The organism is Streptomyces daliensis (assembly GCF_054782395.1).
Genome location: NZ_BAAGSO010000133.1, coordinates 257,626 through 298,400, shown reverse-complemented (window position 1 = coordinate 298,400; position 40,775 = coordinate 257,626). Strand labels below are relative to the sequence as shown.

General features: G+C 70.3%; 33 protein-coding genes, 2 tRNA genes and 1 pseudogene. 18 read left to right on the top strand and 18 right to left on the bottom strand.

Annotation, left to right across the window (positions count from 1 at the left end; translation table 11 throughout):
- The first annotated feature begins 235 nt into the window (after positions 1 to 235).
- On the top strand, positions 236 to 769 hold the full coding sequence (locus ACYVOO_RS38665) for a hypothetical protein (RefSeq protein ID WP_461020391.1): 534 nt from the start codon (positions 236 to 238) through the stop codon (positions 767 to 769).
- Positions 770 to 981: 212 nt separating this feature from the next.
- On the opposite strand, the gene ACYVOO_RS38660 is transcribed toward ACYVOO_RS38665, so the two are convergent.
- Complete coding sequence (locus ACYVOO_RS38660) at positions 982 to 1,302, bottom strand: helix-turn-helix domain-containing protein (protein WP_461020390.1); 321 nt, start codon at positions 1,300 to 1,302, stop codon at positions 982 to 984.
- Positions 1,303 to 1,374: 72 nt separating this feature from the next.
- Here ACYVOO_RS38660 and ACYVOO_RS38655 point away from each other — a divergent pair, with 72 nt between their 5' ends.
- Positions 1,375 to 2,304 (top strand): hypothetical protein, encoded by a 930-nt coding sequence (locus tag ACYVOO_RS38655; protein ID WP_461020389.1) that lies wholly within the window; start codon positions 1,375 to 1,377, stop codon positions 2,302 to 2,304.
- Positions 2,301 to 4,133 carry a hypothetical protein gene (locus tag ACYVOO_RS38650; RefSeq protein ID WP_461020388.1) on the top strand — a complete coding sequence of 611 codons (1,833 nt, stop codon included), beginning with the start codon at positions 2,301 to 2,303 and terminating at the stop codon, positions 4,131 to 4,133. The genes ACYVOO_RS38655 and ACYVOO_RS38650 overlap by 4 nt, the downstream gene beginning before the upstream one ends.
- Before the next feature lie 236 nt (positions 4,134 to 4,369).
- Here ACYVOO_RS38650 and ACYVOO_RS38645 read toward each other — a convergent pair.
- From ACYVOO_RS38645 to galU, 7 genes are all read right to left on the bottom strand, one after another.
- Positions 4,370 to 4,443, bottom strand: a tRNA-Ala gene (locus tag ACYVOO_RS38645).
- A 169-nt stretch (positions 4,444 to 4,612) separates the two neighbouring features.
- Positions 4,613 to 6,127, bottom strand: a complete 1,515-nt coding sequence (locus ACYVOO_RS38640) for a hypothetical protein (RefSeq protein WP_461020387.1) — start codon at positions 6,125 to 6,127, stop codon at positions 4,613 to 4,615.
- 166 nt (positions 6,128 to 6,293) lie between these two features.
- The gene (locus ACYVOO_RS38635) at positions 6,294 to 6,923 is read right to left on the bottom strand and encodes a GNAT family N-acetyltransferase (protein WP_461020411.1); all 630 of its coding nucleotides are present in this window, start codon (positions 6,921 to 6,923) and stop codon (positions 6,294 to 6,296) included.
- Positions 6,920 to 7,507, bottom strand: coding sequence for a MogA/MoaB family molybdenum cofactor biosynthesis protein (locus ACYVOO_RS38630; protein ID WP_461020386.1), 588 nt, complete (start codon positions 7,505 to 7,507; stop codon positions 6,920 to 6,922). Before ACYVOO_RS38630 ends, ACYVOO_RS38635 begins: the two co-directional genes overlap by 4 nt.
- Positions 7,504 to 8,037 (bottom strand): cyclic pyranopterin monophosphate synthase MoaC, encoded by a 534-nt coding sequence (gene moaC / locus ACYVOO_RS38625; RefSeq protein ID WP_453346216.1) that lies wholly within the window; start codon positions 8,035 to 8,037, stop codon positions 7,504 to 7,506. The genes ACYVOO_RS38630 and moaC overlap by 4 nt, the downstream gene beginning before the upstream one ends.
- A 270-nt stretch (positions 8,038 to 8,307) precedes the next feature.
- The gene (glp, locus tag ACYVOO_RS38620) at positions 8,308 to 9,612 is read right to left on the bottom strand and encodes a molybdotransferase-like divisome protein Glp (RefSeq protein WP_461020385.1); all 1,305 of its coding nucleotides are present in this window, start codon (positions 9,610 to 9,612) and stop codon (positions 8,308 to 8,310) included.
- 4 nt (positions 9,613 to 9,616) lie between these two features.
- Positions 9,617 to 10,519 carry a UTP--glucose-1-phosphate uridylyltransferase GalU gene (gene galU, locus ACYVOO_RS38615; RefSeq protein WP_461020384.1) on the bottom strand — a complete coding sequence of 301 codons (903 nt, stop codon included), beginning with the start codon at positions 10,517 to 10,519 and terminating at the stop codon, positions 9,617 to 9,619.
- Between the two features lie 61 nt (positions 10,520 to 10,580).
- Between galU and ACYVOO_RS38610 the strand changes: the two genes are divergently transcribed.
- Entirely contained in the window at positions 10,581 to 11,237 is a 657-nt protein-coding gene (locus tag ACYVOO_RS38610; protein ID WP_461020383.1) for a 5-formyltetrahydrofolate cyclo-ligase, read from the top strand.
- Positions 11,238 to 11,376: 139 nt separating this feature from the next.
- Here ACYVOO_RS38610 and ACYVOO_RS38605 read toward each other — a convergent pair whose 3' ends face one another.
- Entirely contained in the window at positions 11,377 to 14,085 is a 2,709-nt protein-coding gene (locus ACYVOO_RS38605) for a penicillin acylase family protein (protein WP_461020382.1), read from the bottom strand.
- Between the two features lie 319 nt (positions 14,086 to 14,404).
- On the opposite strand from ACYVOO_RS38605, the gene ACYVOO_RS38600 reads away from it, so the two are divergent.
- The 6 genes from ACYVOO_RS38600 to mscL all read left to right on the top strand — a co-directional run bounded on the left by ACYVOO_RS38600 (position 14,405) and on the right by mscL (position 20,733).
- Positions 14,405 to 15,913, top strand: coding sequence for a potassium/proton antiporter (locus ACYVOO_RS38600; RefSeq protein ID WP_461020410.1), 1,509 nt, complete (start codon positions 14,405 to 14,407; stop codon positions 15,911 to 15,913).
- 439 nt (positions 15,914 to 16,352) lie between these two features.
- A complete protein-coding gene (locus tag ACYVOO_RS38595) occupies positions 16,353 to 17,702 on the top strand; it encodes an MFS transporter (RefSeq protein WP_461020381.1) in 1,350 nt (449 codons plus the stop codon).
- A gap of 67 nt (positions 17,703 to 17,769) precedes the next feature.
- On the top strand, positions 17,770 to 18,141 hold the full coding sequence (locus ACYVOO_RS38590; RefSeq protein WP_461020380.1) for an FmdB family zinc ribbon protein: 372 nt from the start codon (positions 17,770 to 17,772) through the stop codon (positions 18,139 to 18,141).
- A 203-nt stretch (positions 18,142 to 18,344) separates the two neighbouring features.
- Positions 18,345 to 19,175, top strand: a complete 831-nt coding sequence (locus ACYVOO_RS38585; RefSeq protein WP_461020379.1) for an S-methyl-5'-thioadenosine phosphorylase — start codon at positions 18,345 to 18,347, stop codon at positions 19,173 to 19,175.
- 379 nt (positions 19,176 to 19,554) lie between these two features.
- The gene (locus tag ACYVOO_RS38580) at positions 19,555 to 20,067 is read left to right on the top strand and encodes a hypothetical protein (RefSeq protein ID WP_461020378.1); all 513 of its coding nucleotides are present in this window, start codon (positions 19,555 to 19,557) and stop codon (positions 20,065 to 20,067) included.
- Positions 20,068 to 20,154: 87 nt separating this feature from the next.
- Positions 20,155 to 20,733: a large conductance mechanosensitive channel protein MscL gene (gene mscL, locus ACYVOO_RS38575; protein WP_461020377.1), complete on the top strand. Its 579-nt coding sequence runs from the start codon at positions 20,155 to 20,157 to the stop codon at positions 20,731 to 20,733.
- 139 nt (positions 20,734 to 20,872) lie between these two features.
- Here mscL and ACYVOO_RS38570 read toward each other — a convergent pair whose 3' ends face one another.
- A complete protein-coding gene (locus ACYVOO_RS38570; protein WP_461020376.1) occupies positions 20,873 to 21,115 on the bottom strand; it encodes a hypothetical protein in 243 nt (80 codons plus the stop codon).
- Between the two features lie 44 nt (positions 21,116 to 21,159).
- On the opposite strand from ACYVOO_RS38570, the gene ACYVOO_RS38565 reads away from it, so the two are divergent.
- Positions 21,160 to 22,212 (top strand): P1 family peptidase, encoded by a 1,053-nt coding sequence (locus ACYVOO_RS38565; RefSeq protein ID WP_461020375.1) that lies wholly within the window; start codon positions 21,160 to 21,162, stop codon positions 22,210 to 22,212.
- 209 nt (positions 22,213 to 22,421) lie between these two features.
- On the opposite strand, the gene ACYVOO_RS38560 is transcribed toward ACYVOO_RS38565, so the two are convergent.
- Genes ACYVOO_RS38560 through ACYVOO_RS38550 form a run of 3 tightly spaced genes read right to left on the bottom strand, consistent with a single transcriptional unit; the run spans position 22,422 to position 26,424 of the window.
- On the bottom strand, positions 22,422 to 24,632 hold the full coding sequence (locus tag ACYVOO_RS38560) for a PTS fructose transporter subunit IIABC (protein WP_461020374.1): 2,211 nt from the start codon (positions 24,630 to 24,632) through the stop codon (positions 22,422 to 22,424).
- Positions 24,629 to 25,633 (bottom strand): 1-phosphofructokinase, encoded by a 1,005-nt coding sequence (pfkB, locus tag ACYVOO_RS38555; protein WP_461020373.1) that lies wholly within the window; start codon positions 25,631 to 25,633, stop codon positions 24,629 to 24,631. The genes ACYVOO_RS38560 and pfkB overlap by 4 nt, the downstream gene beginning before the upstream one ends.
- 5 nt (positions 25,634 to 25,638) lie before the next feature.
- Positions 25,639 to 26,424, bottom strand: coding sequence for a DeoR/GlpR family DNA-binding transcription regulator (locus tag ACYVOO_RS38550; protein WP_453346203.1), 786 nt, complete (start codon positions 26,422 to 26,424; stop codon positions 25,639 to 25,641).
- A gap of 371 nt (positions 26,425 to 26,795) precedes the next feature.
- Here ACYVOO_RS38550 and ACYVOO_RS38545 point away from each other — a divergent pair.
- Positions 26,796 to 27,999 (top strand): annotated as a pseudogene (locus ACYVOO_RS38545) (IS110 family RNA-guided transposase).
- Between the two features lie 203 nt (positions 28,000 to 28,202).
- On the opposite strand, the gene ACYVOO_RS38540 reads toward ACYVOO_RS38545, so the two are convergent.
- Positions 28,203 to 29,219 (bottom strand): sigma-70 family RNA polymerase sigma factor, encoded by a 1,017-nt coding sequence (locus ACYVOO_RS38540; protein ID WP_461020372.1) that lies wholly within the window; start codon positions 29,217 to 29,219, stop codon positions 28,203 to 28,205.
- A 174-nt stretch (positions 29,220 to 29,393) separates the two neighbouring features.
- Here ACYVOO_RS38540 and ACYVOO_RS38535 point away from each other — a divergent pair, with 174 nt between their 5' ends.
- Positions 29,394 to 29,909 carry a GNAT family N-acetyltransferase gene (locus tag ACYVOO_RS38535; RefSeq protein ID WP_461020371.1) on the top strand — a complete coding sequence of 172 codons (516 nt, stop codon included), beginning with the start codon at positions 29,394 to 29,396 and terminating at the stop codon, positions 29,907 to 29,909.
- Between the two features lie 187 nt (positions 29,910 to 30,096).
- On the opposite strand, the gene ACYVOO_RS38530 is transcribed toward ACYVOO_RS38535, so the two are convergent.
- Complete coding sequence (locus ACYVOO_RS38530; RefSeq protein WP_461020370.1) at positions 30,097 to 31,647, bottom strand: MFS transporter; 1,551 nt, start codon at positions 31,645 to 31,647, stop codon at positions 30,097 to 30,099.
- A gap of 425 nt (positions 31,648 to 32,072) precedes the next feature.
- The gene (locus ACYVOO_RS38525) at positions 32,073 to 32,762 is read right to left on the bottom strand and encodes a TetR/AcrR family transcriptional regulator (protein WP_461020369.1); all 690 of its coding nucleotides are present in this window, start codon (positions 32,760 to 32,762) and stop codon (positions 32,073 to 32,075) included.
- Between the two features lie 511 nt (positions 32,763 to 33,273).
- Between ACYVOO_RS38525 and wrbA the strand changes: the two genes are divergently transcribed.
- From wrbA to ACYVOO_RS38510, 3 genes are all read left to right on the top strand, one after another.
- Positions 33,274 to 33,897, top strand: a complete 624-nt coding sequence (wrbA, locus tag ACYVOO_RS38520) for an NAD(P)H:quinone oxidoreductase (RefSeq protein ID WP_461020368.1) — start codon at positions 33,274 to 33,276, stop codon at positions 33,895 to 33,897.
- Between the two features lie 385 nt (positions 33,898 to 34,282).
- Positions 34,283 to 36,163: a glycoside hydrolase family 3 protein gene (locus tag ACYVOO_RS38515; RefSeq protein WP_461020367.1), complete on the top strand. Its 1,881-nt coding sequence runs from the start codon at positions 34,283 to 34,285 to the stop codon at positions 36,161 to 36,163.
- Positions 36,164 to 36,280: 117 nt separating this feature from the next.
- Positions 36,281 to 36,353 (top strand) — tRNA-Arg (locus ACYVOO_RS38510).
- A gap of 119 nt (positions 36,354 to 36,472) precedes the next feature.
- Here the strand turns inward: ACYVOO_RS38510 and ACYVOO_RS38505 are convergent.
- Both ACYVOO_RS38505 and ACYVOO_RS38500 read right to left on the bottom strand, forming a co-directional pair.
- The gene (locus ACYVOO_RS38505) at positions 36,473 to 38,074 is read right to left on the bottom strand and encodes a site-specific integrase (RefSeq protein WP_461020366.1); all 1,602 of its coding nucleotides are present in this window, start codon (positions 38,072 to 38,074) and stop codon (positions 36,473 to 36,475) included.
- The gene (locus ACYVOO_RS38500) at positions 38,071 to 38,763 is read right to left on the bottom strand and encodes a helix-turn-helix domain-containing protein (protein ID WP_461020365.1); all 693 of its coding nucleotides are present in this window, start codon (positions 38,761 to 38,763) and stop codon (positions 38,071 to 38,073) included. The genes ACYVOO_RS38505 and ACYVOO_RS38500 overlap by 4 nt, the downstream gene beginning before the upstream one ends.
- Before the next feature lie 95 nt (positions 38,764 to 38,858).
- Between ACYVOO_RS38500 and ACYVOO_RS38495 the strand changes: the two genes are divergently transcribed.
- Both ACYVOO_RS38495 and ACYVOO_RS38490 read left to right on the top strand, forming a co-directional pair.
- Positions 38,859 to 39,089 carry a hypothetical protein gene (locus ACYVOO_RS38495; RefSeq protein ID WP_461020409.1) on the top strand — a complete coding sequence of 77 codons (231 nt, stop codon included), beginning with the start codon at positions 38,859 to 38,861 and terminating at the stop codon, positions 39,087 to 39,089.
- Positions 39,090 to 39,323: 234 nt separating this feature from the next.
- Positions 39,324 to 40,655, top strand: a complete 1,332-nt coding sequence (locus tag ACYVOO_RS38490) for a DUF3631 domain-containing protein (protein ID WP_461020364.1) — start codon at positions 39,324 to 39,326, stop codon at positions 40,653 to 40,655.
- Positions 40,656 to 40,775 lie beyond the last annotated feature (120 nt).

Sequence of the window (40,775 nt, the reverse complement as noted above, 5' to 3'; positions counted from 1 at the left end):
CCACCTCATCGACGGCTGCCTGGCCGAGACCGGACTGGCCATCACTCCACCCTGACCGACACCAACCCGAAAACCTCAGTAAGTGCAGGAACGGGCTTCAGATGGGCGGAAGTTGTCGTTTGCGTGCTTTGGCGTCCAGGCCCTGCGATCTTGCAATTGCAGCTTCTACCGTTGGATGGGGCGCTGGCGATAGCGGCCGGGGCCATGGCGGGACCGCAGGAGTCAGGGGCAGGGTATGGAGCCGCTGTTCGATCGGGTGGAGCGAGAAGAAACGGCTGTCCGTGGCGAGCTGGCCGAACTGCAGATGAAGACTGCGGCGGCCGAGGAACGCCTCAAGCGTCTGCGCATCACACGCGAGACGCTGGCTTCTCTGTTGGACGAGTCTGCTGACGCTCCCGAAGAGCCTTCTTCTGTCCAGACGGCCGACGAAGAGCGGCTCGTGGAGGATGAGTCTCCCGATGCGTCGACGGCGGGGCACGAGCAGGAGCTGGACCGGGAGCCAGTCGGCTTGGAGGAGGGGCGTCAGCGGGCTCTTGCGGTGCTGGCGACTTCCGGGCGGGCGATGAAGGCCCGGGATGTCGCGGTGGCCATCGGTGAGGACGTCTCAGAGGGGCGACGGGTGGAGACGACCCGCACTCGGCTGAAGAAGCTGGTCACAGAGGGCTACGTGATCGAGGAGCCGGCATCGTGGTTCGCCATCGCTCCTACGGCGCTGAAGGTTAACGGCACGGCCGTGGCGCATGCGGAAGGCGGTGGCCAGCAGAACTGACACAGAGGAGGCCGCTGCCCGAACGGGCCGTGCGGCAAGAAGGTGGCACCGCCGAGGGCCTAGCAACCTACTCGGCGGTGCCGGGTGCGTGAGCGCCCTACAGGTGGCTCCCGCACCGCTGAGCGTATCGGGGTATGTCCCGTTCAGCGGGCGGAGCCGCGAAATCGTCATGCCCAGTCGTCTTCCATGCGATTTCGGGCGCGAATCGAGGCTCAATGCCCCAGCTCCCGTTCATCAATGGGCCCGTCCGAAGGCCACAGCCGAATCTGAGTGAAGCGGATAAGGCGTGCGACGGTGGCCACGTCCGGCCAGGACCGTCCGGCCAGCAGGTCCGCGATGGTCTGCCGGTTGACGCCGGATCCGGCGGCGGCGCCCCGCAGGCTGACATCCATCTGCCGCAGTGCGGCTTCAAGGTTGCGGGCGATCTGCCGCACGGCCTCGGCTCCGGCATCGCCGCTGGCCGCATGGGGCCAGGCTTCCGGATTCTCGGTCAGCTCCCGGGGGGAGCGTGCGCGGGCGCGTCCGCCGACCATGCGTGCACCGTTCTGTCTGTGGAGGTGGATCAGTTCGAGAGTGGCTGCTTGGCCAGCCGGTATGCATGGACCGTGGTCCTTGATCCCTCCACCTCTTTGAAGATCACCCGCTACCGGCCGAAGAAGGCGCCGCCGGTCTGGGAGGAGATCGCTCCGCTGGTGCGGTCCGTGGTGGCCGCCACCGTCAGCACGGTGCCCTACGACGTCGAGCGGCTGCTGCACGTGACGGCATCTCTGGCCCTGTGGGCCGAGGAGAGCGGACTGGAGCGGGAGCCGGACTGCTGGCTGCGCAACGAGACCATCGACGCCTACGTGCTCTCCCGCGCGGGCGAGCTGGGTTCGACGTCGGTGATGACCTACCGCACATGGCTGTTGCGGGTGCGGGACGCGCTGGCCTGGTCCCATCGCGGCGAGGCAGCTCCGGCGCACCTGCACGGCCAAGCCTGCCCACACCCGCCCTACTCCGGGGCCGAGCTGGCCGCTCTGCGGCACTGGGCTGCCCGTCTGCGCGGGCAGCAGTGCACGGATGCGCTGGCCTTGATGGGGCTGGGGGCCGGGTTCGGCCTGCAGCCCAGGGAAGTGGTGGCCAGCCGCGGCCGTGATCTGCGCCGCCTCTGCCGCGGGGGCCCGCTGCGGCATGACGGGATCGACCGGACGGTGCCGGTCGTCGCACGAGCTGCCTGGGAGGAAACCCTGGCCCAGCTCGCTGAGCAGGCCGGGCACAGCTACCTGTTCCGGCCGGGTCGCACCACCGCCTACCCCAAGAATCTGCTGGGTTCCTGGACGCACCGGCACCGCCCCACGGGCGGACTGCCGAGCCTGTCGGCGGGCCGTTTGCGGGCCACGTGGATCGTCGAACTTCTGACGGCCCGCATCGACCACGACATCATCGCCCAGGCTGCTGGCCTGGCCTCGGCCGCTTCCCTGGCCCGCTACCAGCATCTGGTGCCCCCGCTGGACACCGCCACTGCCGAACGGCTCCTGCGAGGACGCCGACAGTGAGCATGCCGCGCGCCTGGCGCAGCACTGCGAAGGCCAGGCAGCGCCGTCCCCGGCCAGGCGCCGACGCTCCCGCCCAGATTCCGGACTCCAAGGTCGGCCAACTCGACGCGCTGTTGCATCAGTCGGGAGCCCTGGAGCTGATCGCGGCGGAACTGCGCGGCCGTCCCGGCCCGAGCGGGCTGCCGGTGCGCACCGTGCTGGTCGCCCTGCTGCTGACCCTGCACTACCACGGCAGCGCCACCCTCGCCGACGCCTGCCGGGTTCTGCTGGATGAGCTGCGCGCCCCTGCCCGCGAGTGGCTCGGCGTCGTCGAAACAGACCGGCACGAGGTCCACGCCCGCCTCGCTTTTTGCCAGCGTGCCTACCGTTCCTTCGACCGGCTCACCACCGCGCTCGACCCGCATCGTTGCGATCGGCGCCGACGGCTTCCGCTGGACGACGCGGCCGAGGCCGCTGCGGCCTGGGAGGATGATCAGGCCGAGCATCTTCGCCGCAGAAAGGTTCTGCAGGAGATCAACGACCGGCTCGTGCTGGTGACCGTCCGTCTCGCCCACCGGCACGGATTCCTCAAGGGATGGCACGGCGACGTCGGCATCGACACCACCGCCGTCCCCTCCGGGCAGAGACCGCCCAAATACAGCCGCGATCTGGCCTCCGTGGAGATCACGGCCGGCAAACACTTCAGCGCAGGTGACGAGACAGGCATCTTCGGCTACAGCGCGACACTGACCGTCGCCGCGGCCCGCAGACACCCGGCCGGGCATCCGCAGGCCGGACGACGCTCCAGCGCACACCCTCAACTGGTCCTGGGGCTTGTCCTGGACACCCCGGGCAAACGCATCGGGCCGAACGCCGTTCACACCCTGCGTGCCCTCAAGCCACTGGGACTGCCCACCGGGCTTCTGGCCGCCGACAGGGCCTACACCGACCAGACCACTGAGCACTTCGCGCTGCCCACTCGCCGCCTGGGCTACCAACTCGTCCTCGACTACAAGCGCAATCAGCGTGGTGTCCAAGGAAGCCATCTGGGCGCGCTTCTGGTCGACGGCTCGCTGGCCTGCCCCCTGATGCCCGCCGGACTCGCCAACACCACCCACGGACTGGAGGATAAAACCGTACGGGAATTCCCCGAAGACCTCGCCCAGCAGATCGCTGCCCGAGAGCCCTATTACCTCAAGCTCAAGGAAGGTCCTGACGCGCGCGGCGCCATCCGCTTGCAATGCCCGGCCGCGGGCCCTTCTCCCTCGGTGACCTGCCCCAGGTTCAGCCGCACCCACCAGGCCCCTGCCCCGCCGCCCACTACCGTCGACCTCACCAACCCCCGCGCCACTGCGGCACATCCGGCGGCCAAACCCACTATTCAGGTCTCCAAAGCTGAACGGCTTCGGCCACCGCCCGGGAGAGAACTGCCGGAGATTTGCCAGCAGCCGACCTGGACCATCCGCCCCGGGGACATCGACGTGTGGGACAAGTTCCGGCAGGACAGGCACTACCTCACCCCTGCCTGGCTCGACGCCTACAAGCCCATCCGTGCCCACAACGAGGGCATCAACGGCCGAGCCAAGGGCCACCGCGTCGACATCGCAGAACCGAAGAAGCGCCTCGCCCGCGGACGCGTCGCCCAGACCATCCTCGTCGCCTTGATGATCTCCATCATCAATCTGCAGATCCTCACCGACTGGCAACGCACCATCGGTGACCACACGCCCCTTGTCTCCCACCACGCAGAGTGCAGAGAAGACACCAACCGCCCCCGCGGACGTCAGCAGGTCCCCACTGAGGCCCGGCCCCCACCTGCCGGCCTTACACGACGACGCTCCAACCACTGAACGTCCAGCCCGGCGCAGATCGCCCCCGAGCCGCCGACGGGCACTTCCCCCTGCCCCGCCCCCGTCAAGACACGAGCACCACCACTCACCGACCGCCCGGTGGCCTCCGACCCGGCACTCCCGCAATCGGACACCACCTCGAACAGGCCCCAGAAACGAGAAGATCCCACCTGATCGTGGTGATCAAGTGGGATCTCGAAAACCATTCCTGAGCGAACCCAAGAACGGCCCTGCTGTGGACCTGAGGGGATTTGAACCCCTGACCCTCTCGTTGCGAACGAGATGCGCTACCGGACTGCGCCACAGGCCCTTGCAACGCTCGAAACTTTAGCATCCCCATCGGGTGATGAGGAAATCCGTTCCCGCGCTGGTCATGACGGTCGCGGCAGCATCCGTCGTGAGCCCGTTCACGGCCCGGCCACGCTCCCCGCCACAGCACCGGAGCCCGGACCGGGACCGGAGGGCCCGCCCCGGCCCCGTCACTCGTTGGCGGCGCGGGGCCGGTCCTCGTCCTCGTACTGGTCGAAGAGCGGAGTGCGGCCCCGTTCGCGCGGGCGCCGGGCCCGGGGGTCCGGCTCGGGCGCAGAGGCGGCGCCCCTGTCCCGGGACGACGCGGCGCCGCCGGGCGCTTCCGGCTCGCCCCGGGACGACCGACCGCCGTCCACCGTGCTGGAGCGGGCCGAGCTCCAGGTGTCCGGGGCCTCCAGGTCCACACCGCGCGTGGCACGCGGCGCGACCGGCGCGCTGACGTACGTCGGCAGGGGCACCGGGACCGGGTCCCAGCCCTCGCCCTCGCCCTGTTCGCGGTCGCGCCCGCGCTGCTGGTCGACCCACTCGGCGTGGTCCGTCTGCTCGACGAGCGCACGCCGGTCGGCAGCGCCGGGCTCCTCCTCGGCCAGTGCGTCGTGCGCGGAGGCGTACTCGGCGCCGTTCCCGTGGACCGCCTCGGCCTCGGGCGCCTCACCCTGCTCGTGGATCTCGGCCGCGGCGGCGCGCTGCCGCGAACGCCGCTCGCGCAGCCGCCGTGCCGCGTCCTCCGCCCGACGCCGGTCCATGGTCACCGCGAAGCGGCGGCGCTCCTGGATGCGCAGGTGAACGATGTACATGCTCAGCAGCACGGCCGGAACTCCGGGCGCCCACAGGAACGCCAGCCCGCCGACCGCGGCGACGATGGCGCCCGCGGTGAAGGCGAGGAACAGCGCCATCGTGGTGCGCCGACGCCGGGCGAGCACCTTGGCCCGCTTGTTCTTGCTGCCCTGCGGACGCCCGTCGCGGCCGTCACGCCCGTCACGCCGGACGTCCCGGCCGCGCTGGTCGGCGCGGCCCTGCCGCGCGACGCCACGCTCCGCGTCGTCGCCCTCACCGCGCACCCCGCGCCCCGCACCGGAGCGCCCCTCAGAGCCGGAACCGGAACCGGAAGCGGGGCCGGAACCGGAAGCGGGACCTGCGGCCTGGCTGTCCCGTACGCGACCGCCCCGCGCCCGCTCCCCCCGTACCCGCTCGCGCTCGGCCCTGGCCGTGACACCGTCACGACCGGGCCGGTCGGCGCGTTCGGCCGCGGAGACGGCGGCACGGCGGGAACCGGAGGCGGCAGCCGCCGCGCCGGGGTCCCCCGGGGGAGCCACTATCGCGGTGGGCGCCTCGGGGAGGGAGCCGCCGATCATGGTCGTGGGGTCGGCGAAGGCCCGGACGTCGACCGCGTCCTCCGCGGCGTCCGGAGCACTCGCTTCCGCCACGTCACCGTCGGCCGGACCGGAGTCGGCGGCTTCGGCGAAGCGGGGCCGGGCGTCCGAGGCTTCCGCCTCGCGCCGCTCGGCGTCCTTCGCGTAGCGCCGTTCCATGGCCGCTTTTCCGGACAACAGCCGGATTGCGGTGCTGAAGCGTTCCGTCGGACGGGCCTCGTTCAGCTCGTCCTGTCTACGGAGCCACATCGGCACCAAATAGGCGGCCCAGGCCCCGACGATGACTGCGTAGATGAGGCCACTGCTGCTCACCCTCACACGGTAGAGGGGATCGCACGGGCCCATCTGCCAAATACGGCGGTGTGTCGCACGATCTGGCTGATCTCTCGAACTTTTTTTGTGATTACTGAGATCCGCGTCACCAAATGTGGCCAACTAATGGCCATGAGGGAGTCGTTCCGCGACACGTATCGAACGTTTATCTTATTTCCGTGGATCGCCCAGGGCTCGTGCGGTGCCAGCGGTTCAGCAGCCCCTCCGGGACTTCGTCGGCGGTCAGCGCGAACACCAAATGGTCCCGCCACCCACCGTCGATGTGGAGATAACGGGGCCTCAGGCCCTCTTCCCTGAAACCCAGTTTCTCCACGACCCGACGGCTCGGCGCGTTCTCCGGGCGGATGCACACCTCGATGCGGTGCAGCCCGACCGTTCGGAAACAGTGGTCCACGGCGAGCGCGACCGCCGTCGGCATGACCCCGCGGCCTGCGACGGACCTGTCGATCCAATACCCGATATGGCCCGAGCACATCGAGCCCCAGGTGATCCCCGCGACCGTCAACTGCCCCGCGAGGCGCCCCTCGTGCTCCACCACGAACGGCAGCATCCTGCCCGCCTGGGCCTCAGCACGCAGGTGGCGCACCATCTGACGGTACGTAGGGCGGCGCGGTGGCGCGTGGCCGGGCAGCGCGGGCGGGATGGTGGCCTCCCAGGGGCGCAGCCAGTCGCGGTTGCGCAGGTTCACCTCGCGCCAGGCACGCTGGTCGCGCAGCCGTATCGGACGGAGGGCCGTTGCCCCGTCCGTCAGCTCGACCGGCCAGGAGGCGTTCAGTTGGCTCCCCCTCTGGGATGGTCGCCACCGTGGACCTGGTCGACGGCGTGGACCAGCAGGCGGCCCAGTACGGCGAGCCCGTCGCGCACCCCGCCCGAGGAGCCGGGGAGGTTGACGATCAGGGTGCCCTCCGCGATGCCCGCTGTGCCCCTGGAGAGCGCCGCGGTCGGGACCTTGGCCAGGCCCTCGGCGCGGATCGCCTCCGGGATGCCGGGGATCTCGTAGTCGAGCACCCGGCGGGTCATCTCCGGAGTGCGGTCCGTCGGGGAGATGCCGGTGCCTCCGGTGGTGAGGACGACGTCGAAGCCGGCGGCGACGGCCGCGCGCAGCACCTCCTCGACCGGTTCGCCATCAGGGACGACGCTCGGCCCCTCCGTCTCGAAGCCCATCCCCTTGAGGCCCTCTACGAGGAGGGGGCCGCCCTTGTCCTCGTAGACGCCCGCTGCGGCGCGGTTCGACGCGGTGACGGCCAAGGCGCGGTACGGGGTACGGGGCGTGCCGGGGGCTTCGGGGCCGTCCGGATCCCGCGCACCGTGTGCCCCCTTGCCGTCGTGCATGCCGTGCGTGCCGTGCGTGCCACTCACGCTCCGGCTCCTTCCTGCGTGGGCCTCGACGACTCTTCCGGCCGCTCGTCGCGGGTCCAGTCCCCCGACTTGCCGCCGGTCTTCTCCTCGACACGTACGTCCGTGATGACGGCGGACTTGTCGACAGCCTTCACCATGTCGATGACCGTCAGAGCGGCGACCGTAACCGCCGTCAGGGCCTCCATCTCGACGCCCGTGCGGTCGGTCGTCCGTACCCGGGCCGCGATCTCCACCGCGTCGTCGGCGACCGACAGGTCGAGCTTCACCCCGGACAGGGCGAGCGGGTGGCACAGGGGGATGAGATCCGGGGTCTTCTTCGCGCCCATGATGCCCGCGATACGGGCGGTGGCCAGGGCGTCCCCCTTGGGCACGCCTTCGCCCCGCAGCAGCTCGATCACACGGGGCGAGACCAGCACGCGACCGGTCGCGTGGGCGGTGCGCGCGGTGACGTCCTTCGCGGAGACGTCGACCATGCGGGCGGCCCCGGCCTCGTCGATATGGGTGAGGTGCTGCTGCTCGGCGCTGCTCATCGTTCTCCCGGTCCGTCTCTGTGCCCAGACACGGTACCGGTCACACCTCGGCGCGGGACGGCCGAGTACCGGGCCGACGCCGCCGTACACCCGCGTACGTGGCCGCGACACGGCCGTACGGGGGTGTACGCGACTCTACGGGCGTCCCATGCCGCCCACGCCGCTCCAGCGCTCCAGGGGCCCCTGGCCGGGCGCGCAACGCCTCGGGGAACCGCTGATCCGGTGGACCGCCGATCCGGTGCGCCCAGGGGCATCCGGGGCGCCCGGGCCTCAGTCGAGCGGGAGCACGGTCAGCTCCTCGCCCGGGGCGACCTCCGTGGTCTTCTCGGGGACGTCGATGAGCGCGTCGGCCTGGGCGAGCGCGGCGACCAGGTGCGAACTCGCGCCGCCTACGGGCGAGACGGTGCCGACGGTCTCGCCCTCGGGGGGTGGCGTGTAGCTACCGCGCAGGAACTGGCGCTTCCCCTCGACCGAGGTGAGCGGCTTCTCGCTCTCCAAGCGGGCGCGTACGGGCGTGCGCCGGACGGGATCGCGGCCCATGAGGGTGCGGATGGCGGGGCGCACGAAGAGCTCGAAGGAGACGTACGCGCTCACCGGATTGCCCGGGAGGGCCAGGATCGGGGTGCGCTCGGAGCCGATCAGTCCGAAGCCCTGGGGTTTGCCCGGCTGCATCGCCAGGCGGCGGAACTCGACGCTCCCCTCCTCGTCGTCGATCTGGGAGAGGGCCTCCTTGACCACGTCGTACGCGCCGACGCTCACGCCGCCGCTGGTCACGACGATGTCCGCGCGGATGAGCTGGTCCTCAATGGTCGAACGGAGGGTTTCGGGATCGTCGGAGACCGAACCCACGCGGTACGAGATCGCGCCCGCCGCGCGTGCCGCAGCGGTGAGCACGAAGCTGTTGGAGTCGTAGATCTGGCCGGACGCCAACTGTTCCCCTGGCTGGATCAGTTCGCTCCCCGTGGACAGCACGACCACGCGCGGGCGCGGGCGGACCTTGACCGTGCCGCGGCCGATGGCGGCGAGCAGGCCGACCTGCGGCGGCCCCAGGACCGTACCGGCGCTCAGCGCGACCGCGCCCGCCTGGACGTCGCTTCCGCGCGACCGTACGTGCGCTCCCTGGGTGGCCGCGCAGTGGACGCGGACCTCGCCCTCCGCGCCGCCCGGGGACTCGCCCCGGGGCGTCATGGACTCGGCGGGGCCGCCGCCTGTCCCCCCGTCGGTCCACTCCACGGGGACGACTGCCTCGGCTCCTGGGGGCAGCGGGGCCCCGGTCATGATGCGGGCGGCCTGGCCGGGTCCGACAGCGGGGAGGTCTCCGCTGCCCGCGGCGACGTCCCCGACGACCGTGAGCACCGCGGGGAACTCCTCGCTCGCGCCCTCGACATCGGCCGTGCGCACCGCGTAGCCGTCCATCGAGCTGTTGTCGAAGGGCGGCAGGGAGACGGGCACGGTGACGTCCTCGACGAGGACGCAACCCTGTGCCTCCAGCAACTGGAGCTCGATGGGCTCCAGTGGGCGGACGCCGCGGAGGATGTCTTCCAGGTGCTCGTCGACCGACCAGGTCTTGCTCAATGCCCTACATCTCCTCGCTGACGTAACTGCGCAGCCAGTCCCGGAAGTCCGGTCCCAGGTCCTCACGTTCGCATGCCAGTCTGACAATGGCCCGCAGATAGTCTCCCCTGTCTCCGGTGTCGTAGCGGCGGCCACGGAAGACGACGCCGTGGACGGGGCCGCCGAGGGACGGGTCGGAGGCGAGGGCCTGGAGGGCGTCGGTGAGCTGGATCTCACCGCCGCGGCCCGGCTGCGTCTTGCGCAGGACCTCGAAGACGGCGGGGTCGAGAACGTACCGGCCGATGATCGCCAGGTTTGACGGCGCCTCGTCGGCTGAGGGCTTCTCCATGAGGTCGGAGACCTTGACGACGTCGTCCTCCCCGGTGGGCGCGGCAGCCGCGCAGCCGTAGAGGTGGATGCTCGCCGGGTCGACCTCCATGAGGGCGATGACGCTGCCGCCGTGCTGCTCCTGGATCTGCGTCATCCGGGCGAGCAGGGGGTCGCGGGGGTCGATGAGGTCGTCGCCGAGCAGCACGGCGAAGGGCTGGTCACCCACATGGGGGGCCGCGCAGAGGACGGCGTGTCCGAGGCCGCGGGGGTCGCCCTGGCGTACGTAGTGCATCGTCGCCAGGTCGCTGGATTCCTCGACGCGGGCGAGCTTCGTTCCGTCGCCCTTGTCGCGAAGAACCTGCTCAAGCTCGTAGTTGCGGTCGAAATGGTCTTCCAGGGGGCGCTTGTTCCGGCCGGTGACCATGAGGACGTCGGAGAGGCCGGCTGTGACCGCCTCTTCGACCACATACTGGATCGCGGGCTTGTCGACGACCGGAAGCATCTCCTTGGGCGTGGCCTTGGTCGCGGGCAGAAAGCGGGTGCCCAGGCCCGCTGCGGGGATGACAGCCTTGCTGATCCTCGTACGTGAAGTAGTCATGTCCCGCACCATAACCACTGACTTTATGTGGAAGGTAAGTGTCCGCTGTGTTTGTTGCCTTATGTGGACACAGGAAGGGTTTGGGCACAACGTGAGCGAGATTCACGCTAGTAAGCGGATGTTGCGACAGGACATCCTGGCGGTGAGATTTCGGTTGACTGCCGATGACGCGTCGGCCAGGGCGGCGTTTCTCGCGGAACGGGCACAGGAACTTCCCGAGGTGGCCGCGGCCGATACCGTCGCCGCCTACGTGTCGGTCGGCCGGGAGCCCGGAACCCGCCCTCTCCTGGACGCGCTGCGCGCCCGTGGCGTGCGGGTTCTGCTTCCGGTGCTGCTGCCCGACAACGACCTGGACTGGGGAGCGTACGAGGGCCCCGGCTCACTCGTACGCGCCGGGCGGGGGCTCCTGGAGCCTGGCGGAAGCAGGTTTGGCCCGGAAGCGGTCACCAAGGCGGACGTGGTGCTGCTGCCCGGGCTGGCGGTCGACGGACAGGGCATGCGGCTGGGGCGCGGAGGCGGCTCGTACGACCGCGTACTGGAGCGCCTCGACGCCCACGCCGCCCCCGGGGCGGAGGGGGCGCGGGGGCGAGAGGGCGGGCCCCTGCTGACGGTCCTGCTGTACGACGACGAGATCATCGGCCACGTCCCGGCCGAGCCCCACGACAGGGCCGTGCACGCCGCGGTGACGCCGTCGGGTGTGCGGCGGTTCGACGGCTGAGGGGCACAGGGCGGCTGGGACGCAGGACGGCTGAGCGAGGCAGGGCAGCGAAGGGGACCGGGGACCGGAAAGGAAGCGGGCCGGGCCCCACGGGGGAACCCGGCCCGCTTCACGGCCCTCTACGGGCCGACGCGGCTGTCTACGGCGTCAGCGCCATCTTGTCCTCGGTGCCCTTCTCGACGGCCTTCTCCGAGAACGCCCAGGGCAGCAGCTCACCCTTGGCCCACTTTCCGGTCTGGTCGGTGTAGTGGGAGTTGTACGCGTGCCCCGAGGCGCCGGTGAGGTTGATCCAGCGGGACTTGTCGAGGTCCCCGAGGTTGACGACCATGCGCATGGACGGCACCCAGGTCACGTCGTAACCGCCCGCCGCGTTCCAGCCGGTGGCGTTGACGGCCGCCTCGCCGCCGCCGAGGTCCCAGGGGCCGCGGTTGAGCAGCCACTGCATGTAGCCGGGGCCGTTGGTGCCGATGGTCTGGTTCTTGAGCATCAGCCGGTGGAGACGGCCCCAGCTCCAGGTGTCGATGTCCTTGCCGAGCTTGGCCGTCAACTCGTAACGCGCGTCCTTCATGGCGTGCGAGAGCAGCTCGTCGCGGTTCTTGTCCCCGGGGCGGCGCTTGGTGCCCTCGGTCTTCCACCACTCGTCGTCGGGGTTCTTGATGAGCTTCCGTACGACCTCGTACCAGCGGTCGCCGCCGTCCGGCTGCGCCGAGTCGGGCTTGCGCTCACCGCACTCGCGTACCAGTAGCTCGTTGCCCTCCAGGTCGTCGATGGGACCGGAGTCATCCGAGGGCCGCACGTTCAGGCAGTCGCCCTTGACCCGCAGCTCCTTGGGGAGCTTGTTCCCGAAGGCGAGCATCAGCATGTTGCGCCAGACGGCGTTGAAGTAGGCGGCCGGGGCGGAGTCGGCGTCCTGGGTGTAATCCCAGCCCTCCAGGAGCTTCTGGGCCTCCCGGACGTAGTTGTCCTTGACGTCGACCTTCAGGAGGTACGGCACCAGCAGCTTGGCGATCTCGCTGCTGTTGTCCATCTGCATGGTCTGCATGTCGCCCATGGAGATCTTGCCGCCGTCCTCGACCTTCGACTGGATCAGGTCGTTGATCCGCTGGCTGCGGGCGCCGTACCCCCAGTCCTCGGTCAGCAGGTACGGGTACTTCTCCTGGTCGATGACGGCCTGGTTGGCGGTCACGATGTAGCCGCGGTCCGGGTTGTACTCCCAGGGCAGCGCGGACTGGGGGACGTAGCCCTTCCAGCGGTAGCGCGGGTCCCAGCCCGGCGCCGGGTAGCGGCCGTCGCCCGCGCCCCTGACGGGGATGCGGCCGGGGGCCTGGTAGCCGATGTTGCCCTTGGCGTCGGCGTAGATGAGGTTCTGCGAGGGGACCGCGAAGTCACGGGCCGCCGCGCGGAACTCCTTGAAGTCCGACGCCTTGTTCAGCTCGAAGACGGCGTCCATGGACTTGGTGGGCGACAGCGCGGTCCAGCGGAGGGAGACCGCGTAGCCGTCGCTGCGGTCGGGTGCCGCGTTGTCGACGGGCGCCTCGTCGCCGACCTTCCGCAGCTCGGAGTCACGGTCGGAGATGACCGGCCCGTTGTTCGTCTCCCGGACGGTGATCTCGCGGTTCTTCCCGCCCGCGACCTTGATGGTCTCCTTGCGGGTCTTGTACGGGACGGTCTTGCCGTCGTAGACGTAGCCGCCGTCCCTGATCTTCTGGAGATACAGGTCGGTGACGTCCGCGCCCAGGTTGGTCATGCCCCAGGAGATGTCCTGGTTGTGGCCGATGACGACGCCGGGCATCCCGGAGAACGTGAACCCGGAGACGTCGTACGGGCACGAGGAGCTCACGGTGCGGCAGTGCAGGCCCATCTGGTACCAGAGGGAGGGCAGTTGCGGCGCCAGGTGCGGGTCGTTCGCGAGCAGGGGCTTGCCGGTGGTCGTGTACTTGCCGGAGACCACCCAGGAGTTGGAGCCGATGCCGCTGCCGTTGGGCCCCAGGAGCGAGGGAATCTCGTCGAGCTTCTTGGAGACCCGGTCCAACTGCGTGCCCGCGTTGCTGGCGGCCTGCTGGTATCCCTGGCCCGACGCGCTCTCGGAGGCCGTCTCGCCGCCCTCCGGGTCGAACTCCTTGGTCGCGGGATCGACCGAGCCGCCGTCGACGATCGGCTTGTTCCGCTCGTACGGGTACTCAGGGTAGAGATCCTCGATCTCGTCCTTGGTCAGCCTGCTGGACATCAGGGCGCGGTCGATCTCGTCGGACATGTTGCCGCGCAGGTCCCAGGCCATGGCCTTCAGCCAGGCGACGGAGTCGACGGGGCTCCACTTCGGCGGCGAGTAGTCGCCCGTGATGTCCAGGGCCGCGTACTCGACGGAGGCGGCGGATCCCTTGTGGTCCTTCAGGTAGGCGTTGACGCCGGCCGAGTAGGACTGGAGGTTCTTCTTGGTCTCCGGGGAGAGCTTCGCGTACTCCTGCTCGGCGACCTTCCGCCAGCCCAGCGTCCGCAGGAACGCGTCGGTCTCCACCTGGCCCGCGCCGAACATCTCCGAGAGCCGCCCCGACGTCATGTGACGGCGTACGTCCATCTCCCAGAAGCGGTCCTGGGCGTGGACATAACCCTGGGCCTGGAAGAGGTCCTTGGAGTTGTCCGCGTAGAGCTGCGGGACGCCGCTGCTGTCGCGTTTGACCGTGACGGGGTCGGAGAGGCCCTTGAGTTTGAGGGAGCCGGTCGTCTGCGGGAAGGAGTCCCGCACCGTACTGATGGTCCAGAACGTGCCGCCGCCGATGCCAGCCACGAGCAGCAACACGACTGCGATCACGATCAGGCGGGCGCGTCGCGAGGTCTTCTTGGCGGGCATCGCTGTCCTTCGAGCGGCAGGGTGGACCTTGTGCGTGAAGGCCCGGACGGATCCGTGCTGGAGCAACCATAGGACGAGCCCTCGCACGGCCGTGCAGCGAGCCACCAGCTACGAAGCTGGAACGTTCAAGCAATGGTAAATTATTAGCTACCCAAACGAACTAAGAAGATCAAAAAGGAATCGTCAAGGAAACGGCCGACCACACCCCAGCGAAGCCAGCACGCCACAAGGCAGCGAGCCGTCGCGCCACCCTCCCGACCGGGACGGCGGCGGAGCGGCGAAGCAGCGAGGCCAAGGCCCCCGAAGAGAGGATCCGCCCCTGACTGTCGACCGTCTCAACGAACTGCTGCTCCTCAGCGCCCTGGTCCTCCTCGTCGCCGTCGTCGCCGTACGCCTCTCCTCGCGCAGCGGCCTGCCCAGCCTGCTCGTCTACCTGGGCATCGGCATCGCCATAGGGCAGGACGGCCTCGGAGTCGACTTCAGCAACACCGAACTGACACAAGTGCTCGGCTACGCGGCCCTCGTCGTGATCCTCACCGAAGGCGGCCTCGGCACCAAGTGGCACGAGATCCGCCCGGCGGTACCCGCCGCGGCCGTACTCTCCACCCTGGGCGTCGGCGTGAGCGTGGCGGTCACCGCCTGCGCAGCCCACTACCTGGTCGGCCTCAACTGGCAGACCTCCCTGCTGATGGGCGCCGTGGTCTCCTCCACCGACGCGGCGGCGGTCTTCTCCGTGCTGCGCAGGGTGCCCCTCCCCAAGCGCCTCACGGGCGTTCTGGAGGCCGAGTCGGGCTTCAACGACGCCCCGGTCGTCATCCTCGTCGTCGCCTTCTCCACGCTCGATTTCAGCCCTGACCACTGGTACCTGCTGCTGGGCGAGATCCTGCTGGAACTGGCCATCGGCCTCCTGATCGGCCTGGCCGTCGGCAAGCTGGGCGCGCTCGGCCTGGGGCGTGTGGCCCTGCCCGCCTCCGGCCTCTACCCCATCGCCGTGATGGCCCTGTGCGTCCTGGCCTACGCCGGTGGCGCGCTGGCACACGGTTCCGGCTTCCTGGCCGTCTACGTGTGCGCGCTGATCCTCGGCAACGCGAAGCTGCCGCACCGACCCGCCGTACGGGGCTTCGCCGACGGACTGGCCTGGCTGGCACAGATCGGGCTCTTCGTGCTGCTGGGCCTGCTCGTCACCCCGCACGACCTGGGCGACGACTTCCTGCCCGCGGTCGTCATCGGACTGGCGCTGACCGTGGTCGCCCGTCCGCTTTCGGTTCTCATCAGCATGGTTCCGTTCCGCCACCCCTGGCAGGACAAAGCACTGCTCTCCTGGGCGGGACTGCGCGGGGCTGTGCCGATCGTCCTGGCGACCATTCCGAGAGTCGCCGAAGTGGACGACAGCGAGCGGATCTTCAACATCGTCTTCGTGCTCGTGGTCCTCTTCACGCTGGTCCAGGGCCCGACGCTGCCCTGGTTCGCGCGCAAACTGGAACTCGGCAACGGTTCCGAGGCCCTCGACGTCGACATCGAATCCGCGCCCCTGGAGCGGCTGCGCGGTCATCTGCTGTCGGTCTCGATCCCGGGCGCCTCCAAGATGCACGGCGTGGAGGTCACGGAACTGCGCCTGCCCCACGGGGCCGCCGTCACCCTGGTCGTACGGGGCGGCTCCAGCTTTGTCCCCCTGCCCACGACCGTGCTGCGGCACGGGGACGAACTCCTGGTGGTGGCGACGGACGAGGTACGGGACGCGGCGGAACGGCGCCTCCTGGCCGTCGGCCGTGGCGGCAAGCTGGCGGGCTGGCTCGGCACGGGCGGCAGCACGGGCCTACGGCGCTGAGGGACGGCGGGGACTCCCGGAAGGGCGGGGAGGGGCAGGTCGGCGCACGCGAACGTGGCGGGCGGCCCGACTGCCCCTTCCGTCCCCTCCAGGGGGCGGTGGCCCGTGGGGCCTTCGACACCGAGAACTGAGACGCGGGGCGAGGGGCGAGCAGGCCTCAGGTGCGGGCGCTCCTGGAGGAGGGCGCGTGCTCCGGTCACCGCGCTCCCGCACTGCGCGGGGGCGCCGCCCCGCGCGGGGACGCGCCGTCAGCCGTTACCCTTTTGAAGGCAAGTTTCACCCGACTCTGCCTGATGCAGGGCTGGCGCGGCCTGGACAGGTCATGCGCGAGAGGACAGCCCTCGGCGCGTTCACGCAAGGGCGTGACAACACGTTCACGTAGGAACGTCTGCGACCGAACGTGATCAACCGCGCTACCAGGTGGCAGAAAGGCCCGGCCGTGAGACCCCCGGCCACCACTTCTCACGACAGCGACAAGGGCGCATCACGCCCCGGATACGGCCAGCTCCTGCGCACCCGCGGCGCGTGGACGTTCCTGGTCCCCGGCTTTCTCGCCCGACAGCCGTTCGCGATGCTCACCATCGGCATCGTCCTGCTGGTCGAGCACACCTCCGGCTCGTACGGCACGGCCGGCGCCGTATCGGCGACCGCCGGTGTCGCCATGGCCCTGCTCGCCCCGCAGAGCGGCAAGCTGGCCGACCGCTTCGGGCAAGGTGCCGTGCTGGTGCCCGGCATCTTCCTGCACGCCCTGTTCATCGGCCTGCTGACGGCGCTGGCACTGCTGGACGCGCCCTTGTGGTCCCTGTTCGCCGCCGCTGTACCGGCGGGCGCGACCACCCCGCAGATCAGCCCGATGGTGCGTGCCCGCTGGGCGGCTCGGCTGGAGGGCTCTCCGCTGATGACGACGGCGGCGGCCTTCGAGTCCGTCACGGACGAGTTCACCTTCGTCGTGGGCCCGGTCATCGCCACGGCCCTGTGCACCGGCGTACATCCGGCGGCCGGGCTGATCGCGGAGGCCGTGCTGATGACGCTCGGCGGACTGGTCTTCGCGGCGCAGCGCCGCACCCAGCCGGTACCAGCACGCCACAGGTCCCACGCCACCCCGCACGCGGGTCAGGACGTCGACGGCGGCGCTGACCGGGCGCGGAAGAAGCGGGCGTCCGCGCTCTCGGCGCCCGGTGTCCGCGTGCTCATCGCGCTCCTCTTCGGCATCGGCGCGGTTTTCGGCGGCATGCAGGTCTCCCTGGCCGCCTTCGCGCAGTCCTCCGGCCAGCCCGGTATCAACGGTGTGCTCTACGGCGTCTTCGCCGGCGGAAACATGCTCGCGGCCCTCGCCGTCGGCGCCATCCACTGGAAGCGCAGCCCTCGGGCCCGCCTCCTGGCGGCCTACCCCGCACTCGTGCTGGCGACCATGGCCCTGGCGGGCGTGGCGCAGCTGGGGCCGTGGACACCACTGCTGGGCGGCCTGGGCCTCCTCGCGGGGCTCTGCATCGCCCCGTCCATGATCACGAGCTTCACGCTGGTGGAGATGCTGGTCCCCGCGACCACGCGCACGGAGGCGTTCACCTGGCTGACGGGCGCGGTCGCACTGGGCCAGGCGGCCGGTACGACGGCCTCGGGACAGCTCACCGACAGCTTCGGCGCGAGCAGCGGATTTCTCGCGCCGCTCGTGGGCACGGGACTGGCTCTGACCGTGCTCGTTGCCTTCCGCCGACGGCTCGTCACACCCTCCGAAGGGAGGGTCACGGCACGTGGAGTCGGTCACCGTACGCCGGTCGCAGTGGACTGACGCGCGGGAATACTGCACTATGGAGCGTCGTTAGCACTCAACGAGTGAGAGTGCCAGGAGGAAGAACGTGCCGACCTACCAGTACCAGTGCACCGAGTGCGGCGAGGGCCTTGAGGTGGTGCAGAAGTTCACCGACGACTCGTTGACCGAGTGCCCCAACTGTGAGGGCCGCCTGAAGAAGGTGTTCTCGGCCGTCGGCATCGTCTTCAAGGGCTCCGGTTTCTACCGCAACGACAGCCGCAGCTCCACGTCGAGCAGCACCCCGGCCTCGAAGGGCTCCTCGGACTCCTCGTCCAAGAGCGACAGCGACTCCAGCTCCTCGACGTCCTCGTCCTCTTCGCCGTCCAGCTCCTCGTCCTCCTCGGACTCCGGTTCGTCGAGCACGTCCAGCAAGGGCGACTCCAAGAGCACGAGCAAGGCGAGCAGTTCGGCCGCCTGACCGGAGACCGGTCACCGGGCTTGCCGACCGACCGCCACAACGGCTCCCGGCCCTCTCCACTCGGTCCTTGCCCGAGCTTTGCCCGTCCCGGCCACGGCCCAGCCTCACCCACGCTTGATGCCGGGCGCCCTGTCGCAGGGCGCCCGCTCTCGCGTGTACGGCCCCCATCCACTGCCCGCGCGGCGGCCCTTAGGGTGAGCGGCATGAGCGAACAGGCAGAGATCGGCGTCATCGGCGGGTCCGGCTTCTACTCATTCCTCGACGACGTGACAGAGGTCACTGTCGAGACTCCCTACGGAGAGCCGAGCGACTCGCTCTTCCTCGGCGAACTGGCGGGCCGACGGGTCGCCTTCCTGCCGCGGCACGGCCGCAAGCACCACCTGCCGCCGCACCGCATCAACTACCGCGCCAACCTGTGGGCTCTGCGCGCCGCGGGCGTGCGTCAGGTCCTGGCGCCCTGCGCGGTCGGCGGGCTCCAGACCAAGTACGGGCCCGGCACTCTGCTCGTGCCCGACCAGCTGGTGGACCGCACCAAGTCGCGCGTGCAGACGTATTACGACGGCCATCCCCTCCCCGACGGCAGCGTCCCCCACGTCGTCCACCTGGGCTTCGCGGACCCGTACTGCGAGGCCGGACGCCAAGCCTCGCTGGCCGCCGCGCGCGAGTACGGCTGGGAGCCGGTCGACGGGGGCACGCTGTGCGTCATCGAGGGACCCCGTTTCTCCACTCGCGCCGAGTCGCAGTGGCACGCCGCGCAGGGCTGGGCCGTCGTCGGCATGACCGGCCACCCCGAGGCCGTGCTCGCCCGTGAGCTGGAACTCTGTTACTCCTCCCTCACTCTCGTCACCGACCTCGACGCGGGCGCGGAGACCGGCGAGGGCGTCTCGCACGAGGAGGTCCTGCGAGTCTTCGGCGAGAACGTCGGGCGACTGCGTGAGGTGCTCTTCAACGCTGTCGGGAAGCTGCCCGCCAAGCGCGATTGCGGCTGCGGCAACGCGCTGACCGGGCTCGATACCGGGATCACGCTGCCGTGAGGGAGCCTGCCCAGGTCCGGCTGATGAGACCGGGCTTGGCCGAACCGAGCTGGGACTGACCGGGCCGCCGGAGCAGCCCGGTACTCGGAGGCTTCGGGAACGTCACCGGCGCGCGCAGGGGGCGGGACCGCTGAGGTTCTGAATGCCGGGTGAGACCGGTTGGACGCGTGAGGGTGAACGCGTTTTCCACAGTGGCCCGGCCAGCCACAGGCGCCAGCGGGATTTCCGGAAAGCCTGCACTGTAGCTGCGGTAGACCGACTTCTTCGACCGCAGGCGGTGAGCGTCGTGTCCCAGGACTTCGACCCCAGGCGTGCGCCCGGCTCAGGTGGCGCGAGAGAACCCGTCCGATCCCCACAACCCCCGCTCTCCCGTCGCACTGTGCCGGAATTCACACCGGTACGGGCCGGGCGTGGACGCTACGGGCTGCGGCGGTTCATGCGGAGAAGGCGACGGCTGCTGGCCGTCGCGGCAGCGGTCGCGGCGACCGCTCTGCTGGCCTCCACTCCCCGTACGGAAGACGGCCAGACCACGTCGGCGCCGCCGCAAGGGGCCGGGGCGGGTGCGGATTCCGGCAGCCGTTCCCTTGTCCGTCCGGAAGGGAAACGGGTCGGCGACGCTGAGGGTGCCACCGTCATCGCACCGGTGCGAATCTCGGACGCGGCGACCGTCCGGTTGTTGGAACGCAATGACCGGGTAGACGTGATCGCGAGCAGCAGGGAGTCGGCTTCTGCGCGAGTAGTGGCACGTAATGTCCGAGTGGCTGATGTCCCCGAGTCCGGCGACACTGTCCCGGGCGACGGGGCGCTTGTCGTGCTCGCGGTGCCGCGAAAAACGGCGACCGAACTCGTCGGCGCGGCTGCCACCTCCCGACTGGCGGTGACACTGTGCTGAGGCTTCTGGACGCGCTGGCTTCGCGTGTGGCCCGCTCCGTGCGCCGTGTACGCAGTTGGATCAGTTGGTTCGGGAAGAGGCAGTTCGTTGAGCGAGCAGAAAGCCGCCGAGAGCGGGAAGACAGGACTCCTGGCGGGATTCAAGGAATTCCTGATGCGGGGCAACGTGGTCGAACTGGCCGTTGCCGTCGTCGTCGGAACTGCCTTCAGCAAGATCGTGGACGCCATCGTCAAGGGACTCATCAACCCGTTGGTGGGCGCGATCGGCACCCAGGATCTGGACCAGTACGAGTCCTGCCTCAAGTCCCCGTGCGAGGTGAACGAGACCACCGGCGAAGTGATCAGCGGTGTGCCGATCAAGTGGGGTCCGGTGCTCAGCGCCTCGCTGACGTTCCTGATCACCGCGGCGGTCGTGTACTTCCTCATGATCCTGCCGATGAGCAAGTACAAGGAGCGCCGGGCGGCCAAGGCCGGGCTCGACGAGATGCCGAACGAGGTGACCGAGGTCGAGCTGCTGACGGAGATCCGCGACGCGCTCGTCGCCCAGCGCAACGGTGCGACGGCTCCGGACGCGGACTCCCCCGGCCCAGCCTCGACGGCCTCTCCGGACAGCTCGAGCGACGGTACCGGAGGCACGGGCAGCGGCCCGGCCTCCATGGAGAAGTAGCGCCCAGCGGAGAAACCACGCGGGCCGAGAGAACCGCCCGTAGCGGAAACGTGCGAAACCCAACGCGGGCGGCGTCCGTGAGCGGCGCCCGCACCCGGGTCACCGCGTCGGCCCACGCTCCGCACCAGAGGTGGCGCGGTCAGATGTGGTGCGGCGGCTTCTCGTCCAGGAAACGGGCGAGGTCGGCTGCCGCACCCGCGTCACCGGAGGCCCCGGTTCCGCCGGAGGGCCGGTCGCCCCAGCCACGGTCGGTGTCGTCCGAGGACGGCAGACTCAGCGGGTCGTCGAAGATCAGCGCGGCAGCCGGATCGGCCGGTTCGCGCCGGATGGAATCGCCCGGCTGCCGCGGGCCCCGGCCAGGCTGTTGCGGGCTCGTGCTCATTCTTCAAGGGTACGGCGGCCCCGCCGCACTGGTATCCATGCCACATGGAGACACACGACGCACTCACGGACGTACGGGGATTGCGGGTCGGACACGCGCAGAGGGCCGGGGACGGCTGGCTGACGGGCACGACGGTGGTGCTGGCGCCGGAGGGCGGGGCTGTGACAGCGGTGGACGTACGCGGGGGCGGCCCCGGCACCCGGGAGACGGACGCGCTGGATCCGCGGAACCTGGTGGAACGGATCCACGCGGTGACGCTGACCGGCGGCAGCGCCTTCGGGCTGGACGCCGCCTCCGGCGTCATGAGCTGGCTGGAGGAACACGGCCGCGGCGTCCAGGTCGGTCCCGACCCGGCGCAGGTGGTGCCCGTGGTCCCGGCAGCGGTCCTGTTCGACCTGGGACGCGGAGGCCAGTGGAGCGCCCGGCCGGGCCCGGACCTGGGCCGGGAGGCAGCGGAGGCCGCTTTCCGTACGGAAGCGGGCGCGCCCGTGCCGCAGGGCTGTACGGGGGCGGGGACCGGCGCCGTGGTGGGCGGGCTGAAGGGCGGGGTCGGCTCGGCGAGCACGGTGCTGGCGTCGGGCACGACGGTCGGCGTGCTGGCCGTGGTGAACGCGGCGGGCTCGGCGCTGGACCCGGTGACGGGCGCGTTGTACGGGGAGCTGTTCGGCGGCCGCCCCCAGGCGCCGGAGGAGGACACGCACGCGGAGGCGATGCGGCGACTGACCGAGGCCAGGGAGGAGACGGCAAGGCGCACGGCGGGGCCCCTGCGGCCACCGCTCAACACGACTCTCGCCGTCGTGGCGACCGACGCCGGGCTGACCCGGCCGCAGGCCCAGAAGCTGGCGGGCGCTGCGCACGACGGCCTGGCCCGGGCGGTCCGGCCGGTGCACCTGATGCACGACGGGGACACCATCTTCGCGATGGCCACGGAGGAGCGGGCTCTGGGGGACGGCGAGTTGAACGACCTGCTGGCGGCCGGAGCGGATGTGCTGACCCGTGCGGTGGTCAATGCGGTCCTGGCGGCGGAGAGCGTGGACACCCCGGGCGGGATCTTCCCGTCGTACGGCGACCTCTACGGCGCGAGGCGCCAGGACTGAACGCGCCGAGCGTGCCCCGGTCGTCCCGGCGCGGGCTCGGCCCCGGTGCCGTCCTGGGCGCGGTGCCGATGCCCCGGACTGAAGCCCTGCCAGGGCACGTGGATGGGCACGAGCAGGGACGTGGACGCCTCTGCCGGTTTCCGGGCCGACGACGTATGGAGCGGACGGAGCCGCCGCCGGAGGCCCGGCGGCGGCTGTCCGACAAGGTGTCAGGCGGGAACGCCGACCTTGCCGTCGGTGCCGTTCGCGGAGCCGGGGTCGGCCTGGGCCGCTCCCGCCCCGGTGGTGGCGCCGGGCTGCACGTTCCGGTCGGCCTCCCGCCCATCGGCGGCGTGCTTACGGGCGCCAACTCCCTTGAGCAGGATGACGAGCGCCGCGGTGACCGCGGTACCGGCCGCGATGGCGACCAGGTAGAGCAGCGGCGTTCCGATGAGCGGCACGACGAAGATGCCGCCGTGCGGGGCCCGGAGAGTGCTCCCGAACGTCATCGTCAGGGCCCCGGTCACGGCGCCGCCCGCCATGGAGGAGGGGATGACGCGCAGCGGGTCAGCGGCGGCGAAGGGGATCGCGCCCTCGGTGATGAAGGAGGCGCCGAGCACCCATGCCGCCTTGCCGTTCTCACGCTCGGCCTTGTTGAAGAGCTTGCCGCGCACGGTTGTGGCCAGGGCCATGCCCAGCGGCGGGACCATGCCTGCGCCCATTGCCGCGGCCATCACCATCAGGCTGCCGTTGCCCGGGTCCGCGGTGGCGATGCCGCCGGTCGCGAAGGCGTAGGCGACCTTGTTGACGGGGCCACCGAGGTCGAAGCACATCATGAGGCCGATGAGCAGGCCCAGGAGGATGGCGTTGGCGCCGGTGAGGCCGCCGAGCCAGTCGGTCATGGCCTTCTGGGCGGTGGCGATGGGCGTACCGATCACCACGAACATCAGCGTCCCGACGACCGCCGACGAAATCAGCGGGATGACCACGACGGGCATGATGCCGCGCAGCACGGGCGGGATGTTCACCTTCTGGATCGCCATCACCACGGCCCCGGCGAGGAGACCTGCCACGAGACCGCCGAGGAACCCGGCCTCGATCTGGACAGCGATGGCGCCGCCCACGAAGCCGGGCACCAGGCCGGGCCGGTCGGCCATGCCGTAGGCGATGTATCCGGCGAGTACGGGCACGAGGAAGCTGAAGGCGAGGCTGCCGACCTGGTTGAGCAGAGCGGCCCAGCTATGGACCTCGGTCCACACGAAGTGGTCGGCCACGGACTTGGCTTCGGTGATTTCGTATCCGCCGAGCGCGAAGGAGAGGGCGATGAGGAGGCCGCCCGCGGCGACGAACGGGACCATGTAACTCACGCCGGTCATCAGCCATTTACGCAGCCGGGTGCCGAAGCCGTCCCCACTCTCGGCTTCGTTGTCCATGGGTGCCACGGAGGCGGGAGCACTGCTCTCGCCGCGTTCCGCCTTGCCGCGTACCTCTTCGATGAGTTCAGCCGGCCGGTTGATGGCTGCCTTCACACCGACGTCGACGGTGGGCTTGCCCGCGAAGCGTTCCTTCTCGCGGACCTCCACGTCATGGGCGAAGATCACGCCGTCGGCTGCGGCGATGACGTCGGGGGCGAGCCGTTCGAACCCGGCGGAGCCCTGGGTCTCGACGACGATCTCCGCTCCGGCTTCCCCCGCAGCGCGTTCCAGGGACTCGGCGGCCATGTAGGTGTGGGCGATGCCGGTGGGGCACGACGTCACGCCGACGATGCGGAAGGGGCGGCCTTCCCCGGTACTGGGCGCTGCTCCGGGGGTGTGAGCCTCGCCGGACGTGTTCTCGGGCGACTCGGGGAGGGAGGCCGCTTCATCGCGAGGGTCGCTCTCGCGGGGCTCGGGGTCGCCGGTCGCGCCCTCGCGGGGTTCGGTGGACGACTCGTCCGGCGCTGGGGACCCGCCCTCTGAGGACGCGGCGGCGGCCGGGGCGGGCGTGGTCTCCTCCGCTGATGCGTCGCCCCGGATGAGGGCTGCCGCCTGCTCTGGGTCGGCGGCTGCACGGAGGGCGCCGGTGAACTCCCCGTCCATGAGGTGCCGGGCAAGGCTGGACAGAATGGTGAGGTGGTCGCTGTCGGCACCGTCGGGGGCGGCGATGAGGAAGATCAGGTCGGCAGGGCCATCTGTGGCACCGAAGTCCACGGGTGTGGTGGCACGGCCGAAGGCGAGCGTGGGCTCGGTGACGTGGGCGCTGCGGCAGTGGGGTATGCCGATGCCGCCTTCGAGGCCGGTGGGCATCTGTTCCTCGCGGGCCGCCACATCACCGAGGAATCCCTCCAGGTCCGTGACGCGGCTCTCGGAGACCATGCGCTGGGCGAGCAGGCGCGCGGCCTCTTCCTTGGTAGAGGCGGTCAGGTCGAGGTCGACCAGCTCCGCATTGATCAACTGGCTCATCGCACGGCTCCATTGGCGCTGTCGGGCACTTCGGGGAGTAGGGGGTGGCCCAAGGGGTGGTCGAGGGGGACATCGGCGGTGACGCGAACCGCGTCCTGGCGGAGGTCGGCGGGCGTCGGCATCTGGCTGCCGGGCAACTGGACCGCAGCGGCTCCATGGGCGACGGCGGAGACCAGCGCGTCGGCCCCTGCACCGCCCGCCGCGAGGAAACCCGCGAGCGAGGCGTCACCGGCTCCGACATCGCTCCGGACGGCCTCGACGGGGGCGCTGGCGAAATGTGTGCCTGTGCCGTCGACCAGGAGTTGCCCGGTGGCACCGAGGCTGGCAAGTACGGTGCGGGCGCCTGCGGCCCGTACCTCTTCGGCGGCCTTGACCGCGTCGCCCACTGTCGCGAGCGGGCGGCCGACGACCTCGGCCAGTTCGTCGGCGTTGGGCTTCACGACGTCCGGGCGTTCCCGTAGTGCGGCGCCCAGCGCTGGGCCCGACGTGTCGAGTGCGATACGGGCGCCGATCGAGTGGGCGCGGGCGACCAGTTCGGCGTACCACTCGGGTGCCAAGCCCCGGGGCAGGCTGCCGCAGCAGGCGATCCAGCCGACGCCGGACGCCGACGCATGGGCGTTGACCGTCTCCAGCAGTGCTTCCGCCTCGTCCGTGGACACCTCGGGCCCTGCGGCGTTGATCTTGGTGAGGGTGCCGTCCGGTTCGGCGAGTGAGATGTTGACCCGAGAGGAGCCGCGAACGGGCACGCCCGCCACCTCGATTCCCAGGTCGCCGAGCAGCCGCGCCAGCAGTGCCCCTTCCGGTCCCCCGACCGGAAGCACCGCGACGGTGCGGAGTCCGGCGGCGGCCACCGCGCGGGAGACGTTGACGCCCTTGCCGCCCGGGTCGACCTGGTCGGTGCTCGCGCGCAGCACCGCGCCGCGGTCCAGGGCCGCGATCTCGTAGGTGCGGTCCAGGCTGGGGTTCGGGGTGACGGTGAGGATGGTGTTGATGACGGTCATGGGGTTCAAACGCGCCTTACGTGGGTGCCCTGACGCTCGATGGCGCGGGCGTCGTCCGGGCTGAGGCCGGTGTCGGTGATGAGCAGGTCGACGTGGGAGAGGTCGCCGAAGCGGGCGAAGTGGGTCCGGCCGAACTTCGTCGAGTCCGCCAGGAGCACGACCTTGCCCCACCCCCCTGGCGAGGTGCCTCCGGCCGCCGCGATGAGGGCGCGCTTCACTGCCGCCTCGGCGAGGTCGGGTGTGGTGAGGCCGCCGTCGAGCGAGAAGGCGTTGGTGGCCAGGAAAAGGACGTCGGCGTTGATCTCGGCCAGGGTGCGCAGGGCCCAGGCGTCGACGGCGGCGCGGGTGCGGTGTCGTACGCGTCCGCCGACGACGTGCAGGTCTATGCCAGGGTGGTCGGCGAGCCGGGCCGCGAGGGGCAGGGCATGGGTGACGACCGTCAGGTCCGCTTCCACCGGGATGGCCGCGGCGAGCCGGGCAGTGGTGGACCCCGCGTCCAGCAGCACGCTGCCCTCGGAGGGCAGTTCCTCGACCGCCGCCTGCGCGATGCGGTCCTTCTCCTCGGTGGCGGAGGACTCGCGTTCGCTCAGGTCGGGTTCGAAGTCGAGCCGCCCGGCCGGGATGGCTCCGCCGTGCACCCGTCGTACGAGTCCGGAGCGGTCCAGGGCCTTGAGGTCGCGGCGTACGGTCTCCGGGGTGACCTGGAATTCCGCCGCGAGGGAGGGCACGTCGACCCGTCCGCGCTCATGGGCGAGGCGGAGGATCTCCTGCTGGCGCTCCGGTGCGTACATGTGGGTTTGAGTCCGTTCACTGCCCGTTCCTGTGGTTTCCTCGTCACGTTACGACCGCCGAACGGAAAAGTAAACAGACTCGGGCACCCGCGCAGACCCAACCGGACACCCACCTCGTCTCGCCTCCCCCTCCCCCATTACCTTTTTGGTGGCTCCGCAATGGGGCGCCCGGCCTCTGAAGCTGGCATGACTTTCTCCCCCTGTCGAACGTATGGCCCGGGGGGTGGTGTCACCCGCTCCGGAGGCATCGACAGACCGCTGATTAGGGGCATGACCACCGGCTTCCACGGAGGCCGGGAGGCTCTTCGTCATGTGGATGTGGCGATCGGTGCCATGGCACGGCCGGGCGATGGAACGACCGGAGGAAGCGTGTGATCGACGTCAGCGACATCGGTGCCTTCCTCGGCCTGGACGTCGGCAAGGGCGAACACCACGCCACCGCCGTCACCCCGGCCGGGAAGAAAGCCTTCGACAAGCGCCTGCCCAACAGCGAACCCAAGCTCCGCGAGGTCTTCGCGAAACTCCAGGCCAAACACAAGACCGTGCTGGTGGTGGTCGACCAGCCGGCATCCATCGGCGCCCTGCCCCTGGCCGTCGCCCGCGACATGGACTGCCCGGTGGCCTACCTGCCCGGACTCGCGATGCGGCGGATCGCCGATCTCTACCCCGGCGAGGCCAAGACCGACGCGAGGGACGCGTTCATCATCGCCGATACCGCCCGCTCGATGCCGCACACGCTGCGGACCATCGAGCTTTCCGATCAAGCGGTCGCCGAACTGGAGATGATCGTGGGCTTCGACGACGACCTGGCAGGCGAAGCCACCCGCGTCAGCAACCGCCTGCGGGGCCTGCTCACCCAGATCCATCCCTCCCCTGGAACGGGTCCTGGGACCACGCATACAGCACCCGGCCGTGCTCAAGCTCCTCGACCAGTTCGGCTCCCCGGCCCTCCTCCGCAAGGCCGGACGACGCCAACTGGTCAACCTGATCCGCCCCAAAGCACCGCGGATGGCCGAGCGTCTGGTCGCCGACATCTTCACCGCACTGGACGAACAGACCGTCGTCGTCCCCGGCACCGACGCTGCCGCACTGATCGTCCCCAGCCTCGCCGGATCCCTCCAGGCAGTCCTCGACCAGCGCAAACTCCTCGCCCACCGGATCGAGGAACTGCTGGAGGCCCACCCTCTTTCCCAGGTCCTGACGTCCATGCCGGGCATCGGCGTCAGGACCGGAGCCCGCATCCTCATCGACATCGGCGACGTCGGCAGCTTCCCCACCGCAGCCCACCTCGCCGCCTACGCAGGACTCGCCCCGGCCACCAGAAGCTCAGGCTCCTCCATCCGCGGCGAACAACCCTCCCGACGAGGAAACAAACAGCTCAAACGGGCCTTCTTCCTCTCCGCGTTCGCAGCCCTGGCCGACCCGGTCTCCCGCGCCTACTACGACAAGAAGATCACCCAGGGAAAACACCACACCCAAGCCCTCCTCTGCCTCGCCAGACGACGAGCCGACGTCCTCTTCGCCATGCTCCGCGACGGCACCCTCTACGACCCCCACCCCACCCCCACAGGTTGACGAAACCCATAGGGGCACCCCCTCGCCCCCAGCGCGGGGCCATGCCCCGCCCCGCCTCAGAGGCCCCCAGCCCTTCCCCGGACAGCAGAGAGCCCCGACCCTCGGGGGCTTGGGTTCTAGTGGTCGTTGCAACACCCCAGTTCAGGGGGTGGGCGGCGGCTTTCGCGCCGTCTCCGGTGAGGGCGGCCGTCGGTTGTGCGCGGTTACGCCGCCTCGTCGAAGCCCGTGTCGTGGGCCATCTTCTTCAGTTCCAGCAAGGCATGCTTCTCGATCTGGCGAATCCGCTCCCGGGTCAGCCCGTGCTGCTTGCCGACCTCGGTCAGGGTGCGCTCGCGGCCGTCGACCATGCCGTACCGCGCCTTGATGATCGAGGCCGTACGGGTGTCGAGGCGGCCGATGAGATCGTCCAGCTCCTCGCGGCGCAGCAGCGTCAGCACCGACTGCTCGGGCGAGGCCGCCGAGGTGTCCTCCAGCAGATCGCCGAACTGGGTCTCCCCTTCGTCGTCCACCGACATGTTGAGGCTGACCGGGTCGCGCGCCCAGTCCAGCACGTCGGTGACGCGCTCGGGCGTGGAGCTCAGCTCGGAGGCGATCTCCTCGGGCTCGGGCTCGCGGCCGTGCTCGCGGTTGAACTCCCGCTGCACGCGCCGGATACGGCCCAGCTCCTCCACCAGGTGGACGGGCAGCCGGATGGTGCGGGACTGGTCGGCGATCGACCGCGTGATGGCCTGCCGGATCCACCACGTCGCGTACGTGGAGAACTTGAAGCCCTTGGTGTAGTCGAACTTCTCGACCGCGCGGACCAGGCCCGCGTTCCCCTCCTGGATGAGGTCCAGAAGCGGCAGCCCGCTGCGCGGGTAACGCCGCGCCACGGCCACCACCAGGCGGAGGTTGGAGCGGATGAAGACGTCCTTCGCCCGCTCGCCCTCCGCGACGACGCCTTCCAGCTCTTCACGGGACGCTGTCGCGCTCGCCGAGTCCGAGGTCAGGGGCTTCTCTTCCCCGTCCAGTATTCGACGCGCGTACACCCCCGCCTCGATGGCGAGTGAGAGCTCTACCTCCTTCGCCGCGTCGAGCAGCGGAGTGCGGGCGATCTCGTCGAGATACATGCCGACCAGGTCGCGGTCCGCGACTTCGCTGCCTGCGGCGCGAACACTGCTTGCCGTGTCATTGGCACCGGTCGCGGTTGCCTGACGACGGGCGACGGCACGGGTTGCCATGCGTGCTCCCTTGCGAGTGGACTCAAAACTGGCCGGGTGGCTGCTTCGGACACTCTCCGAGTGCCCTGCATCTGATGGATTCAACGAGGGGAATCCGGACAGAATTCCCAAACTCGCGCATCATTTTCCCGATCATGCAGTACCCTGTCCGGCCAACGAAGGGGGTAGGCCACGGTGGCGGACGTCGCGGAGGTACTGGTCAGAGGGGGCGTCGAGGGTGACCTAGGGGCGCTCACAGACATCTACAACCACTACGTCCGTGAGACGCCGATCACATTCGACATCGAACCGTTCACCCCGGAAGAGCGACGTCCTTGGCTGCTCTCCCATCTGGAAGACGGTCCGCACCGCCTCATGGTTGCGCTGGAGACCGGTACCTCTCGCGTGCTCGGCTATGCCACCAGCAGCCAGTTCCGCCCGAAACCCGCTTACGACACCTCTGTCGAGGTCAGCGTCTACCTGGCTCCCGACGCGGGTGACCGCGGTCTCGGAACGTTGCTCTACAAGCACCTTTTCGAGGCCCTGGAGTGCCAGGATCTGCACCGCGCGTTCGCCGGGATCGTGGTTCCGAACGAGGCGTCCGTCCGCCTCCACCGCCGCTTCGGCTTCGAGCACGTCGGCACGCTGGACGGAGCGGGCCGCAAATTCGGGCGCTTCCATGACGTCCACTACTACGCGAAGCGGCTCTGAGCAGCCCTCGAGAAGCAGCCCTCGAGCAGTCCTCGACAACTCCGGGCCGCGGCCCCCACCCGCGCGCCGAGGGCCCCGTTCCCTGGGGAACGGGGCCCTCGGCGCGCTCAGGCCGCTCAGGCCGCTCAGGCGCTCAGGCACTCAGGCACTCAGGCACTCAGGCACTCAGGCACTCATCAGCGGACGCTCAGTGCACCATCACCGGTATGCGCTGCGCCTCCACCTCGTCGGCGCTGTCGTCGCCGAGCGCGGCATCGTCGGACCCGTCAGTGGCTGCCGCGCTCCCGCCCTGGCCACCGCGCGTCGTCACCAACGTCACGGCGATCACGGCAGAGGTCAGGAGGATGCCGACGGCCCACCAGATGGCCGAACTGTAGCCGTGGACCATGCTCTGGAGCGTGAGCAGACGGCGTGCGGGCTCAGTGGTGGCCCCTGCCGCGTGCGCCGCCGCGTAGGACGTGGTGGCGCTGGCCGCGATCGTGTTCAGCAGGGCCGTACCGATGGCGCCGCCCACCTGCTGCGACGTGTTGACCATCGCGGAGGCCACCCCCGCGTCGGCGGGCCGCACACCCTGCGTGGCCAGCGACATGGCGGGCATGAAGGCCGTGCCCATGCCCAGGCCGAGCAGCAACTGTGCCGGAAGGATGAGGGTCGCGTACGAGCTGTCGACCTCCATCTGCGTCAGGATCAGCATGCCGAGAGCCGCGCTCACGAAGCCGGGACCCATCAGCAGCCGCGGCTGCACCCGCGTCATCAGGCGGGCGCCGATCTGCGTGGAACCGGTGATCATGCCCGCGATCATCGGGAGGAACGCGAGCCCGGTCTTCACCGGGGAGTAGCCCTTGACGATCTGGAGGTAGTACGTCAGGAAGAGGAACAGCCCGAACATCGCGATGATCGCGAGGCCCAGCGACAGGTAGACACCGCCGCGGTTCCGGTCGGTGATCACGCGCAGGGGCAGCAGCGGGGCCTTCACCCGCGCCTCGACGGCGACGAAGGCCGCCAGCAGCACGACCGTCGACACGAACATGGCGATGGTGCCGCCGTCGCCCCAGCCGTGCGACTCGGCGCGCGTGAACCCGTAGACCAGCGCCACCAGGCCGAGCGTCGAAAGCACCACTCCGGGGATGTCCAGGGAGGAGCGGTTGCGCGCCTCGGCGGGCTCCTTGATGACGAGCAGGGCTCCGACGGCCGCGATGACGGCGAAGGGGATGTTGACGTAGAAGGTCCAGCGCCAGTCCAGGTACTCGGTCAGTACGCCGCCCAGGATCAGGCCGATGGCGCCGCCACCGCCCGCGATGGCCCCGTAGATGCCGAACGCCTTGGCGCGCTCCTTGCCGTCGGTGAACATCACCGCGAGGAGGGACAGCGCGGCGGGCGCGAGCAGCGCGCCGAAGAGGCCCTGGAGCGCACGGGCGCCCAGCAGTATCTCGGTGTTCATGGCGGCGCCGCCGAGCGCCGAGGCCGCAGCGAAGCCGACCAGGCCGGTGACGAAGGTGCGCTGGCGTCCCCACAGGTCGGCGATCCTGCCGCCGAAGAGGAGGAGCCCGCCGAAGGCGAGGGCGTAGGCGGTGATGACCCACTGCCGGTTGCCGTCGGATATGCCGAGGTCGGCCTGGGCAGAGGGCAGCGCGATGTTCACGATGGTCGCGTCGAGCACGACCATGAGCTGCGCTATGGCGATGAAGGCGAGCGCTTTCCAGCGTCTCGGATCGAGCTGTCTCACGGAATCGGACATGGGTGGATCTACCTCACGGTGCGGAGTAAGTGAAAACAGGACGTAATGCCACGTAAATGACATGCGCCGGTACACACAGGTGCACAGGCACAGGTGCGCCGGGTATGGCGCGCGGTCCGCGCCGTGGCGCCGGGTGGCGTCACGGTGCGCGTCGCCGCCAGGGAGTGACGGGCGGGGTCGTGCGGGCGGTCGGTCGCGGGCCGCGGACGGCCGCCCAGAGCCTCGGTTACGGATACGGAAGGGGAGGGCGCGGATACGGGTGGCGGGTACGGGCGTCTTTGCGCGTACGGCGCGGGTACGGCTCGGCTGCGGTGACGGCGTCAGCCAGTGGCCCCGGACCGGTCTGCCGGCGAACCGGTCGGGGAAAACGAAGCGCTACGGGGAGGGAAGTTCGGTTCACATGGCGGGTTCCGCCTGGTTCCGTCTCAAGAGCCCTTGCGCAGCTCCTCCAGGGTGGCCGCGTGACCGGGCAGCGTGGACCTCGCCGGGGCGCGCAGCCCGTCGAGGAAGAGCTGTAGGTGACGGTCCACGAAGCGGCCGATCTCGGCGCAGCCGGAGCCCGGCAGCGGCCTGGTGAGCTGGCTGAGGGCGACCATCAGGTCTCCGACGGCCACATCGGGCCGCAGCTCCCCCGCACGCTGTGCGCGGTCGATCAGCTCCTCGACGAGCCCCTCCAGGCGTTGACGCGCGGCGAGGAGTTCGGGGTCCACCTTGTCGAAGCGGGCCGAGAGCATGGGACAGAGCGCGCCGACGCGCTCCTCCACGGCACCGAAGACGAAGCGGCGGACCGCCTCGAAGGCGGCACCGTCGCCGCCCCCTCCGGCCTCGGCCGTCGCCTCCTGGATCGCGGCCCGCGCACGGGTGGCGATCCGGTCGGTCACGGCGAGTACGACGCCCCGTACGAGCGCGTCGCGGTCGGGGAAGTGCCGGTAGAGCGTCGCGTTGCCGATCCCGGCGTGCCGGGCGATCTCGTCCAGGGGCGCGTCCGCCCCGTGGATGACGAAGGCTTCCCGGGCGGCGGAGATGATCCGCTCCCGGTTACGGGTGGCGTCCGCGCGCACCTTCGGGGCCGCGTGCTTGCGGTTCGCCGCGGGTGCGGTGCCGATGCTGCCCATGGCCTGGCTCCTCGACTCTGGTCCGTCTGCTGCCGTTCCCTGGCCCCGGTTCCAGTTCTGGTTCCGGTTCCGGTCCGCTCGCGGAAGACGGAGAACCCTGTAGGGGTCCGCTTCCGGAACGTTCCGGGGACTGGCTCCCCGCTTTGCGGGGACACAGGCTCAAACGGGGAAAGCTTCCCCGTTTATTTCGGGGCTCCGACGTGTCCTGCGTCACAGGGGACACGCGGGGGTTCACAGGCCCCCGTAAGGCCCCGCAGGCCGCCGCAGGACCCCACAGGGCCCCCATGGGCCCATGGAGCCCCCGCCGGGTGAATCCGGCGCGACACTCGCCCCGGCAACGGATGCTCCGTGGGCCACTCCGGTCCAGAATCGGGCATAAGCATGTGAACCCACCGTCCGACTGCCCCCGGCCAAGCGCCGGCGCCGACACCAGCGCTGGCACCGGCACTGGCCGACGCCCATCCGTCTCTGCGCCGCCCCCTGTCCCAAACCCGAACGGAGCCACCCGCACATGGCCACTCCCGCCCCTGCCAAGGTCGCCGTCATCTACTACTCCTCGACCGGCACCAACGCCGCCCTCGCCAAGGAGATCGCCAACACCGCGGAACAGGCCGGGGCCGAGGTGCGACTGCGCCGTGCGACCGAGCTGGCACCCCCGGCCGCGATCGAGTCCAACGCCGCGTGGGCGGCGAACGTACGGGCCACCGCCGACATCCCCGAGGCCGCCCCTGAGGACGTCGAGTGGGCGGACGCGGTGATCTTCGGGAGCCCGACGCGCTTCGGGAACGTGACGTCGCAGCTCAAGCAGTTCATCGACCAGCTGGGCGGCCTCTGGGCCGAGGGCAAGCTGGCCGACAAGGTCTACAGCGGGTTCACCTCCTCCGCCACGCTGCACGGCGGCCAGGAGTCGACCCTGCTCGCCCTCTACAACACCGTCCACCACTTCGGCGGCATCCTGGTCGCGCCCGGCTACACGGCCGCGTCGAAGTTCGTCGACGGCAACCCGTACGGCACCTCCCACGTCGACGCGCAGGGCGAGAACCCCGTCGACGACACCGCGCGCAAGGCAGCGCGCGTCCAGGCGGAGCGCGTCGTGCGCATGACCACCGCGCTCAAGGCGGGCCTCTCCGTCTGAGCCCCCTCCGGTGCTCCTGGGCCTCGGGCCTCTCCGAGCCCCCAGCGTCCTCTTGCGCCTCCGCGCAGCAACTGACGGCCCTGGGCAGCCCTTAGCGGCCCGGGGCCGTCAGTGGACTGGACCCATGAAGTCCCGTGTGGCATCTGGTTTCCGCCCCGGGCCGCTGCGACGATGTGGCCTCTCCGTAGGACTCGGTACGGCTCCGCGGGCCGTACCCCGTAAGGCGAACCCCACATGCCCGCCCTCCCCCCTCGGGCATCCCTGTGCCCCGTCCCGACCACCCCGACCGTCCAGCCCGTCCGGACCACCGGAACCGTCGAGCCCCCGGCTCCACCCGATCAGCCGTGTCCGCCCTTGTCCCACCCGCGCCCTGTGAGGAGCTCCGATGCGCCCGACGCGTTCGACGCAGCAGCAGTCCGCCACCCGTAGACAGGTGCTCGCCTCGGCCGCCGGAGTCGCCGCGGCCTTCGGCGTGACGGGTGCCGCCCGCGCGTCCACGGCCGCCACAGGCGCGTCAGAGAGCTCAGCGGCGGCCTCGGCGACCGCGACTGCCTCGGCGGCCTCAGCGGACGTACAGGCCCGCGCCAGGGCCCTGACGCGCAGGATGTCGCTGGAGGAGAAGGTCGGCCAGCTCTTCGTGGTCGAGGTCTACGGCCAGGCCGCCGACACCTCGCACCCGAGGAACCAGGCGCTGTACGGGGTCGCGACGCCCGCCGAGGTCGTCGCGAAGTATCAGCCGGGCGGGGTCATCTACTTCGACGCGCGGCGCGGCCCCGACAACGTCCGCGAGCCCCGCCAGGTCGCCGCGCTCTCCAACGGGCTCCAGCGCGCCGCCCTCCGCACCGGCGCCCGCGTCCCCCTGCTCGTCTCCATCGACCAGGAGGGCGGCAGCGTCGTCTACCGCATGGTCGAGCCCGCGACCCAGTTCCCGGGCAACATGGCGCTCGCGGCGACCCGTTCGCGCAAGGAGACCCTGCGCGCCGCGGAGATCATCGGCGCGGAGCTGGCGGCCATGGGCATCAACCAGAACTACGCCCCCGTAGCGGACGTCAACATCAACCCCGAGAACCCGATCATCGGCGTGCGCTCCTTCGGGTCGGACACCGCGCTGTGCTCGTCGCTGGTGGCCACGGCCGTACGGGGCTACCACGAGGGCGGCGTCTCCAGCGCGGCCAAGCACTTCCCCGGCCACGGCGACACGGAGACCGACAGCCACACAGGCCTCCCCGTGATCACGCACAGCCGTGCGGAGCTGGAACGCATCGACCTGCCCCCGTTCCGGGCCGCGATCAAGCAGGGCGTGGACACGATCATGTCCGCGCACATCGTCGTCCCGGCCCTGGACGCGAGCGGGGTCCCGGCGACCATGTCGAAACCGATCATCACGGGGCTGCTGCGCGAGGAACTGGGATTTGAAGGGCTCATCGTCACCGACGCCCTCGACATGGGCGGCGCGACGGGCGACTTCCCGCCGGACATCGCCCCCGTAAGGGCCCTCCAGGCGGGCTGCGACCAGCTCGTACTGGCCCCGAAGCTCGACGTCGCCCGTGCGGCCGTCCTCGACGCCGTCCGCTCGGGCAAGGTCACGGAGTCCCGGCTCGACGCGTCCGTCACGCGCATCCTCGCCCACAAGCTGCGCCGCGGCCTGCATCCGCGGCCGTTCGTCAGCGAGACCGTCGCGGCCCGTACGGTCGGCAGCGCGGCCCACCTCTCCGCCGCGGCCTCCCTGACCGACCGCGCGGTCACCCTCGTACGGAACGAGGGCGTCCTCCCGCTCTCCCCCGCCACCGCGCGCTCGGTCCTGGTCACCGGGTGGGGTGCGACGCAGGTGAAGAACCTGGTGACGGCGGTCTCGGCGTACGAGGGGCAGTCCGCGACCGGCCTGGAGACGGGCACGGTGCCGAAGCAGGCCGCGATCGACGAGGCCGCGGCGGTGGCGCGTACCCACGACGTGGTGCTGGTGTCCTCGAACGCGGCCGCGGCGGGGGCGGAGAAGGGCGTCGCCCAGGCGGCGCTGGTGAAGGCGCTGATGGACACGGGCATCCCGGTGATCGTCGCGGCCGTGCGCAACCCGTACGACATCCGCCGCTTCCCCGAGGTCCCCGCCTACCTCGCCACGTACTCCTACGGCGCGCCCGCCCTCACCTCCCTCGCCCGCGTCCTCTTCGGCACGGTGCCCCCACGCGGCAAACTCCCGGTCACCGTCCCGGCCCTGGCCTCCCCGTCCACCACGCTCTACGGGTTCGGGCACGGGCTGTCCTACTGACGGGACGTACCGACGTACTGCCGTACCGACGTGCCGTCCGGCCCCCGCTCCTTTCTCGTTCCCCACCCCGACGCCGGATCAGCTAACCTGTCCTGGGCTCCTCGACGGGGCCTCCCCGCCTCCGTAGCTCAGGGGATAGAGCACCGCTCTCCTAAAGCGGGTGTCGCAGGTTCGAATCCTGCCGGGGGCACCGCACATTACGCCGCTGACCTGGGGTTTCTCGCCCAGGAAGGCGCATCATCCGGCCTCGGACTCCTCGTCCGGGGCCGTTTGCGTGAGCGGTGCGTGAGCGGACGGAGAGTTGATCTCCTAAATTTCCCCCGACGGATCATCACCATCCGGCACGGACTCCGGGCCGGGCTTCTCACCGTCATCGGGCTGGGACTCCGCTTCGGGAGCGGCGTTCTCCGAGGTGGCGCGGGCACGAGGCACCAGCCGGGCTGCGGCCTCGGCGATCGCCAGGTCTGCCTCGGGGAGCAGGCTCGTGTACGTGTCGGAGGTGATGGTGATCGAGGAGTGGCCGAGCATCTCCTGGATGTCCTTCAGGTCGGCTCCGGCCGCGTGAGCGAGCGTCGCGGCACCGTGGCGCAGGTCGTGGAGCCGGATCGGAGGGAGACCGATCTCCTCGTACAACTCGATGAAACGCCGCGTGATGGTGGCGGGGTGGAGCATCTCGCCGTTCTCCCGGGTGAAGACCCTGCCGGTCTCCACCCACGCGCTCCCCCACTCCTCGCGGTCCTTGTCCTGCTGTGCTCGGTGTCGCCGCAACGTCCCGACCGTGTCGGAGTCCAGCGCGATGGTGCGTGCTCCGGCGTCGGTCTTGGGGTCGTCCTCGTAGACCTCCCAGCCGTCCACCACGAGTTGCTTGGCGACCGTGATGAGTGCGGCGTCCAGCCGGGTGTCGGTCCACCTCTGGCCGCACGCCTCACCGCGTCGCAGTCCGCGGAACGCGACCAGGTGGAACAGCGCGTACAGGCGGTCTTCCGCGACGTGATCGAGGAAGCGGCCGGTGTGCTCCGGCGTCCAGACCATCACCGGTGAGGGCCTCTCGCCGGTGCGCTTCCAGTGGAGGATGCGCTCCTCGGTCCACACAAGCGCCTTGGGGCGCTTGCCCGCCTCCAACTCGACGTGGGCGGCCGGATTGAAGGTGATGAGCTGCTGCGCGATCGCGGCGTTGAGCGCGGCCCGCAGCGTGGAGCGGACGCGCTGGCGGGTGGCCGGACCGACGATGCGGCGGTAGGGCTCCATCTCGGCGATGGCGGCCTTCATGACCTTGCGTCGGGCGCGGGGCTCGCGCCCCTTCCAGGGGATCTGCGCGAGTTCCTCGGTCGCTTTGCGTCGCGCGGCGTTTCCCTCAGCGATTTCGACGTTGGCCTCGGCCATGGCCTGGAACATCTCCGACAGGTGGGTGACCCGGAGGCGGTCGAGGCGCAGATGTCCGATGCGTGGCTTGAGATGGACCCGGATGTTGCCCTCGTCGCGGCTGATCGCGCTCTGCCGCCCCTTCTTGCCCGCCAGCCAGGTGTCCAGCCATTCGCCGACCGTGAGACGGCTGGTCAGGTCCAGGCCGTGGCTGAGGCGTCGCCGGGTCGACTCGATGTCCGGCAACGGGGACTTCTGGTCGGCCACCGCCTCCAGCAGCTCGGCGATCTGGTCCAGGCCCTCGGCGTCGTCCGCTTCGGTGAGGCCGATGAGGGCCCTGACGTGGTCGAGGTCGGCCTGGGCCGCCTTGAGGCTCTCGTAGCCTGCCCGGCTGAAGGAGCGTCGGGTGCCGTCCTCGTGAGGCGGGAGTTCCTGGCGTATGGAGTAGGTGCCGTGCTTGCGGCTGGTGAGCTTGGGGCACTTCTTGCCGAGCGGTTTGCCGGTCTCGGGGTCGCGGCAGTAGCAGCGGCGGTGGGTGGAGCCCTTCAACGGCGTTCCTCCGGGGTCTGGTCGGGGTCGGAAGCGGTGCTGGATTCGGTCTGATCGACGTCGCCGAGTGCGGGTGGCAGGTCGGGCGGGGTGGCTCCGGCGTCGCGGATTTCCGCGCGGAGGCGGCGGAGTTCGTACTTGGCGGTGACGGCCTGGTCGGCGTACTTGGTCCGTCGACGCTCGGCCTCTTCCTGCTGGGCACGGCCGGTCGCCGTCTTGGCCGTGAACCGGGCCTGCTCCTCTTCTTCGAGCGCGGCCAGGGCGGTGCGTACGAGACTGGCGTGGAACTCGAAGTCGGGAACCATGCCCGCGTCGTGGGCGAGTACTTCCTCCTCGCCGGTGAAGCGACGCAGGGCGTCCCAGGTGGGCACAAGGTGCTGGAAGGGGAGCTCCTGGGTCTGGTCGACGTATCCGACCGGGAAGATCAGGTAGACCGGGTACGTCTCCAGGGCCGCTGCCAGGACCATGACGTCCACCAGCGGCAGGCCGGCCCGGCGTCCGGACTCCATGTTGGCGATCACGTTGCGCGGGATGGGATGCCCGAGCTGCTCGCACCGGTCCGCCAGGTCTTGTGCGCTCCACCCCCTCTCCTTCCTTCTGCGCCGGACTTCGCCCGCCACGGTCGCCTGGACCCGGTCCATCCACTCCGGGACGTCGTCCTCTTCATCATCGAAACCGTGCTGTGTCATACCGACACACTAGCTTGGCCACCCTGGAAGGGAGACGCCTGGAGCCGGACGTGGCGGTCACGTTCGCCGAGGGCTGCACCGAAAGGGCGCACCGCATGCGCGAAGAGTCGAACGCCGGACAGTCACAGGGGATGAGCCGGGAGGAGCTGCTCGGCCTCCCGGTAGCTGTTGACCTGGAAACAAGCAACCGAGCACTGGGACTCGGCCGGAGCAAGGGCTATGAGCTGGCGAAGCGGGGCGCGTACCCGTGCAAGGTTCTGCGACTGGGCAACGCCTACCGGGTCGTGACGGCGGATCTGCTGGATCTGCTCGGACTGGCGGCATGAAGGGGCGGCAACCTAGCAGCATGTTCTGCGTTGTACTGACACAGTTCCGCTGGACTATTGCCGAGGGTGGACGTACGGTCCGTGTTCCCTCGCGATGGCCCGGCCCCCGCGAGACGGGAACGGGCCCCCGGCGGTGCAACGCCGGAGGCCCCAGCAACCCCGGAACGGCCCGTGAAGAACCAACCCGGCGGCCAGGGCGCGCAAGCCCGCAACCGCCAGACGAGGAGCTGCTTCATGCAACTTGCCACGCCTGACCCACATTCCGCATCCGGCGAAGCCGTACGGCCCCCGCTCGCAACACCGACGCAGGAGGTCTTCTCCGCCAAGGGCCACGAAACCGTCGAGGAGGCGGCCGAAACGGACCCGGAGGGGGCCAGCAACGTGGTCGCCGAAGCACCGGAGCGGGCCGAGGCGCTCGCGACAGCGGCGGATGCGGAGCCTGACGAAGGCGCGGCGCTCCTGGACGAGCTGCGTGCGGCCATCGCCCGCTACGTGATCCTGCCCAGCAGTGAGGCACTCAGCGCCGTCACGCTGTGGGTGGCGGCCAGCCATCTCCAGCCCGCGTTGCAGCACGCGCCACGCCTGGCCGTTGTGGGGCCCGCCAAGCGATGCGGCAAGTCACGGCTGCTGGATGTGGTCACCGAGACGGTGCACAAGCCGCTGATCACGGTCAACACCAGTCCCGCTGTGGTCTTCCGCGCCATCGGCGACGACCCGCCCACCCTCTTGGTGGACGAAGCCGACACGATCTTCGGCAGCGTCAAGGCGGCGGAGCGGAACGAGGAACTGCGGGGCCTGCTGAACGCGGGGCACCAGCGCAACCGGCCCGCGCTGCGCATCTCCGGCCCTGAGCACAAGCCGCAGTCGTTCCCAACGTTCGCCATGGCGGCCCTCGCGGGGATCGGGGACCTTCCGGACACCGTCATGGACCGGGCCGTGGTGGTCCGGATGCAGCGCCGCAAGGACGGGGAAAGGGTGGAGCAGTTCCGCTCCCGCCGGGACATCCCCGCCTTGCACGCCCTTCGCGACCGGCTGTCCGCGTGGCTGCACCCGCAGATGGACACAGCGGCGAACGTGGTGCCGGAGATGCCGGTCAAGGACCGGGCGGCGGATACCTGGGAGCCGCTGGTGCTCGTCGCGGAACTCGCTGGCGACGCCTGGCCGGAGCGGGCCCGAGCGGCGTGCGTGGCGATGTGTGCGGCGGAAGAGGGACAGGACGACGAGTCGAACCTCAAGATGCGCCTGCTCCAAGACATCCGGCAGGCATTCGCCCACTTCGGCGACCCCGACGTGCTGCGCACCCAGAACCTGCTCCAGATCCTGGTCACCAACACCGAAGCGCCCTGGGCGGAGTACGGGCCCAACGGGCTGACCCCGCGCTACTTGGGTCTGCTGCTGAAGGACTTCGGCATCAAGTCCGCCAACTACCGCTTCGACGAGGGACGCCAGGCCAAGGGCTTCGCCCGTGCTCGCTTCGCCGACGCGTGGTCCCGCTACTGCGCCGAGGACCCGGAGTCCGCCGGGCGCGACGCGAGCGGCCCGCCGAGCGCGGACCTGGTCCGGTAGCCACTCGTCTCACCCGTCGCATCGCAGGTCAGCGCCGCGACAGGTGCCGGAGCCGCAACGAGTCCACTCGTATCCGACCCGGTACCCGTACCTGCTCCGACCAGGCATGCGACGGGTGGG

What these genes read in the sequence shown, in the direction of transcription:
- moaC (WP_453346216.1), bottom strand. Translation starts at nt 8,037, where the DNA reads ATGAGCAGCGCCGAGCAGCAGCACCTCACCCATATCGACGAGGCCGGG.
- pfkB (WP_461020373.1), bottom strand. Translation starts at nt 25,633, where the DNA reads ATGACCGTCATCAACACCATCCTCACCGTCACCCCGAACCCCAGCCTG.
- ACYVOO_RS38525 (WP_461020369.1), bottom strand. Translation starts at nt 32,762, where the DNA reads ATGGGCAGCATCGGCACCGCACCCGCGGCGAACCGCAAGCACGCGGCC.
- ACYVOO_RS38610 (WP_461020383.1), top strand. Translation starts at nt 10,581, where the DNA reads ATGTGGACACAGGAAGGGTTTGGGCACAACGTGAGCGAGATTCACGCT.
- ACYVOO_RS38565 (WP_461020375.1), top strand. Translation starts at nt 21,160, where the DNA reads ATGGAGACACACGACGCACTCACGGACGTACGGGGATTGCGGGTCGGA.
- ACYVOO_RS38550 (WP_453346203.1), bottom strand. Translation starts at nt 26,424, where the DNA reads ATGTACGCACCGGAGCGCCAGCAGGAGATCCTCCGCCTCGCCCATGAG.
- ACYVOO_RS38515 (WP_461020367.1), top strand. Translation starts at nt 34,283, where the DNA reads ATGCGCCCGACGCGTTCGACGCAGCAGCAGTCCGCCACCCGTAGACAG.
- ACYVOO_RS38665 (WP_461020391.1), top strand. Translation starts at nt 236, where the DNA reads ATGGAGCCGCTGTTCGATCGGGTGGAGCGAGAAGAAACGGCTGTCCGT.
- ACYVOO_RS38495 (WP_461020409.1), top strand. Translation starts at nt 38,859, where the DNA reads ATGCGCGAAGAGTCGAACGCCGGACAGTCACAGGGGATGAGCCGGGAG.
- ACYVOO_RS38660 (WP_461020390.1), bottom strand. Translation starts at nt 1,302, where the DNA reads ATGGTCGGCGGACGCGCCCGCGCACGCTCCCCCCGGGAGCTGACCGAG.
- ACYVOO_RS38490 (WP_461020364.1), top strand. Translation starts at nt 39,324, where the DNA reads ATGCAACTTGCCACGCCTGACCCACATTCCGCATCCGGCGAAGCCGTA.
- ACYVOO_RS38570 (WP_461020376.1), bottom strand. Translation starts at nt 21,115, where the DNA reads ATGAGCACGAGCCCGCAACAGCCTGGCCGGGGCCCGCGGCAGCCGGGC.
- ACYVOO_RS38530 (WP_461020370.1), bottom strand. Translation starts at nt 31,647, where the DNA reads ATGTCCGATTCCGTGAGACAGCTCGATCCGAGACGCTGGAAAGCGCTC.
- ACYVOO_RS38540 (WP_461020372.1), bottom strand. Translation starts at nt 29,219, where the DNA reads ATGGCAACCCGTGCCGTCGCCCGTCGTCAGGCAACCGCGACCGGTGCC.
- ACYVOO_RS38605 (WP_461020382.1), bottom strand. Translation starts at nt 14,085, where the DNA reads ATGCCCGCCAAGAAGACCTCGCGACGCGCCCGCCTGATCGTGATCGCA.
- ACYVOO_RS38585 (WP_461020379.1), top strand. Translation starts at nt 18,345, where the DNA reads ATGAGCGAACAGGCAGAGATCGGCGTCATCGGCGGGTCCGGCTTCTAC.
- ACYVOO_RS38500 (WP_461020365.1), bottom strand. Translation starts at nt 38,763, where the DNA reads ATGACACAGCACGGTTTCGATGATGAAGAGGACGACGTCCCGGAGTGG.
- ACYVOO_RS38560 (WP_461020374.1), bottom strand. Translation starts at nt 24,632, where the DNA reads ATGAGCCAGTTGATCAATGCGGAGCTGGTCGACCTCGACCTGACCGCC.
- wrbA (WP_461020368.1), top strand. Translation starts at nt 33,274, where the DNA reads ATGGCCACTCCCGCCCCTGCCAAGGTCGCCGTCATCTACTACTCCTCG.
- galU (WP_461020384.1), bottom strand. Translation starts at nt 10,519, where the DNA reads ATGACTACTTCACGTACGAGGATCAGCAAGGCTGTCATCCCCGCAGCG.